This is a genomic window from Streptomyces sp. NPDC057253 (genome assembly GCF_042669125.1).
Lineage (GTDB): Bacteria > Actinomycetota > Actinomycetes > Streptomycetales > Streptomycetaceae > Streptomyces.
The window spans coordinates 81,793-132,457 of sequence record NZ_JBHUXV010000014.1; the positions used below are offsets into that span (position 1 = coordinate 81,793).

The 50,665-nt window shown below is 71.3% G+C and carries 39 protein-coding genes (1 of these 39 cut by a window edge); 16 read left to right on the forward strand and 23 right to left on the reverse strand.

Annotation, left to right across the window (positions count from 1 at the left end; all coding sequences use genetic code 11):
• Positions 1–1,005, forward strand: partial view of a carboxylesterase/lipase family protein gene (locus ACFULQ_RS10615; protein WP_383541027.1) — the 3' portion only. It extends 609 nt beyond the left edge of the window; only the last 1,005 of its 1,614 coding nucleotides appear in the window; its start codon lies beyond the left edge, outside the window; its stop codon occupies positions 1,003–1,005.
• A 147-nt stretch (positions 1,006–1,152) separates the two neighbouring features.
• On the opposite strand, the gene mmuM is transcribed toward ACFULQ_RS10615, so the two are convergent.
• Together mmuM and ACFULQ_RS10625 are read right to left on the reverse strand one after the other, a co-directional pair.
• Positions 1,153–2,094 carry a homocysteine S-methyltransferase gene (gene mmuM, locus ACFULQ_RS10620; RefSeq protein ID WP_383541029.1) on the reverse strand — a complete coding sequence of 314 codons (942 nt, stop codon included), beginning with the start codon at positions 2,092–2,094 and terminating at the stop codon, positions 1,153–1,155.
• A gap of 169 nt (positions 2,095–2,263) precedes the next feature.
• Positions 2,264–4,315 carry an autotransporter gene (locus ACFULQ_RS10625; RefSeq protein ID WP_383541032.1) on the reverse strand — a complete coding sequence of 684 codons (2,052 nt, stop codon included), beginning with the start codon at positions 4,313–4,315 and terminating at the stop codon, positions 2,264–2,266.
• A gap of 222 nt (positions 4,316–4,537) precedes the next feature.
• Here ACFULQ_RS10625 and ACFULQ_RS10630 point away from each other — a divergent pair, with 222 nt between their 5' ends.
• Positions 4,538–5,638, forward strand: a complete 1,101-nt coding sequence (locus ACFULQ_RS10630; protein WP_383541035.1) for a family 43 glycosylhydrolase — start codon at positions 4,538–4,540, stop codon at positions 5,636–5,638.
• Complete coding sequence (locus tag ACFULQ_RS10635; RefSeq protein ID WP_383541037.1) at positions 5,635–7,047, forward strand: RICIN domain-containing protein; 1,413 nt, start codon at positions 5,635–5,637, stop codon at positions 7,045–7,047. Before ACFULQ_RS10630 ends, ACFULQ_RS10635 begins: the two co-directional genes overlap by 4 nt.
• 2 nt (positions 7,048–7,049) lie before the next feature.
• Here the strand turns inward: ACFULQ_RS10635 and ACFULQ_RS10640 are convergent, their stop codons facing one another.
• Positions 7,050–8,732, reverse strand: a complete 1,683-nt coding sequence (locus ACFULQ_RS10640; protein ID WP_383541040.1) for a rhamnogalacturonan lyase B N-terminal domain-containing protein — start codon at positions 8,730–8,732, stop codon at positions 7,050–7,052.
• A gap of 196 nt (positions 8,733–8,928) precedes the next feature.
• On the opposite strand from ACFULQ_RS10640, the gene ACFULQ_RS10645 reads away from it, so the two are divergent.
• The 4 genes from ACFULQ_RS10645 to ACFULQ_RS10660 all read left to right on the forward strand — a co-directional run bounded on the left by ACFULQ_RS10645 (position 8,929) and on the right by ACFULQ_RS10660 (position 15,401).
• Entirely contained in the window at positions 8,929–9,969 is a 1,041-nt protein-coding gene (locus tag ACFULQ_RS10645; protein ID WP_383541042.1) for a rhamnogalacturonan acetylesterase, read from the forward strand.
• Between the two features lie 321 nt (positions 9,970–10,290).
• Positions 10,291–11,982, forward strand: a complete 1,692-nt coding sequence (locus ACFULQ_RS10650) for a DUF2264 domain-containing protein (RefSeq protein WP_383541045.1) — start codon at positions 10,291–10,293, stop codon at positions 11,980–11,982.
• A 23-nt stretch (positions 11,983–12,005) separates the two neighbouring features.
• The gene (locus tag ACFULQ_RS10655) at positions 12,006–13,988 is read left to right on the forward strand and encodes a PE-PGRS family protein (protein ID WP_383541047.1); all 1,983 of its coding nucleotides are present in this window, start codon (positions 12,006–12,008) and stop codon (positions 13,986–13,988) included.
• Positions 13,989–14,156: 168 nt separating this feature from the next.
• A complete protein-coding gene (locus tag ACFULQ_RS10660; protein ID WP_383541049.1) occupies positions 14,157–15,401 on the forward strand; it encodes an MFS transporter in 1,245 nt (414 codons plus the stop codon).
• Positions 15,402–15,466: 65 nt separating this feature from the next.
• Here the strand turns inward: ACFULQ_RS10660 and ACFULQ_RS10665 are convergent, their stop codons facing one another.
• From ACFULQ_RS10665 to ACFULQ_RS10710, 10 genes are all read right to left on the reverse strand, one after another.
• A complete protein-coding gene (locus ACFULQ_RS10665) occupies positions 15,467–16,267 on the reverse strand; it encodes an ABC transporter permease (RefSeq protein ID WP_383541052.1) in 801 nt (266 codons plus the stop codon).
• Between the two features lie 5 nt (positions 16,268–16,272).
• Positions 16,273–17,076 (reverse strand): ABC transporter permease, encoded by an 804-nt coding sequence (locus tag ACFULQ_RS10670; protein ID WP_383541054.1) that lies wholly within the window; start codon positions 17,074–17,076, stop codon positions 16,273–16,275.
• 1 nt (position 17,077) lies between these two features.
• Positions 17,078–18,085 carry an ATP-binding cassette domain-containing protein gene (locus tag ACFULQ_RS10675; RefSeq protein WP_383541057.1) on the reverse strand — a complete coding sequence of 336 codons (1,008 nt, stop codon included), beginning with the start codon at positions 18,083–18,085 and terminating at the stop codon, positions 17,078–17,080.
• Between the two features lie 161 nt (positions 18,086–18,246).
• On the reverse strand, positions 18,247–21,135 hold the full coding sequence (locus tag ACFULQ_RS10680) for a glycoside hydrolase family 2 TIM barrel-domain containing protein (protein ID WP_383541060.1): 2,889 nt from the start codon (positions 21,133–21,135) through the stop codon (positions 18,247–18,249).
• A 33-nt stretch (positions 21,136–21,168) separates the two neighbouring features.
• The gene (locus ACFULQ_RS10685; protein ID WP_383541061.1) at positions 21,169–22,035 is read right to left on the reverse strand and encodes a carbohydrate ABC transporter permease; all 867 of its coding nucleotides are present in this window, start codon (positions 22,033–22,035) and stop codon (positions 21,169–21,171) included.
• The gene (locus tag ACFULQ_RS10690; protein WP_383541063.1) at positions 22,032–23,000 is read right to left on the reverse strand and encodes a carbohydrate ABC transporter permease; all 969 of its coding nucleotides are present in this window, start codon (positions 22,998–23,000) and stop codon (positions 22,032–22,034) included. Before ACFULQ_RS10690 ends, ACFULQ_RS10685 begins: the two co-directional genes overlap by 4 nt.
• Before the next feature lie 20 nt (positions 23,001–23,020).
• Positions 23,021–24,286: an ABC transporter substrate-binding protein gene (locus tag ACFULQ_RS10695; protein ID WP_383541066.1), complete on the reverse strand. Its 1,266-nt coding sequence runs from the start codon at positions 24,284–24,286 to the stop codon at positions 23,021–23,023.
• 229 nt (positions 24,287–24,515) lie between these two features.
• Complete coding sequence (locus tag ACFULQ_RS10700) at positions 24,516–26,360, reverse strand: glycoside hydrolase (protein ID WP_383541069.1); 1,845 nt, start codon at positions 26,358–26,360, stop codon at positions 24,516–24,518.
• 35 nt (positions 26,361–26,395) lie between these two features.
• The gene (locus tag ACFULQ_RS10705; protein ID WP_383541072.1) at positions 26,396–27,646 is read right to left on the reverse strand and encodes an ROK family transcriptional regulator; all 1,251 of its coding nucleotides are present in this window, start codon (positions 27,644–27,646) and stop codon (positions 26,396–26,398) included.
• A 117-nt stretch (positions 27,647–27,763) separates the two neighbouring features.
• On the reverse strand, positions 27,764–29,017 hold the full coding sequence (locus tag ACFULQ_RS10710) for an FAD-binding protein (protein ID WP_383541075.1): 1,254 nt from the start codon (positions 29,015–29,017) through the stop codon (positions 27,764–27,766).
• 108 nt (positions 29,018–29,125) lie between these two features.
• On the opposite strand from ACFULQ_RS10710, the gene ACFULQ_RS10715 reads away from it, so the two are divergent.
• The 3 genes from ACFULQ_RS10715 to ACFULQ_RS10725 all read left to right on the forward strand — a co-directional run bounded on the left by ACFULQ_RS10715 (position 29,126) and on the right by ACFULQ_RS10725 (position 33,458).
• Complete coding sequence (locus tag ACFULQ_RS10715; RefSeq protein WP_383541078.1) at positions 29,126–30,133, forward strand: hydroxyacid dehydrogenase; 1,008 nt, start codon at positions 29,126–29,128, stop codon at positions 30,131–30,133.
• A 134-nt stretch (positions 30,134–30,267) separates the two neighbouring features.
• Positions 30,268–31,590 carry a radical SAM protein gene (locus tag ACFULQ_RS10720; RefSeq protein WP_383541080.1) on the forward strand — a complete coding sequence of 441 codons (1,323 nt, stop codon included), beginning with the start codon at positions 30,268–30,270 and terminating at the stop codon, positions 31,588–31,590.
• A 398-nt stretch (positions 31,591–31,988) separates the two neighbouring features.
• The gene (locus tag ACFULQ_RS10725) at positions 31,989–33,458 is read left to right on the forward strand and encodes a cellulose binding domain-containing protein (RefSeq protein WP_383541083.1); all 1,470 of its coding nucleotides are present in this window, start codon (positions 31,989–31,991) and stop codon (positions 33,456–33,458) included.
• A gap of 155 nt (positions 33,459–33,613) precedes the next feature.
• Here the strand turns inward: ACFULQ_RS10725 and ACFULQ_RS10730 are convergent, their stop codons facing one another.
• From ACFULQ_RS10730 to ACFULQ_RS10760, 7 genes are all read right to left on the reverse strand, one after another.
• Positions 33,614–34,291 carry a GntR family transcriptional regulator gene (locus tag ACFULQ_RS10730; protein WP_383541085.1) on the reverse strand — a complete coding sequence of 226 codons (678 nt, stop codon included), beginning with the start codon at positions 34,289–34,291 and terminating at the stop codon, positions 33,614–33,616.
• A gap of 56 nt (positions 34,292–34,347) precedes the next feature.
• Positions 34,348–35,349 carry a proline racemase family protein gene (locus ACFULQ_RS10735; protein WP_383541087.1) on the reverse strand — a complete coding sequence of 334 codons (1,002 nt, stop codon included), beginning with the start codon at positions 35,347–35,349 and terminating at the stop codon, positions 34,348–34,350.
• 12 nt (positions 35,350–35,361) lie between these two features.
• Positions 35,362–36,255, reverse strand: a complete 894-nt coding sequence (locus ACFULQ_RS10740; protein ID WP_383541090.1) for a dihydrodipicolinate synthase family protein — start codon at positions 36,253–36,255, stop codon at positions 35,362–35,364.
• Between the two features lie 28 nt (positions 36,256–36,283).
• Positions 36,284–37,681: an FAD-dependent oxidoreductase gene (locus ACFULQ_RS10745; RefSeq protein WP_383541092.1), complete on the reverse strand. Its 1,398-nt coding sequence runs from the start codon at positions 37,679–37,681 to the stop codon at positions 36,284–36,286.
• Positions 37,674–37,973 (reverse strand): (2Fe-2S)-binding protein, encoded by a 300-nt coding sequence (locus ACFULQ_RS10750; RefSeq protein ID WP_383541095.1) that lies wholly within the window; start codon positions 37,971–37,973, stop codon positions 37,674–37,676. Before ACFULQ_RS10750 ends, ACFULQ_RS10745 begins: the two co-directional genes overlap by 8 nt.
• Positions 37,970–39,151, reverse strand: a complete 1,182-nt coding sequence (locus tag ACFULQ_RS10755) for an NAD(P)/FAD-dependent oxidoreductase (protein ID WP_383541097.1) — start codon at positions 39,149–39,151, stop codon at positions 37,970–37,972. The genes ACFULQ_RS10750 and ACFULQ_RS10755 overlap by 4 nt, the downstream gene beginning before the upstream one ends.
• Positions 39,152–39,282: 131 nt before the next feature.
• A complete protein-coding gene (locus ACFULQ_RS10760; protein WP_383541099.1) occupies positions 39,283–40,095 on the reverse strand; it encodes a hypothetical protein in 813 nt (270 codons plus the stop codon).
• Between the two features lie 328 nt (positions 40,096–40,423).
• Between ACFULQ_RS10760 and rsgA the strand changes: the two genes are divergently transcribed.
• The 3 genes from rsgA (at position 40,424) to ACFULQ_RS10775 (ending at position 43,596) form a co-directional block, all read left to right on the forward strand.
• Positions 40,424–41,515, forward strand: coding sequence for a ribosome small subunit-dependent GTPase A (gene rsgA / locus ACFULQ_RS10765; protein WP_383541102.1), 1,092 nt, complete (start codon positions 40,424–40,426; stop codon positions 41,513–41,515).
• 216 nt (positions 41,516–41,731) lie between these two features.
• A complete protein-coding gene (locus ACFULQ_RS10770) occupies positions 41,732–43,117 on the forward strand; it encodes a bifunctional transcriptional activator/DNA repair enzyme AdaA (protein WP_383541120.1) in 1,386 nt (461 codons plus the stop codon).
• Complete coding sequence (locus ACFULQ_RS10775) at positions 43,114–43,596, forward strand: methylated-DNA--[protein]-cysteine S-methyltransferase (RefSeq protein ID WP_383541105.1); 483 nt, start codon at positions 43,114–43,116, stop codon at positions 43,594–43,596. The genes ACFULQ_RS10770 and ACFULQ_RS10775 overlap by 4 nt, the downstream gene beginning before the upstream one ends.
• Here the strand turns inward: ACFULQ_RS10775 and ACFULQ_RS10780 are convergent.
• Both ACFULQ_RS10780 and ACFULQ_RS10785 read right to left on the reverse strand, forming a co-directional pair.
• On the reverse strand, positions 43,593–43,964 hold the full coding sequence (locus ACFULQ_RS10780; RefSeq protein ID WP_383541107.1) for a PPOX class F420-dependent oxidoreductase: 372 nt from the start codon (positions 43,962–43,964) through the stop codon (positions 43,593–43,595). The genes ACFULQ_RS10775 and ACFULQ_RS10780 overlap by 4 nt on opposite strands.
• 68 nt (positions 43,965–44,032) lie before the next feature.
• Positions 44,033–44,515 carry a DUF456 domain-containing protein gene (locus ACFULQ_RS10785; protein ID WP_383541110.1) on the reverse strand — a complete coding sequence of 161 codons (483 nt, stop codon included), beginning with the start codon at positions 44,513–44,515 and terminating at the stop codon, positions 44,033–44,035.
• 190 nt (positions 44,516–44,705) lie between these two features.
• Here ACFULQ_RS10785 and ACFULQ_RS10790 point away from each other — a divergent pair, with 190 nt between their 5' ends.
• Both ACFULQ_RS10790 and ACFULQ_RS10795 read left to right on the forward strand, forming a co-directional pair.
• Entirely contained in the window at positions 44,706–46,616 is a 1,911-nt protein-coding gene (locus ACFULQ_RS10790) for a protein phosphatase 2C domain-containing protein (RefSeq protein ID WP_383541112.1), read from the forward strand.
• Between the two features lie 53 nt (positions 46,617–46,669).
• Positions 46,670–48,412, forward strand: a complete 1,743-nt coding sequence (locus ACFULQ_RS10795) for a pyruvate dehydrogenase (RefSeq protein ID WP_383541114.1) — start codon at positions 46,670–46,672, stop codon at positions 48,410–48,412.
• Here ACFULQ_RS10795 and ACFULQ_RS10800 read toward each other — a convergent pair.
• Positions 48,409–49,767: a helix-turn-helix domain-containing protein gene (locus ACFULQ_RS10800; RefSeq protein ID WP_383541116.1), complete on the reverse strand. Its 1,359-nt coding sequence runs from the start codon at positions 49,765–49,767 to the stop codon at positions 48,409–48,411. The genes ACFULQ_RS10795 and ACFULQ_RS10800 overlap by 4 nt on opposite strands.
• A gap of 232 nt (positions 49,768–49,999) precedes the next feature.
• Between ACFULQ_RS10800 and ACFULQ_RS10805 the strand changes: the two genes are divergently transcribed.
• Positions 50,000–50,617, forward strand: a complete 618-nt coding sequence (locus ACFULQ_RS10805) for a hypothetical protein (protein WP_383541118.1) — start codon at positions 50,000–50,002, stop codon at positions 50,615–50,617.
• Positions 50,618–50,665 lie beyond the last annotated feature (48 nt).

Consider the following 50,665-nt stretch of genomic DNA (forward strand, 5'->3'; position numbering starts at 1 on the left):
CCGCAGGCCCAGGGCCTGTTCCGGCGCGCGGTCCTGCAGAGCGGGCCGCCCGAGGCGAGCGACCGCGACAAGGTACGGCGGATGGTGCGCCGTATGGCCACCCGCCTGAAGATCCCCGCCACCGCCGCGGCCTTCGCCGAGGTCGACCGCGAGCTGCTGCTACGCACCCAGGCCGAGGTGGGCCGCCTCAGCAGCCCGGTCCTCGGCGGCCCGGCCTTCGGGATCGTGATCGACGGCGACCTCGTGCCGCGTGACCCCCTGGAGGCGCTGATCGAGGGCGAGGCGGCCCGGGACGTCGAGCTGATGTTGGGCTGGACCAGCGACGAGTACCGCCTCTGGCTGGTCCCCGGCGGCCTCCTGGAGCGCGTCGACCGGCTCGGACCGGTCGCCCTCGCCGGCGCGATGGCCCGCTGCCACTGCGGCTCCGAGGTGGTCCGCGGCTACCGCGCCCTGCACCCCGACGCCGGCACCGCGGACATCGTCGGCCAGATGGTCACCGACCACCTGCTGCGCATCCCCCTGCACCGCCTGGCCGAGGCCCGCCCGGGCTCGTCGTACGTCTACGAGTTCGCCTGGCCCTCCAACCTCCCCGACCTCGGCGCCTGCCACGCCCTCGAACTGGGTTTCGTCTTCGACACCGGCGCCGCCCCGGAGTCGGCCAAGCTCGCGGGCGAGGGCGCCCCGACCGAGCTGGCCGACGCCATGCACGGGGCGTGGGTGCGCTTCGCCGCCGACGGCGACCCCGGCTGGCGGCCCTGGGACGCCACGCACCCGGTCCAGATCTTCGGCAAGGGCGACCCCTATGTCGAGTCCGGCCCTCGGGACCGCGATTTCGCGGTGTGGACAGCGGACACGACCACGAAGGAGACCGCCCCCGTCACGGAACCGGCGGAGGGCTGGCCGGCCCGCACGGCGGAGCTGCGGTCGGTGGTACGACGGCTGCGGCGCACGGGACTGGCCCGGCGGCCGCACTGGGGGAGGACGGAGTCGCTGAAGGAGCCCTGAGCGCTCGTCTCAGCTGCCGGTGGTGGGCGCGGGTTGGGGGCGCGCAGCGCACCCCCAGGGGCGCGGGGAACTTCGCGAGCAACCACGTACTCGCCGCAGCCGCACGACAACAGAACCACTACGGCGAGAAGGCGCCCCCCGCCCCGCTCACCGCAGCACTTCCGAGATACCGGAGATCGCCGCCGGCCCCACCCGACAGCACCCCCCGATCAACCGCGCCCCGGCCGCCTGCCACCCGCGGACCTCCTCCGGCGCGAAGGACGAACCGCCCTCCCACGCGCGCGTGTCCGCGTTCCAGGCCTCCCCACTGTTGGGATAGACGACCACCGGCTTCCCGGTGACCGCCGCGGCGATCTGAACCGCCGGCGCCACGTCCTCCGGCACACAGCAGTTGACCCCGACCGCGACGACCTCGTCCACGTCGGCGGCGAGCGCGAACGCCTCCTCCAGCGGCTGCCCGGCCCGGGTGCGGTCGCCTGCGACGGAGTAGGAGAGCCAGGCCGGGACCCCGAGCCCACGCACCGCCCGCAGCAGCGCCTCCGCCTCGTCGGCGTCCGGGACCGTCTCCAGGGCCAGGACGTCGGGGCCGGCCCCCGCCAGCACCTCCAGGCGGGGCCGGTGGAAGGCCTCCAGCTCGGCCACGCTCAGGCCGTACCTGCCCCGGTACTCCGAGCCGTCCGCGAGCATCGCGCCGTAGGGACCGACCGAGGCCGCCACGTACAGCGGCCGCCGGACCCCCTTCGCCGCCGCCCGCCGGGTCGCCTCCCGGGCCAACCCGACGCTCAGGGCGAGCAGTTCGGCGGCCCGCTCCTGCCCGACCCCACGCTTGGCGAACCCCTCGAAGGTGGCCTGGTAGCTGGAGGTGATCGCCACGTCCGCGCCCGCCTCGTAGTACGCGAGATGCGCCTCGACGATCGCCTCGGGCCGCTCCGCGAGCAGTCGCGCCGACCACAGCTCGTCACCCAGGTCGTGCCCGGCGGACTCCAGCTGATTGGACATACCGCCGTCGAGCACGACCGGCCCGGCGGCGAGGGCCTCGACGAAGGGGCGGGCGAGGGCGTCGGGGACTTCCGGAGTATCGCTGGTCATCCCTCGACGCTAACCGAACCGACGGGAGTGGATCGCGGCGGTCCGTTGGGCGAACACTGGGTCCACCATGCGGAACCACGCTCTGCCCGGCAACCCGACGACCGGCTGCTTCCGGAACGCGCGCGGGTAGTGGTTCGAGGGGTGGGTGTCCGAGGACCCCGGCAGCGTCTCAGTGCGCCGCGTGCCGCCCGCCCCCGCCCCGACCTCGCCGTCCTCGCAGCCGCATCGTCGGAGGAACCACCAGGCCGCCCAGCAAGCCCAGTGCCAGGACGTACGGCCACCAGCCGAGGCCCTCGGTCTCCGCGCTCGTCGTGCGGGGTGCCGCGACCTGCGCCGACGGCGTGGTGTCGGAACGGACACTCGCCGAGGCGCTCGCCGTGACCGCCGTCAGTACGACGTCGTTGCCGTCGCCGCCCCGATAGCTGATCCGGTAGGTCGTGTCGGCGAGCTTCAGCCGCGTGCCCTCCCTGAGTCCCTTGAAGGCGCCCGCCGTTCTCGCACCGCCCCGGTGGTCCAGGACAGTGATGGTGCGCCCCGGAGACGTCCCGGCCACCGTCAGATCGAGGTCACCGGCCAGCCGCACCGCCCCCGACACCTTCAACGGGCTTTTCGACAGCACCAGTTCGCCCCCGGCACTCTGCGTGTAGCCGCCCGTGACGGTCAACCCACCCGTGATCACACCGTCGTTGGTCACCGAACCCTTCACCGTCCCCCTCCCGGACAGCGAGGACACCACCCGCAGCCCCGCCGTCCCCGCGTCCAGCCGCGCGGCCGTCGAGGTGAGCCGGATTCCCTTGCTGTGGAACAGAGTTGCTCCCCCACGCAGGGCCAGGGTGCCGTTCCTGACCGTCGTCGTCCCGGTGTACGTCACCGCCCCGCCGGTCAGTGTCGTCGTCGCCCTGCCCGCCTGCGTGAGGGAACCGCTGCCGCTGATCCGGGACAGGGTCAGGGGCCTGCTCGTGTTGTCGACGACGAGCGAGCCGTCGTTCACGACCCTGTAGAGGGCGCCCCCGGTGTACAGGCCCCCGTCGCCCCCGGGCCTGCCGCTGCCCAGGCGGAGCACGGCGTTCTTCTCGACGGTGGTGGAGCCGTCGTAGTACTGGACGGCGGCGAAGGTGACGTCGTTGCCCTTCGTCCCCTTGATGACGATGTCACCCGCGCCGGGCGCGGACAGCGTGTCGTGGAAGCGGCCGCCGCCGATGGGGGCGCCCAGCGTCACCGGGCCGTTGTAGTCGAAGGTCAGCAGCGAACGGGAGCGCGCCGCGAGGAGGTTGATGTAGACCGTCTTCGCCGTGCCCGGCATGAAGATCCGGCTCGTCGTCCCGTCGCCCCACTGGACGTTCGCGCCCTTGATGTTGGTGCCGCGCTTGTTGACGTTCTTGACGGCGGGCGTCCAGTTCAGGGCGGGGTCGCTGAGGGACGGGTTCGTGTCGCCGCCCTGGTTCGACCAGCTGTACTGGCCCGTGAGGATCACCTTGCCGCCGGGCCGGGACTGGACGTTGATGTCGCTGCCGTACTCGCGCTGGTAGAAGTCCATCCGCTGGGTGACGGTCTCGCCCAGCGGGGTGTCCACGGTCCAGGTGCCCTGGTTGAGCACCTTGCGGACGTTCGGCAGCGAGGTCGCGTACTCGGGCCGGCCCGCGTTGACCTGCGTACCGTTGTCGATCACCCCGGAGAACGGGCCGGAGGTCAGGTCCCAGGTTCCCCAGAGGAAGCGCGGCTGGGTGATCAGACCGGAGCCGCTGACCGTGCCCAGGTTGTAGGCGCTCGTGAGGGACACCCGCAGGGTGCCGTCGACCCGGATGTTGTCCTGGTTCAGCCGGAACGCCGGGGTGCCGTAGGGGAAGTGGCCGATCAGGCCGGTCGTGCCGCCGTTGCCGTACTGGAGCGTCGCCCCGCGCTCGACCGTGATCGCGGGCGGGTCCGCGGCGGTCGTGGTGACGTACGGGTGGTTGCCGCCCCGGATCAGCACCCGCTGCCGGGAGGAGGGCAGCGTGAAGTCGCTGTCCCGGGTGAGGACCAGGGTCCCGGTGCCGCGAACGGTGAGGGTGCCCCGGCCGCTGAACACCCCGTCGTACGTGGTCGTCCCGGGCGGGACGGTGACGACGGTGTCGCCGGTCAGTGTGACGTTCCGGTCCGCGAGCACATCGGCGGTGACGTCCCGGGGACCGGCGGCCAGGGCCGGGGGAGCCGAGGCCAGGAGGGCTACGAGGGCGCCCATGGCCGCTGCTGTCGTATGGGTTTGGCTGCGCACATGATCGGAGACGGGCGGAGGTCGGACCGATAACAGAAATCTGGCGCGCAGAAAGCGCCTTCTTTTGTCGCGTCCAACCCGTTGACCCCCACCTTCCCCAGCCGTACCTTTCGGCTGTTCGCAATAACAACAGATGTTCTCAATATCGAACATCGCTCTCAGGACACCCCCACCCGAGAGGCAGTGCGCATGAGCCGCACCCCCCAAGTCCCGGACCGACGACTGCTGCTGAAGGGCGCCCTGGCCGCGGGCACCCTGGCCGCGACCCCCACAGCCGCCCAGGCCGCGACCCCCACAGCCGCCCAGGCCGCCGCTCGCCCGAAGAAGGCCGCTCCCTTCGTGAACCCCCTCGTCCGCCACCGCGCGGACCCGTACATCCACCGCCACTCCGACGGCTTCTACTACTTCACGGCCACCGCCCCCGAGTACGACCGCATCATCCTGCGCCGCTCCCGCACCCTCAACGGCCTTGCGACCGCCGCCGAGTCCGTCATCTGGACCAAGCACCCCACCGGTGTCATGGGCGCCCACATCTGGGCACCGGAGATCCACCGCATCGGCGGCAAGTGGTACGTCTACTTCGCCTCCGCGCCCGCCGAGAGCGTCTGGGACATCCGCATCTGGGTCCTGGAGAACGCCAACCCCGATCCCTTCAAAGGGACTTGGGAGGAGAAGGGACAGGTCAGGACCGCCTGGGAGACCTTCTCCCTGGACGCCACCACCTTCACCCACCGCGGCACCCGCTACCTCGCCTGGGCCCAGCACGAGCCCGGCCAGGACAACAACACCGGCCTCTTCCTGTCGAGGATGGCGAACCCCTGGACCCTGACGGGCCCTCAAATCAGGCTCTCCACACCGGAGTACGACTGGGAGTGCGTCGGCTACAAGGTCAACGAAGGCCCCTCGGTCATCGCCCGCCACGGCCGCCTCTTCATGTCGTACTCCGCCAGTGCCACCGACTGGCACTACTGCATGGGCCTGCTCACGGCCGACGCGGACGCCGACCTCATGAACCCGGCCAGCTGGTCCAAGTCCCCCACCCCCGTGTTCACCAGCAACGACACCACCAAGCAGTACGGCCCCGGCCACAACTGCTTCACCGTCGCCGAGGACGGCCGCAGTGACGTCCTCGTCTACCACGCACGCCAGTACAAGGAGATCGTCGGCGACCCGCTGAACGACCCCAACCGCCACACCCGTGTCCAGAAACTCGGCTGGCACGCGGACGGCACCCCGGACTTCGGCATACCGGTGGCGGACACCGCCACGGACACGGAGGTCGCGTCATGAGACGTGCTCACGCGGTACTGCTCGCCCTCTGTCTGGCCCTGGCCGGCGCCCTGGTGACCGCCGGACCGGCCCAGGCCGCAGCGCTCACCATCCCCAACGGCGTGCAGTTCACGGACACTTCGGGAGCCGCCCTGCACGCGCACGGCGGTGGGGTCATCAAGGTCGGCTCCTACTACTACTGGTTCGGCGAGGACCGCAACGCCGACAACACCTTCCGGTACGTGGACGCCTACCGCTCCACCGACCTGAAGAACTGGGAGTTCAGGAACCACGTCCTGACCCAGTCCTCCGCCGCGGAGCTGGGCACCGCCTACATCGAGCGGCCCAAGGTGGTCTACAACGCGACCACCGGCAAGTTCGTGATGTGGATGCACAAGGAGAACGGCACCGACTACAGCGAGGCCCGCGCGGCCGTCGCCGTCTCCGACACCGTCGACGGAAACTACACCTACCAGGGCAGCTTCCGCCCGCTCGGCCAGTACATGTCCCGGGACATCACCACGTTCGTCGACACCGACGGCACCGGGTACATGGTCTCGGCCGCCAACGAGAACTACGACCTGCACATCTACAAGCTGACCGCCGACTACACCGGCATCGACAGCCTCGTCGCCAACCCCTGGGCGGGCGGCCACCGCGAGGCACCGGCGCTCTTCAAGCGGGGTGGCGTCTACTTCATGCTCACCTCGGGCGCGACCGGCTGGAGCGCCAACCAGCAGCAGTACGCCACCGCCACCTCCCTCGCCGGGCCCTGGACCTCGATGGCCAACGTCGGCGACTCGACGACGTACAACTCCCAGACCGCGTACGTCCTTCCGGTGCAGGGGACTTCGGGCACCTCGTACCTGTACATGGGAGACCGCTGGGGCAACTCCTTCGGCGGCACCGTCAACGACTCCCGTTACGTCTGGCTGCCGCTCACCTTCCCGACCTCCACCACGATGTCCATGTCCTGGTACCCCGAGGTCACGATCGACGCGGCCGCCGGCACGATCGGCGGCACGAGCGCCACGTACAACACGCTGATCGCCCGCAACAGCTCCAAGTGCGCCGACATCCCCAACCAGTCGCTCTGGCAGGGGATCGCGATCAGCCAGTACACCTGCAACGGCGGCGGCAACCAGAAGTGGTGGTTCAAGGACCTCGGCACCGGCTACTACCAACTGGTCGGCCGCGGCAGCTCGTTGTGCCTCCAGGAGAACGCCTCCACGGTGACCCAGGAGAACTGCTCGGCGAGCGCCACCACCCAGCAGTGGTCGGTGGTCACCTCGGGCTCGTACGTGAACATCAAGGCCCGTACCACCGGGGAGTGCCTCGACGTGAACGGCGCGTCCACCGCCAACTCCGCCGCGATCATCACGTACACGTGCAACGGAGCGACCAACCAGCAGTGGGCGCGCGGGACCTGACGTCAGATCAGCAGGTCGAGGGCGTCGATCGAGGTGCCCGCGCTGAGATAGGCCGTCGACCCCGAACCGCTCACCACGTTGATCTTCAGGACGTTGTACTGGCTGGTGTCCGTGCGCCAGGCACTGGCTGGAACGCTGTAGGTGAACGTGTGGTTGTTGCCCCGGTAGGACCCGTTGGTCAGGGACCGGGTGCTCGGCTGTGTGGGCGGGGAGGGGATCGCCGAGGTCCAGGTGTCGTTGACGACGACCTGCGGCCGCCCGTTGGCGTAGGCCGTCGTCACCCCGATCCGCAGGGTGTGGGAGGCGGCGGCCTGGGCCGCGGTCAGCTTGAAGTACACCAGCAGACCGCTGTTGACGTCCTTCCAGAGGTAGCAGGGGAAGGCGGAGGTCTCGGTGCCGCTGCCGATCACCACGTTGCCGGTCCACGCGGCGGCGCGGACGTCGGAGGGGTGGGCGTAGGTCATCAGGTCGGCGTTCTTGAAGCCGCTCGGCGTGCCCGTCCAGTCGTTGATCCGCCAGATCGCGCTCGCGTTGCCCGGGTCGTTCGAGGACGGGATCGCGATCGAGTTCAGGGTGGTCGTGCCACCTGCGGTCACCGTCACGGAGGTGGTGTGGACGGCGAGTTCGCTCTTGAAGACGGTCAGCGTGTACGTCCCCGGAAGGACTCCTGCGAGGGAGAAGTAACCGTCCGAGGAGCGGGCCGAACCCCAGTACTGGGCCGCCGAGTTGGCGAGCCCGACCGTGTACGGGTACGCGGAGTTCCGGCCCGTGATGCCCACGCCCGCGACCCGGCCCCGGCCGCCCGAGCCGACGTATCCGGAGATGCCGAGCGAGTCCGCCCAGGAGGTGGTGAGGGTGCCCGGGAAGAGGGACGAGGAGGGCGCGCCGCCGTCCGTGAGGGCGATGACGTACGGACCCTGGAGGCCGAACCGCTCGTCCTCGGTCTGGTTCTGGGCGTAGTGCAGGATCTCGTACAGGCCGCCGCCGTCCGCGCTCTGGTGGCGCAGCAGCGAGCGGTAGAACGGACCGCCGGAGGCCTTCTCGTGGTTGGAGCGCACGATCCACAGCCCGACGCCGTTCGCGCTCCAGCCGACGTAGTCGTAGTCGACGACCCGCAGCTTCGAGTAGTGCTTGGAGCGGGTCTGGCCGTCGGACTTGGCGAACACGTCCGAGGCCTCGATGGTGGTGGGCGCGTAAGTGTAGGAATCGGGCTCGTCGTTGAGGAACAGGCCCGCCTTGACGCGCAGGATGAAGCGGGTGGAGGCGACCGAGGTGTCGGCGCGGTTGGTCCACAGGTAGACGTTGTTCTCGCCGCTGCGGGCCGCGTAGTAGTGGCGCAGCGTGCCGTAGGCGACCGAGATCAGGATCGTGGACCCCGACTGCCTGATGGTGACGGTCGAGGTGCCGAGGCCGGACTCGATGTGCGAGTTCTTGCCGCCGTAGCCCTGGTACTCGGTGCCCTTGTAGACCAGCGAGGTCAGGTCGCCGTTGGTCTTGCTGACCTTGAAGACGAGGCTCGCGCCGGTGTCGACGACGTAGTTCGAGCCGTCGTCGGTGTAGCCGAAGCTCGCGGCGGACGCGGCCTGGGCGAGCGGCCCGGCGAGGGCGGCCGTCCCTGCGGCGGCCGCGGTGCCGAGGACGAAGGTACGGCGTCCGACCGGTCTGTTCGCGGTGGGCTCGGACATGTGGGGGTGCCTCCTCCGAGGGGGTGTGGGGGCGGTGCGGGTGCTTTGGAGGGTGACAGTTGAATCGATTTCGCGAAAGGGCTTTCGCTCGCTGGAGGTTGGCAATCTTGTGAAATCGACTCAGGGGCTGGAAAGCGCTTGCTCGTGGGGGTACGGTCCAGCCGCCAGGCCTTGTCGTCGATCTGGGGAGCCTCGAATGAGACGTTTCAACCTCGCCGTACTGGCAGCGGTCACGCTCGGCGCGGGCCTGACCGCGGTACCGGCGCAGGCTCAGCCGGGCCGCACCCTCGGCATCGACAACTGCGCGGGGAACGCCTGCCACTTCGACGTCCCGCCGGGCACGTACGACGTCAAGGTCCTCCTCGGCTCGGACGCGGAGTCCAGCACGGCGATCAGCGGGGAGACCCGGCGTGCCCTGCTGCCGGAGACCGCCGTCGCCGCCGGCGAGCGGACCGCCCGCAGTTTCACCGTCGACGTCCGTACGCCGGAGGGCGAACCGACGGGACCCGACGGCACCCCCGGCCTCGACCTGACACTCGGCGGCACCGCCCCCGCTCTCGCCGACATCCGCGTCACCCCCACCCGGCACGCCCACCAGATCTTCCTCGTCGGCGACTCCACGGTCTGCGACCAGCCCGGCGACCCGTACTCCGGCTGGGGCCAACAGCTGCCCCAGTACCTCCGCAAGGGCGTCTCCGTGGCCAACTACGCCGACTCCGGGGAGAGTACGGTGACATACCTCTCCGAACCGCGCCTGTGGGCCACGGTCCAGCCGCTGATCCGCCGCGGCGACCTCGTCCTGATCCAACTCGCCCACAACGACAAGACCACGGACGAGGCGACGTACCGGGCGAACCTGGAGACTCTGGTCACGGGTGTGAGGGAGAAAGGCGGGAACCCTGTCCTCGTGACGCCCATCGTGCGACGCTGGTTCAACTCGGACGGCACACTGAACAACGGGACGGCCCTGCTGGTCAACGGCCTCGGGGTGGACCATCCCGCGGTGATCCGCTCGGTGGCCGCGGCCGAGGACGTCCCGCTGATCGACCTGACGGCGAGGACGAAGGCGCTGGTGGAGTCCTTGGGCGTGGAGGGTTCCAAGGCGATCTACCTGTACAACGAGAAAAGGGACAACACCCACACCTCCGTGCACGGCGCCACGGTGTACGCGGGCCTGGTCCGCGACGAACTGCTCGCGCAGGGGCTGGTGCCGGAGGGTGCTGTGAGGGTGGGATAGACGCCTGGGGCGTCCCGACCGGAACCGGGGCGCCCCAGGTCTTTGCCTGGTGAGTGGGGGAGTCGGCCAGTGGTCGGGCGGGCCAGTGGCCGAACCACCAAGTGGCCGAGCCAATCGCCAGTGGCCGAGCCGCCAGTGGTCGCACCACCAAGTGGCCGAGCCACTGAGCCGTTCGACGACCATCCAGTGGCTGAACCACCGAGTGGTCGAACCGTCGACTGGCTGAGCCACTGAGCCGTTCAACGACGACCGACAGGCTCAGCCATTGAGCCGCTGAGCCACTGAGCCCTGAGCCACTGAGCCGCCCAGAAGGAAGAAGCGATGCACCTGCCTCCCGAGGACCGCACCCTCAGCCCGTACACCGGTTACACCCGCGCTCATTGGGAGGCCGCCGCCGACGCCCTGCTCGCGGCCGTGGAACCGTACGCCACCGAGGACCGCGCCCTCTACCACTTCCCCGGCGACCGCCAGAGCTGGACGGGCCGCCTCTCCGACGGCCTGGAGGGCTACGCCCGCACGCTCCTGCTGGCCGCTTTCCGCCCGGACGAGACCACGCTCCAGCGGTACGCCGACGGCCTCGCGGCTGGCGTGTCCGGCGTCTGGCCGCGCATCGAGGACCGTACCCAGCCGCTGGTCGAGGCGGCGTCGATCGCCTTCGCGCTGCGCCTGACCTGCGAGTCGCTCTGGGACCGCCTCGACGACGGCGTACGGCAACGGGCCGCGGCCTGGCTCGGGGACGCGCTGACCGCCGAGGCCTGGCCCTGCAACTGGGAGCTGTTCCCGGTCACCGTCGCCGGCTTCCTGGAGTCGGTCGGGTACGAGCCCGAGGCGTGCCGCAAGGCGATCGACCGGGGCCTGACGCGCATCGAGCAGTGGTACGTCGGCGACGGCTGGTACACCGACGGCGACGGCCGTAAGTTCGACTACTACAACGGCTGGGCCATGCACCTCTATCCGGTGCTGCACGCCTGGCTAGCCCGGGACGACCGGCTGCTGGACCTGTACGGCGGCCGCCTCTCCCGCCATCTCCAGGACTACGCCCGCCTGTTCGGCGCCGACGGGGCCCCGATGCACCAGGGCCGCTCCCTGACGTACCGCTTCGCGACCACGGCCCCCCTCTGGCTGGGCGCCCTGACCGGCCGCACCCCGTTGCCCCCGGGCGAGACGCGACGGCTGGCCTCCGGTGCGCTGAAGTACTTCCTGGACCGGGGCGCGGTGGACTCCAACGGCCTGCTCTCCCTCGGCTGGCACGGCCCCGACCCGGCCGTGCTGCAAGGCTATTCGGGCCCCGCGTCCCCGTACTGGGCGAGCAAGGGCTTCCTCGGCCTGCTCCTCCCGCCCGACCACGAGGTGTGGACAGCGGTGGAGGAACCGGGCCCGGCGGAGCGCTCCGACGCGCTCACCCCGATCGCCGCCCCCAACTGGCTGCTCCAGTCCACGAGTTCCGACGGCCTCGTCCGCCTCCACAACCACGGCAGCGAGGACGTCCGTTACGACCCGTACTACACCCGCCTCGCCTACTCCACGGTGACGGAGCCCTCGCCGTCGTACGACAACAGCCTGATCCTGGACGGCGATCCGAGCCGTACGGAGATCGAACCGCTGGGGGTCGGCGAGGGATGGGCGGCCTCGCGTCACACGGCGGCCGGAGGCGCGCGCGTCTCCAGCGCGGTGCTCGCGCGGGGAGCCGTGGAGGTACGCGTCTTCCTGGTGACCGGGGCCGAGCCCGGCACACCGGTACGGGTGACGGGCTGGGCCCCGCGGGAGGGCGTGCGCACCGAACTCCTCCCCGCCGTGGGGCTGGACACCGGACTGACCGGAGTGACCGGCCCCGGCGACACCCTGTTCGCCGCCCTGGCCCGCTTGACCGCGGACGCCGACGCCCCGCCTCTCGGAGAGACGGTGGCCGTACGGGACGTAGGAGCAGGGGAGTTGACGGTGACGTGGAGCGGGGGCCCCGGGACGCGGGTCCGGCTGGACGGCTCCGGGATCCACATCACCGACGGGGACTGAGCCGCTCGGGCAGGATGAGGATCATGGGTGGGCACGACGAACTGGACGAACTGCTGGGCCGGGCCGGGCTGGAGGTCGTGGGGGAGCGGCGGGTCGAGGAGGTGCTGCCCCCTCCCGTGGCGTGGCGCCAGATGATCGGGTGGCAGACCGAACCGACCGTCGCCGTGGCGGACGATCACCCGGACCTGGTCGCCGAGCTCAACGCCCAGTGGTACCGGCTTGCGTCCGAGACGGGGATCCTCGGCGGCGACGGGGTGTTCCTCATCGCCGTCTCCGGTGCCGGGAGCGGGAGTTGGACACGCGTCCGGCTCACCGACGGCTGGGATCTGGCCGGGGTGCTGGGCGTGCGGCCGGGGCAGCCGGAGTTCCTCACGCTGGCCCTGGACGGGGACGTCATGGTGGGTGCCACGACCGAGGAGTACGCGGTCTGGCTCGTCGCCCTCGACCGCCTCAGGGAGCGGCGGGAGGCGGCGGCTCGCGTAGCCGCCGAGGAGACGCCCGAGGATCGGACCGCCGCCTGGGAGCGGCTGTTCCAGGGGCCGAAGCCCACGGAGAAGGTGCTCGAGGCGTGGGCGGACGGGCTCTCGCTCAACCCCGCGACCCCCAAGGAGCTGTGGCCCCGGCTGGTGGATCGATCCTGGTACGCGATGTACCGCGCACTGCCGACGGACGTCGTGGACGAGATCCTGGCCCACCCTGACTGGAATCGTCGTGCCCGGGCGGCCGAGAACCAGCCGAACATCACGCCCGATCAGTGGGCCCGGACGATCCTCGCGGAAGAGGACGAGCGGCAGCGGTGGATCCTCACCATGCTGGCCGCGGACCGCTGGGCCGAACTCCCGGAGGACACCTGTCGCCGGCTCGCGGCCGATCCGTCCGCGCGCGTCCGCTCCGAGACCGCACGCCTCAAGGGCCTGCCGGCCTCCGTCGCGGTCGCGCTGGCAGCCGACCCCGACGGCGGTGTCCGAGCCGTGGCCTGCCGGGCGGCCTGGCCCCACCTCGACACCCCGGCACGCGAGGCGCTGCTGACCGATCCCCACGACACGGTGCGTGCACGGGTGTTGTTGCTGCACCACCAGGAACACCCCATGCCCCGAGCGGTGTTCGAGACCCTGGAGGCCAAACGGGAGGCGCTGGCGAGCTGCCTCCTGGAGCCCGGACTCGCCGCACACCTGGCCCGGCACGGGGACCCGGCGGAGCGCCGCTCCCTCGCCGGCAATCCTTGTCTGACCGCGGACCTGGTCGCCCTGCTCGGCGAGGACCCCGACGCCGACGTGCGCTTCGCCGTGTCGACACGGGCCGACCTCACCGAGGACCAACGCGCGTGCATTCTCTACGACTTCGACCCGGACGGCCGTTACTTCCCGCTGGACTGGGTCGTCGCACTCCACGACGATCCCGACGCCATGCGCCGCCTGGCCGCTTCCTCCCACCCCCTGGTCCGCAGAAGCGTCGCACGAGCCCGGCACCTCCCGCCGGAGGTCGTCGAGCGCCTCGCCCGGGACGAGGACCGAGTCGTGCAGCTTTTCCTCGCCGAGTCCTGCGACGACGCGCCCGCCGACCTGCTGATGCGGGTGTGGCAGTGGTGGGACGGCAGTCTCACGGTCCCCGACCGCCCCCGCGGCCACCCGAACTTCCCCCGCCAGGACCTCCTCCGCTACGCCGACGACCCCAGCCCGCGCATGCGCCGCCTGGCCCTCGACGACCCGCGATCCACCGCTGACCTGGTGGAACGGCTCAGCCGGGATCCGAGTGAGGAAGTGCGTCACCGGGCCGCCCTCGACCCGAGGCTGCCCGCGGTGGCAGCGGCACGACTCCTGGAGGATCCGCATCACCACATCCGCGACGCGGCCGCCCGCCACCCCCGCCTGCCGGCCGGTCTCCTGACCCAACTGCTGCGGAGCGGAGGAGTGGAGACGGCGGCACGGAACCCCGCGCTCCCCGCCGAGGTCATGCGCCGCATGGTCGACATGATCAGCCCCTCGGCACCGGCCCTCCGGGCTTGAGACGGGCGATCCGCAGGTCGCCGCCTGGCCGAGGTCGACGACGGGCCGGCGCCGGAACAGGCCGCCGGTACCGCCGACGGCCGGGCGGGTGTCGGCGTCCCCTGAATATCCGATGCGAGCGCGTCGCCCGCGATCGTAGGGTGATCGGCGGACGACCGGGGGAGGGGCGTGACGTACGAGGCGCGGCGCGACGAGGGTGCGGACAGCCGTACGTTGCCGAAGGCGCGGCCCCTGTGGCGGCAACGCGACTTCGCCGGCTTCTGGGCCGCCCAGACCCTCTCCGTCCTCGGTGACTCCTTCGCGCTGATCGCGCTGCCCCTGCTGGTGCTGGAGGCGACCGGGTCCGTGGCGCGCATGGGCCTGCTGACTGCGGTGGGCGGTGCGGCCTCGGTCGTCGCGGCCGTGTTCGCCGGGGTGGTCGTGGACCGGGTCGACCGGCGCCGGCTGCTCATCGGGTGCGACCTGGTGCGGATGGTGCTGTACGGGGTGATCCCGGTGGTGTGGGTCCTCGGGCCGAAGGTCTGGCTGCTGTACGCGGTGCTGCCGGTGTGCGAGGCCGTCGGGATGCTGTTCGCCGTCGGATACGTCACGGTCGTGCGGAGTCTCGTCGGCACCGGTCGACTCACCGAGGCCAACGGGCGGTTGAACGCCACCGCCGCCGCGGCCGGAGTGCTGGGACCGGTGTGCGCGGGAGTGGTCGCGGCCTGGACGGGGCCCGCCACCGCGGTCGGCGTGGACGCGGCCAGCTTCGGGGTGTCGGCGCTCTGCACGGCGTTCGTGCGGTTCCGGCCCCGCCCCGCCGAACCGTCCGCACGCACCGGGCTGTGGCGGGACCTGCGCACCGGAGCGGCCTTCCTGCGCGAACAGCCGGTGCTGCGCTCGCTCACCGTGCTGCTGTTCGGGTTCAGCTTCCTCACCCTCGGCCTCAACGACCTGGTGATCTACCACCTCAAGCACGACCTCGGCCACGACGACGGCACGGTCGGCACCGTCATGGCGGTGGGCGCGCTCGGCACCATCACGGGGGCGCTGCTGGTGGCCCGGGTCCGCCGCTGGTTCGGCTTCGGCGTGGTGTGGACCGGCTCCGTCGCGCTGTGCGGCCTCGCCTTCGCCGGCATCGCCTGGGCCGACGAAGTCCCCGTGGTCGCCCTCCTGTTCGCCCTCTTCCTCGCCGGCGGCGGCATGGCGGGCACCTGCTCCATGTCCCTGCGCCAGGAGATCACCCCCGAACCCCTCCTGGGCCGCGTCACCTCGGCCTTCTGGACCCTCCACTACGCCGCCGCCCCCCTCGGCGCCGCCACCCTCACCTGGGCAGCGGAACACCGGGGCACGACCCCGGTCGCCCTGACGGCGGGCGCCTGCTGCGTACTGACAGCAACAGCCGCCCTGCTGACCCCGATCCGCCGGGCCTGACAGTGGGCCCCGCGCATCCCCGCACCCGGCCCGCGGCCCGCGGCCCGCGGCGCGCGGCCCGCGAGTCAGCCGTTGATCCCCGCATAGTGCCGAAGGCTCCACCGCCACAGCACCCGTGAGCCCAGATACGCCGCCACGCCCACCAGGGGTGACAGGGCCGCCAGCCAGTACGGGGCGCCCGTGTCGTGGCCGTGGCCGGTCAGGACCGCTGCCGGGAAGTAGGCCACGAAGGCGAGGGGGAGGCCGTAGGTCAGCAGGCCGCCCACTGCCTTGGGGAGGACGTTCAGGGGGTAGCTGCCGAAGGTGCCGAGGAGTTCCTCCAGCCAGCGGCTCCAGTAGTCGGCCGCCGGGAAGCGCAGGCCCGCACAGGTGATCGCCGTGAAGAGGGCCGCCTCCAGGAACATGCCGCCGATGACCGCCGCGATCAGGTAGGAGATCCGGCCCGGCGTCCAGTCGAGCTGGCTGCGGCTCAGGGCGCCGATCATCAGGCCCACCGCCACCGTCAGGTCGCCGATCGCGTTCGTCGGGAAGAACTCCAGCTGGAGCTGGCGGTGCACCGGCATCGGGCGGGTCAGGTAGATGTCGATCCTGCCCTCCTGGATCTGCCGGCCGGAGCCGTGCACACGGCCCAGGAAGAGCACGAACAGCCCGTGCGCGAGCATTCGCGTCGCCGGGATCAGCAGCACCTCGGAGCTGTCCCAGCCGCCCATTCCGGTGAACCGGGTGAGCAGCACCGTGGCGAACACGATCACCGACACCTGCCAGATCGCCCCGATCGCGATCATCAGCAGGAACTCGGTCCGGTACTCCAGCTGCGCACGGAAGTTGAGCCGCGTGACGCGCCACGCGATCCGCATGCCGTTCACAGGCCTCAGCCTCCCTGGGAGATGACACGACGGGCGGCCCGCCGCCACAGAAAACGGGTGAACAGGGTGAGCACCACGACCCAGCCGGCCTGGATCGCCAGCTGCTCGCCGGCGTCCGACAGCGGGATGCGGCCTATGTAGATCGACAGCGGCACGCTCAACGTCGCCTGGAACGGCAGGAATCCGCTCAGCGTGATGAACCAGTCCGGGAAGAACCACAGCGGCGCGTACACCCCGGACAGCAGGTTCTGCGCGAAGATCAGGATGAGCATCGCCGCGTTGTTGCGGACCGTCCAGAAGCACAACTGGTCCAGGAGCAGCATGACGTTGTAGAGGACCACCTGGCCCAGGAGCAGACTGAGCGCGAACACCCCTGCCACGGCTGCCGACTTGGGCGGGTCCACCACCCCCGCCGCGAGACAGACCAGATAGCCCCCCACGGCCCAGGCGAACCCGTACACCTGCTCGCCCAGGGCCCGCAGGGCGTGATAGCGCTGCGGCGGCAGCGGGCGCAGGTACCAGTAGACGATCGTGCCGAAGTGCATGTGCTGGAGCACGGTGTCGCGGCCCGCGTACTGGTCCAACTCCCGCAGCCGGGAGGCGAGTACGGCGAGGACGGCGTACGTCACCGCCTGGCCCTCGGCGAGGCCCGCGGTGGTGCCGGCGTGCGCGTACAGGCCGTGCCACAGGGACGCCACGAGGATCACCTGGACGACCAGGCGGACCAGGACGGCGGTCATCCGTGGCGGTGCGTGCAGTTCTCCGAGCGGGGTGACGCGGGCGGCCCGCCAGGCGTGCAGGACGGCCATGTCAGACCCCCTCCGCGGCCGGCTCGGCGTGCACGTACGCGGCCCGCATCACGTCCTCCAGGTCGGCCTCGTCGATGGCGACGCCCGTCACCTCGTACCGCTCGATGACCGCCTTCAGCGCCTGGTGCACGGTGGGGGAGTCCGGTCCGTCGGGCCCGAAGACCACCTGCGGTCCGTCCTTCTTCAGTACGACGATCCCGTGCAGCGGCGAGACCTCCGCGTGCGCGTCCGCGAGCGTCGCCCTGACCTGCCAGGTCGAGCCGAACTTGCGGCGGATCTCGTCGAGGCTGCCGTCGAGGACGAGCCGGCCGTGGTTGATCAGGACGACCCGCTCGGCGAGCCGCTCCACCTCGGTCATGTCATGGGTGGTCAGCAGGACGGTACGGCCCCGCTCCTCCACCTGGTGGCGCAGGAACTCCCGCACCTGCTCCTTGACCACCACGTCCATGCCGATGGTCGGCTCGTCGAGGAAGACCACCGGCGGGTCGTGCAGCAGCGCGGCCGCCAGGTCGCAGCGCACCCGCTGGCCGAGCGAGAGATGGCGGACCCGGGTGTCCCAGAAGGTGGACAGCTCCAGGATGGCGTCGAACTCCGCGAGACGCGCGGCGTGTTCGGCCCTCGGCACCTCGTAGATGTCCCGGAGGATCGAGAAGGACTCCCGCACCGGCAGGTCCCACCACAGCTGGGTGCGCTGGCCGAAGACCGCGCCGATGTTACGGGCGTTGCGTTCGCGTTCCTGGTACGGCACCACGCCCGCCACCCGGGCCTCGCCGGAGGTGGGCGTGAGGATGCCGGTGAGCATCTTGATGGTGGTGGACTTGCCCGCGCCGTTCGGGCCGAGCAGGGCGAGGAGTTCGCCGGGCGCCACGTCGAAGGTGATGTCCGAGACCGCGTGCTTGGCGACCCGCTCGGGGTTGACCAGGGAGCGCAGGGTGCCGGCGAGGCCGGGGCGGCGGACGGTGGTGTGGAAGGTGCGGGACAGGCCGCGGACCTCGATGCTTCCGGTCACGCTGTGGACTCCCTTGCTGGGAACAAGAGCTGCGGCCGGCCGGCTTGGAGGGCCGACCGGCCGCGGGAACACCATGACCGTCCCAGAATGTCGATCAATCGGGCAATGGATTAATCGGTTGATGAGTTGGACTAATCGATCACCCACAGGTCGGCCGGAGGTCAGCCGGAGACCTCCGAGAAGACGAACGAGAACTCCGCCGGCTCGGCGAGCAGCTGGTACCGCGGCAGCACACCCGGACCGCACGACGCCGTACCGATGCCGTGGTGGCGGTGGTCCAGGCTGACCCACACCGTGTCCCCGGCGACGAGGTCGGTCAGGTGCGTCGCCGCGTCCAGCTGTTCGGTCGTCCAGCGCCGGGCCGCGAAGGAGAACTCCGGGTCGCCCTCGATCCTGAGGCCGCCGAGCTCAACCCAGCGCACGTCGGCGCGGGCGCCGTTCTCCTGCGGGCGCAGATACGGCGTCTGGAGCCCGTCCACGGTCGCGCTCCAGCGGCCGACCAGGGAGGCCGCCCGGGTGTCCGGGTACGCCTCGCCGGGACCACCGCCGAACCACGTGACCTCGTCGACCGCGGAGTCGGCGGCGGAGTCCGCCGCGGACAGCCCGAGCCGGACGCCGAGCCGCGGCAGCGGCACCGTCCACTGACCCTCGGGCGTCACGGACACGGTCAGCTTCAGCCGCGAGCCGTCCGAGGTCCAGCGGTACTCGGCGGCCAGGCCCACTTCACGGGCCGCGGGCGCCACCCGGGTACGGACCACCAGGGCCCGGGACTCCAGCTCCACCCCGACCAGGCGGTGCCGCATCCGGTGCAGGCCCAGGGTCCGCCACAGCGTGCTGTAGCGCAGCCCGGACTTCCACTCGGTGCCGTCGTCGTTGTCCGTCGTCGCCCGCCACACGTCCAGACGCGGGTTCTCGACGGCGACCCCGCCGATCGTCCTCAGCGCACCGGTCCGCGCGTCGAAGGCGGCCGGGCCGAGGGTGATCAGCCGCTCGCCGCGCTCCGGCCGGGCGGAGGGCGCGACGGAGGGCCGTACGCGCGAAGAGGCCGGGAACTGTCCCCACGCGATCACGTGGTCCTTCGGCGCCCAGTCGGTGTCGGCCGCCAGGAGCGCCCGTACGGTCCACTGCGCCTCCGCGGAGGCGTGCGCGGGCGGCTCCGGAAGCTTCAGCTCCGCGGACTCACCGGGTTGCAGCGACGGCACCGCCAGCGTGCCCGCCTCGACCGTCTCGCCCTCCACCTGGTACGACCACTCGAACGCGAGGGCGGACAGGTCGGCGAAGTCGTACTTGTTGGTGACGCGTACGGTGCCGTCGGCGCCCTCGATGCGGACGGGCTCGATGACCTTCTTGTACTCGACGAGCCCGGGGGACGGCGTGCGGTCCGGGAAGACCAGGCCGTCGCAGACGAAGTTGCCGTCGTGCAGCTCCTCGCCGAAGTCGCCGCCGTAGGCGTAGCCCAGCTCCGGGTGGGTGATGCCGTGGTCGATCCACTCCCAGATGAAGCCGCCCTGGAGACGGTCGTACCTCTCGAAGAGCTCCTGGTAGTCGGCGATGCCGCCGGGGCCGTTGCCCATGGCGTGGCCGTACTCGCACTGGATGAACGGCAGTTCGCGGCGCCCGAGGGTGCCGCCGTCCAGCTTTCTGCCGATCTGCTCGACCTCGGCGTGGTCGGCGTACATGCGGGAGTAGACGTCGGTGTCCCGGCAGTTCCAGTCGCCCTCGTAGTGCACCAGGCGCGAGGCGTCGCGTCCGTGGATCCACTCGGCCATCGCGGTCAGGCCGCGGCCGGTGCCGGCCTCGTTGCCCAGCGACCAGAAGACGATCGAGGGGTGGTTCTTGTCCCGCTCGACCATGCGGGCGGCGCGGTCCAGGAGGGCCGGGGTCCAGCGGTCGTCGTCGACGGGGTTGTCCCGCCACTCCTGCTCGGTGAATCCGTGGGTCTCCAGGTCGCACTCGTCGACGACCCACAGGCCGTACTCGTCGCACAGGTCCAGGAAGGCGGGGTGCGGCGGGTAGTGCGAGGTGCGCACGGCGTTGATGTTGTGCCGCTTCATCAGCAGCACGTCCTCGCGCATGGTCGCGAGGTCGAGGGTGCGGCCCTTCTCCGGGTGCCACTCGTGCCGGTTGACGCCCTTGAACAGGATCGCCCTGCCGTTGACCTTGATCAGGCCGTCCTCGAGCGCGACCGTGCGGAAGCCGATCCTGAGCGGGATCCGCTCGCCCTCGGTGACCAGTTCGCCGTCGTAGAGCCGGGGGCTCTCGGCGCTCCACGGCGCCACCAGGGCGGTGACGGACTCACCGGTCGCGACATCGATGTCGAGGGAGGGCACGAGCACCCGGCCGTCGACGTCGGAGTCGACGCGCAGGGTGCCCTCGCCCGTGAGGTGGTCGTAGGAGGCGTGCACGAAGAAGTCGAGGGCGCTGCCCGCCGGGCGGTGCAGCAGGGTCACCTCACGGAAGATGCCGGGCAGCCACCACTGGTCCTGGTCCTCCAGGTAGGAGCCGGCCGACCACTGGTGCACGCGGACCGCGAGGACGTTGCCCTTCGGCTTCAGCAGCTGGCCCACGGCGAACTCGTGCGCGAGGCGCGAGCCCTTGAACTCGCCGATGTCCGTGCCGTTGAGCCACACCCGGGCGCAGGACTCCACGCCGTCGAACCGGATGACGGCGCCGCCGTCGGAGGGCCAGTCCTCCGGCAGGTCGAAGACCCGCAGGTGGTCACCGGTCGGGTTCTCGGTGGGGACGTGCGGCGGGTCGACCGGGAAGGGGTAGAGGTGGTTGGTGTAGATCGGCAGCCCGAAGGCGCCGTCGCCCTGGAGGACCCAGTGCCCGGGGACCGTGACCTCGGCCCAGCCGGCGGCGTCGTATCCCTCCTCGGCGAAGGAGTCGTCCTCGGCGTCGGCGGTCGCCGACAGGCGCAGGCGCCAAGTGCCGTCGAGGGACAGGGTCTTCGCGTCGGAGGCGGCGTACCAGGCGCGCGGCGGGAGGGCCCCGCTGCCGGGGGAGACGTCCTCGACGTAGTCGACGGCCGGGGTCGTGCGGAAAGACATCGGTCTCCAGGTCTTGAGAGAGAGGGGGCGGCCTCAGCCCTTGATGCCGGTCTGCGCGATCCCCTGGACCAGCCAGCGCTGGAGGAAGAGGAACACGAACACCAGGGGCAGGATGGAAATGGCCGTGGCCATGAAGATCAGGTGGAAGTTGACGGTCTGGTTGGTCATGAAGGAGGAGAGCGCGATCTGGACCGTCCACGAGCTGGGGTCCTGGCCGATGACCAGGGGCCACAGGAAGGAGTTCCAGGCGCTGATGAACGTGATCGTGGCGATGGCCGCGAAGAAGTTCAGCGAGTTGGGTACGACGATCCGCCAGTACGCGCCCCAGTAGCCGAGCCCGTCCACCCGTGCCGCCTCCTCCAGTTCCTTGGGGAAGCCGAGGAAGTACTGCCGGAACAGGAAGCAGGTGAAACCGCTGAACAGACCCGGGATGATCAGGCCGCGATAGGTGTCCACCCAGCCCAGGGAGGAGACCAGGACGAAGCTCGGGACGAAGGTCACGGCCGTCGGGACCATCAGGGTCGCGAGGACGGCGTAGAAGACCTTGTTGGCGTGCCGGTAGGGGATGCGGGCGAGGCCGTAGCCGGCCAGCGAGCAGACCAGGAGGGTGCCCAGGGTGGTCAGGACGGCGACGACCAGCGAGTTCACCATCGAGCGGCCGAAGTCGACCGTGGGGTCGTCGAACAGCTCGGAGATGTTGCCCCACTGGAAGGAGGGCAGCAGCTTCCAGTTCTCGCCGGTGATCTCCGGGTCCGTGGACAGGGAGTTGCGGAAGATCAGGTAGAAGGGGATCAGGAACAGCAGGGCGGCGACGCCTACGGCGATGTAGAGCCCCGTGTTGCCGAAGACGCCCCGGCCCTTCTCGCGCCGCTTGCCGGCCGGAGGAGTGGTGGTGGTCACTTGGAGTCCTCCCCCCTTCCGAAGCCCATGAACTTGCCCTGGATCAGGGTGACGAGGCAGATGAGCAGCGACAGGATGACCGCGCCGGCGCTGCCCGCGCCGTAGTCCTGGCTGGTGCCGAGGGCGGTCTTGTAGAGCTCCATGAGCGGGGTCTGGGCCCAGGTCGCCTTCTGCCCGATGATGTTGAAGAACTCGTCGAACGCCTGGTAGGCCGCGATGAGCAGCAGCAGGATCACGGCGGTCGAGGTGGCCCGCAGCTGCGGCAGCGTGATGTACCGGAAGGTCTGCCAGCCCGGCTTGGCGCCGTCGATGGCGGCGGCCTCGTACAGCTCGCCCGGGATGTTCTGGAGCGCGGCCAGGAACAGGATCATGTAGAACCCGGACTGGATCCACAGCCGCAGGGTCACGATGACCAGCCAGTACCAGGGCGGGCTGGGGTTGGCCAGGTAGGCGATGTTGTCGACGCCGAACCAGCCGAGGACGGTGTTCATGAGGCCGAAGCGGACACCGCTGAAGATGGACATCTTCCAGATCAGCGCGGCGGCCACGTAGGAGACGGCGGTCGGCAGGAAGAACACCGAGCGGAAGAACGCGCGCATGAACCGCAGCCGGTTGACCAGCAGCGCGAGCCCCAGCGACAGCGCCCACGTGGTCGGCACGATGAACGCGGCGAACACCGTGAAGGTCAGCAGGGAGTCGGGGAACTCGCTGTTGGTCAGGATCTGCGTGTAGTTCTCGAAGCCGACGAACTTGCTCGGTGTGACGGTGTACCTGGCGTCGAAGAAGCTGAGCCAGACGCTCCAGAAGATCGGAACGAAGACGAAGATCACCAGGCCGATGAGGAACGGCCCGGTGAAGAGCCAGAAGTTGACGGTCGCGTTGCCCCGCAGGCCCCGCCGCGGCCGGGCCGGGGAGGCCTTGGCCGGGGCGGGCTGGGCGACCCCGCGCGTGGTGGTGGTCGACATGACGTGGTCTTCCCGGCGGCCTAACCGAACAGCTTCTTGAGCTCGACGTTGACCTTCTTGTCGCAGGTGTCGAGCGCCGCCTCCGGGTCGCCGCTCTTGCGGACGGAGGACGAGATGACCTCGGCGAACGCGGTCTGCATCGTCTGGTCGTAGGCGATGTTGTCGAAGTGGCCGTAGTCGGTGAAGAGCTTCACGCCCTCGGCGGGCAGGCCGGTCTTGAGCTTGGTCGCCTTCTCGGCGATCGAGGTGCGCGGCGGGATGTGGAAGCCGTACGAGGTGGCCCAGTCCTCCTGGTACTGCGTCTGGTCGATCCACAGCCACTTGACGTATTCCTTGGCCGCCTCGACGTTCTTGCCCTTGGCGTTGACGAAGATCGACCAACCGCCGTTGTAGACGGACTGCTTGCCCGCGGAGCCGATCTTCGGGAAGGGGAAGATGCCGAGGTCGTCGCCGAGCGCCTGCTGCATGGCCGGCATGGACCACATGCCGCCCCACTGGATGGCGCACAGGCCCTGGTTGAGCGAGGAGGGGTCCCAGAAGTCGGTGGGGGCGTCGAGGAGGACGTTGCCGCTGGTGAACAGCTTGCGGAGCTGCTTGAGGCCCTCGACGACGCCGTCCGTGTGGTAGGCGATCTCGTTCTTCTCGTTGATGGTGTCGGCGCCGGCGGACCAGATGATGGGGTTCTGGACCGCGGTGAAGTCGTTGCCGAGGAAGACGCCCTTGACCTTGTTGGTGGTGAGCTTCGCGGCCGCCTCGAGCAGCTCGTCGAGCGTGGTCGGGACCTCGACCTTGGCCTTCTCGAACATCGACTTGCGGTAGTAGAAGAACTGCGGGTCGTCGATCATCCGTATTCCGTAGATCTTCCCGTCGACCGTGTGGGACTTGATGTCGTTCGGGTTGAAGTCGGCCTTGACCGGGTCGATCAGGTCCGTCAGGTCCGCCACCTGGCCGCTCTTGACGAGCTGGAGCTGCGGGTGGAACTCGAAGACGTCGGGCGCCTTCTTGGTGAGCAGGGCGGCGAACAGCGCGGACTCGAAGTTGTTGCCCGTGATCCAGTTGGTGCTCACGTCGGCCTTCTTGTACGCGGCCGCGTACTTCTTGATGGCCTGCTCGGTGCCCGCCTCGCCGTAGGCGTGGAAGTACTGGGTGAGCGCGGTGCCCGAACCGGAGCCGCCCCCACGGCCGTTGTTCCCGCCGCACGCGGCCAGTCCGCCGGCGGCGGCCAGACCCATCGCGGCCTTCATCACGTTACGACGGTTCCAGTTGGTGCTGCTCATTGCCGACATGCTGACGTCCTTGTCTCGAATACGGCTTGCGGCTCTGCGCCTTGGCTCTGCGGCTCAGTGCCAGGTGGCTCAAATGGACCTGCGGTGCGGGACGTTAACCTTCGGCTAAGGCTTCGGCAAGGGGTTGGACGAAGTCTGTTCGAAGCGTTGTGGAACGTTCGGGATACCGGACGAACGGGGGAGCGGGCCGCCGCACCAGCGGCCCGCAACCCTTTGCGGACGGGATGAGTTACTGCTGGGACCAGGCCTGGTTGGCTCCGCCGTTGCAGGTCCACAGGCCGACCTTGCTGCCGTCGGCGGTGGCCTGTCCGCCGACGTCCAGGCACTGGCCGGACGCCTCGCTGACGACCTGGCCGTTGGAGTTCAGCAGCCATCGCAGGCTGCCGTCACGGGTGGGCTCCGGGCTCGTCACGAGCCCCGAACTCCCCGCCGTCAGATAGCCGTTCACGCCCTTCAGACGGCCCTTCGCGTCGTACGACCACATCTGCTCGGGCCCGCCCGTGCAGCTGCTGATCGCCGCCCCGGAGGAGTCGGCGGTCAGGCACTTGCCGGACTGCCTGCCCTGGAGCGCGCCGGTGACCGCCGAAGTGCCGTGGCCCTTCTGGTCGAGGACGTACGTCGTGATGGACCGGGGCGGCAGGGTCGCCGACGCCGTGCCGTCCTGGACCGCGGGCCTGGTGACGTTCGCCCAGCTCTCGGTCGCCGAGGTCCGCACGGCCTTGCTCGCGCGCACCGGCGCCTTGCTGTGGAAACGCAGGCTCAGGTCGGTGGCGGTGGTGTTGTGGTTGTTGACCACCACGACCCACCTGCCGTGGTCGTCGTAGCTCGACACCTCGACGCCGGCCGGCACCCCGGTCACGTTGTGGGCGACCGCGCCCGGCCGGACGAACTTGCTGTACTGGCCCAGCGCGTAGTAGCGCTTGGTGAAGTACAGGGTCTGGTTGCCGTTGGTGGCGTAGTCCGGGTCGTAGTAGATCAGGCCGTCGTTCCAGCCCTCGCTGTTGCGGACGAGCGGATCGCTGCCGATCATCTCCGAGAGGGCGACCCACCACTGGAACGCCGAGTCGTGCGCGGTCGCGAAGTCCTTGTGGATGATCCGGGACAGGTTCAGACCACCGTCGATCGTGGGGTCGTACTCCTGCGCCCAGCCCGTGCCGCCGTTGCCGAAGCAGCAGATCTCCGTGGACCAGGACCGCTTGCCGACCGACCTCGACGTCTCGTAGACCTTCGCGCGCTGGTCGTCGCCCGGGTTGTTGTACGTGTGGTGGGCGAGCCTGTCGACGTACTGGGCGGTGTCCGGCTGTGAGATCCACTGCGGCACTTCGGTGTTGAAGTTCACCGTGGAGCTGGACTCGTCCGCGATGATGCCGGTCCGCTGCTGCCGGGCCCGCTGCTCTGCGCCCAACGCCCGCACGATGTCGTCGCGTTGGTCGACCGGGACCAGCATGCCCTCCTGACCGCAGTCGCCGAAGCTGTTGGTCGGCTCGTTGAAGGGGCTGACGTAGTCGAACTTCACGCCCTGTTCGGCGAAGTGGTCGGTGACGTCGGCGACGTAGTCGGCGTAGTCCTCGGTGTTCTCCGCCTTCAGATAGCCGCCGCAGCTCAGGCCGTTGGTCTTCCACCGCGCCGGCGCGCTGTTGACGAAGGCGATCAGGTCCTTGACCCCGTACCGGGCGGCCGCGTACAGGAACGTCCGGCCCGCCTTGTCCCTGCTCCAGTCGTACGACCCGTCGTCGTTCAGGAAGTCCTCGGGGGCGCGCGGCGCGTAGGTCACTCCGGTGCCGCCACCGCCGATGTTGTAGCGGTAACTGCTCAGCGCCAGGCCGTCCTTGGAGAACAGCAGCTTCGCCACCCGGGCCTGGACCGCGGGGTCGAAGTTCTTCAGGTCGTTGACCCACCAGGCGCCCGACGCACCGATGTTGTCGATGGTCTGGGCCGCGTGGGGGGACACCTCGGCCACCGTGGGGGTGGCGGCCGAGGCGGGCGGGGCGGATATCAGGGGACCGGTGACAGCGAGCGCGGCTGCGGCTGTCAGCAGGGCCGATCTCCTGCGGTGGGGGTGAGTCACGTGCATCCCTTCCGTCGTCGTGAAGGCGGTGCTGTGTACTGCTACTGGCGAGCGTGGTGCGCCTTGCTCTTCACCGGGGTGGTGCGCTTGCCGGCGGACCTCTGCCCGACCGACTGGAGCGCCCCTTCGAGCGCGAACGTCGCCGCGCCCAGGCACACCGGGTCCGTGGGGATCGGGGAGAGGACGATCTCGGTGGCGGCCATCGGCCGGGGCAGCGCGTGCCGGGCGACGGCCTCGCGCACCTCCTCGACCAGGGGCTCGCCGAGCGCGGCCGCGACCCAGCTGGCGAGCACGACCACCTCGGGGTTGAACAGGTTGACCAGGTGCGCGATGGAGGCGCCGAGGTAGCGCGCGGTGTGCCGGACCACCTCGACCGCCACCGGGTCCCGGGTGAGCATCCCCCGGGCGAGCGCGGCGACGGTCGCCGTCTGGTCGCCCGGGTGCAGCAGTTCGCTGTCGGGGCTCAGCTCCCGCAGGTTCAGCATGATCCCGGGCGCGCCGACGTACGACTCCACACAGCCGTGGTTGCCGCACCGGCACAGGCGTCCGTCCAGGACGATCGTGTTGTGGCCCCACTCGCCCGCGCTGTTGGAGACACCGCGGTGCAGCCCGCCGCCCAGGATCAGTCCGGCGCCCACGCCGGTCCCGAGGTTGACCACCACGGCGTTCACCCGGCCGCGCGCGGCCCCGAACCACAGCTCGGCCACCGCGGAGGCGCGCAGCGGGTTGTCCAGGTACAGCGGGTAGGCGATGTACTCGGAGAGCAGGTCGAGCAGCGGCACGTCGTGCCAGTCCCAGTTGGGCGCGTACTCGGAGATGCCGGTCGCGCGGTCCACCTGCCCCGGCACGCTGACGCCGACGCCGAGCACCCGGGCGCCCTCGACCCCGGCCTGCGCGACCACCGAGCCGACGGCGGCGGCGACATGCGCGACCACCTGCTCGGGGAGGCTCTCGCCGGGGCGGACGTCCTCCTCGGCGCGGGCCAGGACGTTCAGCGCGAGGTCGAACAGCTCGACATGGACGTAGGTCTCCGCGATGTCCACGCCGATCAACGCGCCCCCCGACGCGTTGACGGCCACGAGTCCCCGGGGGCGCCCGCCCGCCGACTCCTCGAACCCGACCTCCGTGATCATGCGCAGGTCGAGCAGCTCCCCCACGAGCGTGGCGACGGTGGCCAGGCTCAGCCCGGTGGCCGCCGCCAGCTCCTGCCGGGAGGTGGGCGACTCGGCGATGATCTGGCGCAGCACCTCGTAGCGGTTCGCCGTGCGGATGTCACGTGATGTGCGCTTCACCTGGACCCGACCCCCATCCCCTCAGCTCAGCCCGGGACGACAGCGGCACCGGCGCGGCGCAAGGCTATGGGCTGCGGGGGACTTTGTACAAGGGGTTAGGAAAGGGGTTTGACAAAGTCAGTCGGCGAGTACGGCCCGGACGAAGGCGTTGGCGAATTTTGCCCCGGGATCCAGCTCGCGCGCCAGCTTCCGGAAATCGCCGAGCCGCGGGTAGCGCTCGCGCAGCACCTCCGCCGGCGTGGTGAAGACCTTCCCCCAGTGCGGGCGGGCGTCGAACGGGTCCAGCGCCTCCTCCAGGCGGCGCACCACCGGCAGCACGGCCGCGGTGTCCTCGATCCACGTGAAGTGCAGCGCCACGGTGTCCCGCCCGTAGGAGGGGCTCAGCCACTGCTCGTCGGCGGCCACGGTCCGCACCTCGCAGATCTGGAGCACCCCGGCGACGGTCTCCCGAATGCCGTCGACCGCGTGCAGCGCGTCCAGGGCGTGCCCGCGCGGCAGCAGGTACTCCGACTGGAGCTCCGCCCCGCTGCTCGGCGTGAACTCGGCCCGGAAGTGCGGCAGTCGGTCGTGCCAGGGCCCCGGCACCCCCGACTGCTCGGTGCAGTTGACCGCGGGCATCCCCGGCACCGGGTGCATCTTCTCGGTGGCGGGCACGGCCCACGGGAAGTCCGCGAGCGGCTGGTCGGTCCGCCGCTTGACCCACACCTGCCGGAAGCCGGGCTCCCGCCAGTCGGTGAACAGGCTGACGCTGTACGCCGCCGACATGACCGCTCCGAAGGCCGCCGAGTCCAGTTGGGCGAGGGGGAGTTCGGTGAACACGTACTGCTCGACGTCGAAGGACGGCACCAGGTCCAGGGTGAGCGCGGTGACGACACCGAGGGCGCCGAGGGAGGTGACGGCACCGCCGAACCGCTCGTCCTCCCGGCCGACGGTCAGCGTGGAGCCGTCCGCCGTGACCAGCTCCACCTCACGCACGGCCGAGGCCAGCGGGCCGTTGCCGACGCCCGAGCCATGGGTGCCGGTCGCCACCGAGCCGGCCACCGAGATGTGCGGCAGCGAGGCCATGTTGGGCAGCGCGAGGCCGTGGGCGTGCACCGCGCGGGCGAGCTCGGCGTAGCGGACGCCGCCCGAGACCCGTACGGTACGGGCCGCGGTGTCCACGTCGATCACCGGCGGCAGGTCGGCGATCGAGAGCAGCACACCGTCGGCGCCCGGATCGGCGATCTCGTTGAAGGAGTGCCCGCTGCCCAGCACCCGCACCCGGGTGCTCGCCGTGACGAGGGCGCGGGTCGCGTCCAGTGAGACCGGCCGGTGCAGCTCCTTGGCGGAGTAGGTGATGTTCCCCGCCCAGTTGGTGATCGTCTCCGACATGTCCGTCGTTCCTCCCGAGAGTGTGTATGCGTTGACCCTCTCATTTGCCGAGACCTACCGTGGAGAGCGTTTTCTACAACCTTTCGGCAGGTCTGGAGGCCCACCACCTTGTCCGAGCGACCCCGCGCGCTGTTCGCCATGACCGCCGAGAACGTGCCCCTCGTCTTCCCGCCCGAGGTGCTGGCGCGGCTGCGGGAGACCCTGGACATCGATCCGGGGCTGGTGGCCGAGGACCTCACCGACCCGGCGCTCGCCGACGCGCTGGCCCGCACCGAGATCCTCGTGACCGGCTGGGGCTGTCCCCGTCTGGACGCGGCCGCCCTCGACGCGGCCCCGAAACTGCGGGCCGTCCTGCACGCGGCCGGCTCGGTCAAGGGCTTCGCCACGCCCGAGGTCTGGCGGCGCGGCATCGCCGTCTCCTCGGCCGCCGAGGCCAACGCCCTGCCCGTCGCCGAGTACACGCTCGCGATGATCCTGCTCGCCGGGAAGGACGTCTTCCTGCGCCGGGAGCAGCTGCGGGCCGGGCGGCCGGCTGCGGGCTGGGGGGTCGTGCCGGGCATCGGCAACCACGGGCGGCGGGTCGGGGTGATCGGGGCGTCCCGGATCGGGCGCCGGGTGATCGAGCTGCTGCGCCCCTTCGACCTGCGGCCGGTCCTCAGCGACCCCTACGTCGACGAGGCGGGCGCCGCGGCCCTGGGCGTGCCGCTGCTGCCGCTGGACGAGCTGCTGCGGACCTCCGAGATCGTCAGCGTGCACGCCCCCGAGACCCCGGAGACCCGCCATCTGCTGGGCCGCCGCGAGCTGGCCCTGATGCCCGACGGGGCCGTCCTGCTCAACACCGCGCGCGGATCGCTGGTGGACCACGACGCCCTCCTCGCGGAACTGCGCACCGGCCGCCTCTCCGCGATCCTCGACGTCACCGACCCGGAGCCGCTGCCCGCGGACTCCCCACTGCTGGGCCTCCCCAATGTCTTCGTCACCCCCCACCTCGCGGGCTCCCAGGGCAACGAGCTGGCCAGGCTGGGCGAGGCCGTCGTAGCGGAGGCGCGGCGGGTGGCGGCGGGGGAGCCGGTGGCGCATCCGGTGAGGGAGACCGAGCTGGGGCGGACGGCCTGACAGAACGCGTTCAGGCGCTCTAATCCACCCATACACCCACATATCGCTCGCCATGGAGGCCCCCCGTTCCGTGGCTCCCGCACCGAAGGCATAACGTGAGGAGTCAGACGTCCGATCCGGGAGGAGAACACGGGATGGGCAGCCGTACCGCGCTGGTCGAGGATCTGATGGAGCGGTTCCCGCAGGTTCCGCGGGAAGCCGTCTTCAAGGAGGACCTGTTGCGGGGTGGCGTGGCCTTCGACCCGTCCGCCCTCAGCGACAACGAGTCCGGTGAGGTGAAGCCGAAGTCGTACTTCATCTTCTCCTTCGACCACGGCACCCTGCCGGAACTGGGCGAGGCCGCGCTGCGCCGGCCCCCGGAGGAGATCATCCTCACCGGCGGGCCCTACGACCTGCGCAGGACCGTCGTCTCGGTGCGGGTGAACCCGGCCTCGCCGTACCGCGTGGCCGCCGACGACTCCGGCATGCTCGGGCTCTACCTCGACGGCAGGCGGATCGCCGACGTGGGTGTGCCGCCGATGCCGGAGTACTACCGGCACAAGCTCTCCAGCGGGAAGTCCGTCATGGAGGTCGCCCCGACGATCCAGTGGGGCTACCTGATCTACCTGACCGTCTTCCGGGTCTGCCAGTACTTCGGCGCCAAGGAGGAGTGCCAGTACTGCGACATCAACCACAACTGGCGCCAGCACAAGGCGGCCGGGCGGCCGTACACCGGGGTCAAGGACGTCGACGAGGTCCTGGAAGCCCTGGAGATCATCGACCGCTACGACACGGCCAAGGCGTCGACCGCCTACACCCTCACCGGCGGCGCCATCACCTCCAAGCTCCAGGGCCGGGACGAGGCCGACTTCTACGGCATGTACGCCAAGGCCATCGAGGAGCACTTCCCGAACCGCTGGATCGGCAAGGTGGTGGCCCAGGCGCTGCCGAAGGACGACGTGCAGCGGTTCAAGGACTACGGCGTGCAGATCTACCACCCCAACTACGAGGTGTGGGACGAGTACCTCTTCAAGATGTACTGCCCGGGCAAGGAGCGGTACGTCGGCCGGGACGAGTGGCACAAGCGGATCCTGGACTCGGCGGACGTCTTCGGGGCGCGCAATGTGATCCCCAACTTCGTGGCGGGCGTGGAGATGGCCGAGCCGTTCGGCTTCAAGACGGTCGACGAGGCGATCGCCTCCACGACCGAGGGCCTGCGCTTCTTCATGTCGAACGGCATCACGCCCCGCTTCACCACGTGGTGCCCGGAGCCCACGACCCCCCTCGGCAAGGCCAACCCGCAGGGCGCGCCGCTGGAGTACCACATCCGGCTCCTCCAGGCCTACCGCCAGACGATGGACGACTTCGGGCTGTCCTCCCCGCCCGGCTACGGCCCTCCCGGCCCCGGCCGCGCGGTGTTCTCCGTGAGCTCCTTCATGGACAGTCTGCCGGAGGCCCCGGAGACGGCCGGGGTGTGAAGGGACGGCCGAGGTGTGAGGCCTCGGCGCAAGTGCGCGCAGGAGCGGGGGCGTTCGTGGCGGTCGGCGGCCACGGACGCCCCCGCTTCTGACGTCAGGAGTGTCGTGAGCCGACGGTTCCGCCGGGGCGGCTGAGTCCTGAGGGGCCACTGAATTGCCTGGGGTGGCTGCAATTCCCGGAGCGGGTTGATACGTTTCGGCCCCGCGCCCGTATTCCTGGCCGGAACCCTTCGTCGAGGTGTGTCCTGGGTGAGGGGTCCTGGCTCTCGGTCACCAGATTTGAATAGCCTGCTTGTCAGTTGTGTGGGAGACGTGAAAGGCTCCTGTCCTGCCGCGAGGTTCCCCCCAACTCCTTTGCCAGTCTGGCGAGTTGACCTCGCTTTCGATGCAGGAGACCCATGCCCGACCTGCCGACCCCCCAGGACGCCGCCGAGGCCGCGCTGTTCTCCGAGTGCTGGGATGCCGTGCTGTCGTACGCCGATCTGTGCACGGCCGGCTCCACCGCCGCCACCGATCTGGCCACGGAGGCATTCTCCCTCGGGATGCGCGAGGCCCGTGAGGCGGAGGCCGCCGTCCGCGGCGTGGGCCGCCGCCTGGTCCGACTGCCCCGAATACCCCTGCTGCTCACCGCCGTTCGCACCACCGCGGCGGACTGGGAGACCCAGGGCCTCGGCCACCGCCTCGACCCCGACCTGCGGCTGTGGCTCCACTCCGACAAGGCCGCCCGCTACACCGGCCCGCCGCTCCAGCGCCCGATCGCCCTGCGCGGACTGCGCGACCTCCAGGCGGCGGACGCCGAACTGCTGTGGCTGGCCGAGGTGGAGGCGCTCCCGCTGCCCGTCGTGGCCCGGCGACTCGGCCTCGACCCCGCCACCGTCGGCGACGAACTCGCCCAGGTGCGCGGTCTGTTCCGCGACCGCAGCAACCGCAACCACCTCGACTCGCCGATGGACGCGCCGTGCCGCAGCTACGCCCGGCTGCTGGACGCGGTCACCCGGTCCACCTCCGGCGAGACCCCGGAGGACCTCTCCCGCCATCTCGCGCGCTGCCAGCAGTGCGCGGAGGCCGCCGCCTGTCTGCGGCTGCACGGCGGCGGACTGCCCGCGGCGCTGGCCGGCGGGGTCATCGGCTGGGGCGGCCTCGCCTATCTGGAACGCCGTCGCCGCGCCGCCGAGGTGCGGCTGGGCGCCCGGCGCCCGGAGCTGGAGAGCGGGCCCCCGGCCTCCGGCACGAACAAGGCGAAGGTCGTCCGCAACGGCCTGCTCGTCGCGGCCGTCCTGGTCTCCCTGCTCGCCCTCGCCGTCTCGATGATGCCGGGCGGCGACATGAAGAACGACACCGCCAGGCCCGGCACCGGCACCCCCGCCGACGGCCAGCCGGTGGCCAACCCGACCGTCTCGATCCCCGCCGCCACCTCTCGGGCGCCCGGTTCGGCGGAGCCCTCGCCGAGCTCGACGCCCACCCCCTCCTCGACCACGAAGAAGTCCGACCCGGAGCCCCAGGGCACCACGTCCGGCGGCGCGGCGGAACCGGAGCCCAGCGAGAGCGCGGCGCCGTCCTGCGAGGTGGACTACTCCCTTGTGAACCAGTGGCCCGACGGCTTCCAGGCCACCGTGACCGTCACCACCACCGAGGCGCTCAGCGACTGGCGGGTCACGTGGTCCTTCAAGGACGGGCAGGAGGTGACGCAGATGTGGGACGCGCACCACAGCCAGAGCGGTTCCAAGGTCACGGCTACGGCAACCGACTACAACAGGTCCGTCCCCGCGGGCGGTTCGCTCTCCCTCGGCTTCAACGCGTCCTGGCAGGGCAAGAACGCCCCGGCGTACGACTTCTCGCTCAACGGACACGCTTGCGTCAAGGGGTAGTTCGGCGGCTGCGGGCCGGTGGGGGCTGGTCGCGCAGTTCCCCGCGCCCCCAGACAAGGTGGGTACAGCTAGGCATGCCTCGTCTGCACCCACTCAGGGGCGCGCGACCAGCCACAACGCACCCGCACCCGCCGCACAACCGCACCCGGCACCCCCTACCGCGCCGCCCACAACCCCCGCACATGCCCGATATGCCGCGTCATCACAGCCCGCACCGCCCCCTCGTCGCGGGCGACCAACGCGTCGAGCAGCTCCAGGTGTTCCTCGGCCGACGCCAGCAGCCGCCCCGACTTGACCAGCGGAGTGAGTCCGTACAGGCGGGACCGCTTGCGGAGGTCCCGGACCACCTCGACCAGGTGCGCGTTGCCCGCGAGGGCGAGCAGGCCGAGGTGGAAGCGGGTGTCGGCCTCGACGTAGGCGATGAGGTCACCCGCCACCGCCGCCTGCACGATCTCGCGCGCGGCCGGCCGCAGCGCTTCCAGCGAGACGGGGTCGGCGGTCGTGGCCAGCTCCACCACCGTGGGGATCTCGATGAGTGAGCGGATGTGGGTGTACTCGTCGAGCTGCTGCTCGGAGACCGCCGTGACCCGGAAACCCTTGTTGGGGACCGTGTCGACCAGCCCCTCCTTAGCGAGGTCCAGCATGGCCTCGCGGACCGGCGTCGCCGAGACACCGAAGCGGGTGGCGAGCGCGGGCGCCGAGTACACCTGGCCCGGCAGCAGCTCGCCCGCGATCAGGGCGGCCCGCAGGGCGTCCGCGACCCGCTCCCGGTAACTGCTCTTCTTGCCGCCCAGGACGGGCAGGTCGGGAGCGCCGGTGGGCTGGGCTGCCATGAGCTCGTCTCCTAGGGCTGGTGCCATGTCACGTGACACGGCTCATTATCGCGGGCTCAGAGCACGAACCCGGCCGGGAACGGATCCGTCGGGTCGAGCAGGTACTGGGCCGTGCCGGTGATCCAGGCCCGGCCGGTGAAGCTGGGCAGGACCGCCGGGCGCCCCGCGACCTCGGTCGTACCGAGCAGCCGGCCGGTGAACCGCGTCCCGATGAAGGACTCGTTCACGAACTCGGTGTGCAGGGGGAGTTCACCGCGGGCGTGCAGCTGGGCCATGCGCGCACTGGTGCCGGTGCCGCAGGGGGAGCGGTCGAACCAGCCGGGGTGGATGGCCATGGCGTGCCGTGAGTGCCGGGCGGTGGCGCCGGGGGCGATGAGGTGGACGTGGTGGCAGCCGCGGATGGACGGATCCTCCGGGTGCACCGGCTCCTCCTCGGCGTTGATCGCCTCCATGAGGGACAGTCCCGCCTTCAGGATGTCGTCCTTGCGGGCGCGGTCGAAGGGCAGCCCGAACTGCTCCAGCGGCAGGATGGCGTAGAAGTTGCCGCCGTACGCCAGGTCGTACGTCACCGTCCGCCCGTCGGCCAGGGCGGCCTTGCGGTCCAGACCGACCGAGAAGGACGGGACGTTCTGCAGAGTGACCGCCTTCGCTCTGCCGTCCTCCACCGCGACCTCGGCGACGACCAGGCCGGCCGGGGTGTCGAGACGGATCGTGGTGACCGGCTCCACCACCTCCACCATGCCCGTCTCCACCAGCACGGTCGCCACCCCGATCGTGCCGTGGCCGCACATCGGCAGATATCCGGAGACCTCGATGTAGACCACGCCCCAGTCGCAGTCCGGGCGGGTCGGCGGCTGGAGGATCGCACCGCTCATCGCGGAGTGTCCGCGCGGCTCGTTCATCAGCAGCTGCTTGATGTCGTCGCGGTGCTCACGGAAGTACAGCCGCCGCTCGTTCATGGTCGCGCCGGGGATGGTCCCGATCCCGCCGGTGATCACGCGGGTGGGCATGCCCTCGGTGTGCGAGTCGACGGCGTGCAGGACGAGTCTGCTGCGCATGGTCCGCCTTCCTCATGCCAGTCCGGCCGCGAGGGCCTTCTCGGTGGCCGCCCGGACCGCGGCCTCCTGGTCGGGAAGCAGCGGCACCCGCGGCGGGCGGCAGACACCGCCGGGCCGGCCCGCGATGTCCATGGACAGCTTGATCGCCTGCACGAACTCGACCCGGGAGTCCCAGCGCAGCAGCGGATGCAGCCGGCGGTAGAGCGGCAGGGCGGTGTCGAGATCGCCGCCGGTCGCGGCACGGTACAGCTCGACCGAGGACTTCGGCAGGGCGTTCGGGTAGCCGGCCACCCAGCCCTTGGCACCCGCGATGGCGAGCTCCAGCAGGACGTCGTCCGCGCCGATCAACAGGTCGAGGTCCGGGGCGAGTTCGGCGAGCCGGTAGGCCCGGCGGACGTCTCCCGAGAACTCCTTCACACCCTGGATGAACCCCTCGCCGTGGAGCGTGGCGAGCAGCTCCGGCACGAGGTCGACCTTGGTGTCGATGGGGTTGTTGTACGCGACGATCGGCAGCCCGGCCTTCGCGACCTCGGCGTAGTGGGCGAGCACGGCCCGCTCGTCGGCGCGGTAGGCGTTGGGCGGCAGCAGCATCACCGACGCGCAGCCCGCGTCGCGCGCCTGCTCGGCCCAGCGACGGGACTCCGCCGAGCCGTACGCGGCCACCCCCGGCATGACCCGCTCACCGCCGATGGCGGCCACGGCCGTCTCGACGACCCTGGCGCGCTCCTCGGGGGTGAGCACCTGGTACTCGCCGAGGGAGCCGTTCGGCACGACACCGTCGCAGCCGTTCTCGACCAGCCAGGCGCAGTGCTCGGCGTACTTCTCGTAGTTCACGGACAGGTCGTCGTTCAGCGGGAGCGCGGTGGCGACGAGGACTCCGCGCCAGGGGCGACGGTCGGTGGTCATACGGTTTCCCTCCATGGGGTGTGACATGTCATCGGCTGTCGTTCTCCCCGGCCCGCGCCAGCACCCCCAGCGGCACCGGCCGCGCGAACGGTCTGCGTCCGGCCGTCTCCGGGCACCCGGCGACTCCGGCGACCCCGGGTCCGCACATCCGGCCCTGGCACCAGCCCATCCCGGCCCGCGTCAGCAGCTTCACGGTCCGCAGATCACCGGCCCCCAGCTCGCGGACCGCCTCCCGCACCGCTCCGGCCGGCACCTCCTCGCACCGGCACACCACCGTCTCGTCGGTGACCTGCTCGGCCCAGTGCGCGGGTGGCGCGTACACGGAGTCGACGGCGGCGAAGAACGCGCGCAGCCTCTCCCGGGCCCGCGCGGCGGCCGCCCACCCCCGCGGATCCGGCTCCCGGCCGGCGAGCCGCGCGGCGATCGAGCGTCCGGCGATGTGCCCCTCGGCGAGCGCGAGGGCGGAGCCGCCGATCCCCGTGGTCTCGCCCGCCGCCCACACGCCCGGCACATCGGTGCGCTGCTCGTCGTCCACGTGGACGGCCATCCCGTCGACCCGGCAGCCGAGCGCGTCGGCGAGGTCGGTGTGCGGCAGCATGCCGTGGCCCACGGCGAGGGTGTCGCAGACGAGGCGCCGCCGGGTGTCCGGGCGCACCCGCCCGTCCCGGTCGAGCGCCGCGACCGTGACCGCCTCCAGCCGCTCGGTGCCGTGCGCCTCCACGACGGTGTGGTGGAGCAGGGTGCGGACCCGGTGCCGGGCCAACTGCCCCGCGTACCGGGCCCCTTCGGCGACCTTGCCAGGGTGGGCCGCCAGCGCCCGGGACCGTCGTACGAACGCACCGGGAGCGGCCGAGTCCACCAGCGCGGCGACCGTCGCGCCCGCCGTGGCGAGCCCGGCGGCCACGGGCAGCAGCAGGGGTCCGGTCCCCGCGACGACCACGGTACGGCCGGGCAGCACGAGCCCGCCCTTGAGCATGGCCTGCGCCCCGCCCGCCGTGACGACACCGGGCAGGGTCCAGCCGGGGAAGGGCAGCACCTTCTCGTAGCCGCCGGTGGCGAGGAGGACGGCATCGGCGCGCACCTCGGCCGGCTCCTCCTGCTCGGGACCGAGCAGGGCGTGCACGGTGAGGCCGGCGGAGCCCTGGCGTTCGACGAACCAGACGTGATGGTCCGTCAAGTGGAGTACCCGGCCCGCCTGTTCGTGGCTGTGCAGCCCGTCCCGCAGGCGCTCCCAGGTGCGCCACTGGTGGTGCAGCGCCTGCGGGCGACGGGCGCCCAGGCCGGCCGCGGGCTGCCGGTAGAACTGCCCGCCCGCCTCCGTGGCCGAGTCGATCAGGGTGACGTGGATGCCGCGCGCGGCCGCCGCGAGAGCGGCCGCGAGTCCCGCCGGGCCCGCGCCGATCACCGCCAGGGTCGCCTCACTCATCGTGGCCCGTCCCTTCCTGGGTGCGGATCGTGTCGCCCGGACGCAGGGGCAGCAGACAAGCCCGTTGGTTCGGGCGGTCGTTGACGGTCACCAGGCAGTCGAAGCAGACGCCGATGCCGCAGAAGAGCCCGCGCGGGCTGCCCTCGCCCCGGGTGCTGCGCCAGGAGGTGACGCCTGCCGTCCACAGCGCGGCGGCGACCGTCTGGCCGGGCAGGGCCTCGATCTCCCGCCCGTCGAGCGTGACGGTGAAGGCGGGGCCGGGCTCGGCGCGCACCAGCTCCAGGGGGTTCACGAGGCCTCCTCCACGGCAGAGTCGTCCGAGTCGTCCGAGTCGGAGAACCGGTCGGGACGGAAGGGCGCGAGATCGAGTTCGGGAGTCCGACCGGTCAGCACCTGGGTGATCAACTGCCCGGTCCCCGTGGACAGTCCGATGCCGGCGCCCTCGTGCCCGCACGCGTGGAACAGCCCCGGCACCCGGGGGTCGGGCCCGATCGCCGGCAGATGGTCCGGCATGTACGGCCGGAAACCCAGGTAGGTCCGCATCGCGTGCACCCGCTCAAGGAACGGGAACAGCCGGGTCGCACCGGCCGCCAGCGCCCGCAGTGCGGGCAGCGACAACGACCGGTCGAAGCCGACGCGTTCACGGGTCGCGCCGATGAGGACCGGTCCGGCCGCGGTCCCCTCCACCACCGGCGAGGTCTGAAGAGCCGCCGAGTCGCTGGCCACGTCGGCCACGTAGTCGGCGGCGTACACCTTGTGGCGGACCAGGCGGGGGAGCGGCTCGGTGACGAGGACGAAGCCGCGGCGGGGGAGCACCGGGAGGCTCGTTCCCGCCAGGGCGGCCAGCTCCGCTCCCCAGGTCCCGGCGGCGTTGACGACGTACGGGGCGTGGATCTCCCCCCGGTCGGTCCGCACCCCGCGCACGGTGCCGCCCGCGTCGCGCGGCACCCCGGTCACGGTCGCACCGGTGAACAGACGGGCACCCGACGCCCGTAGGAGATGAGCCGCGGCCAGCGTCGGCATGACCTGGGCGTCCTGGGGATACAGCACACCGCCCGCGAGGCCGGGCGCCAAGTGGGGCTCCAGGTCGTGGAGTCGGTCGGCGGCCACCCGCACCGCCTCCACTCCGGCGGACCGCTGCCCGGTCGCGAGCTTCTCCAGGGCTCCGAGACCGTCGGGGGTGGCGGCGACGACCACACCGCCCTTGCGCTCGTACTCGACGGCCCCGCCGACCTCCACCGCCAGCTCCGTCCACAACCGGGCCGACAGCAGGGCGAGTTCGAGCTCGGGGCCCGGTTCCTTGTCGGAGACCAGGAGATTGCCCTCACCGGCACCGGTCGTGCCGCCAGCCACCGGGCCACGGTCGACGACGATCACGTCGAGACCCGCACGGGCGGCGTACAGAGCACAGGCCGCGCCCACCATCCCGGCTCCGACGACCACGACATCGCAGGTCAGTCGCTTGCTCACGCCAGTACTATGTCACATACCGCCGGCTTGGGGAACACCCGCGAATGCCGCAGGTGGCGGTGTGGCGCGGCGGCGGCGGGAGCAGGGGTCACCACGGACGACCGGCGGGTCCCCCCCCGCCCCCGCCCCGATCACTCGATCTCGGCCGGATCCGCGGACGGTGTCCCGCCCGCCTGGACCACCTTCAGACGTGCCGTGCCCAGCTCGACGGCGGTCTTGGTGCTGTCGCTGTCGGCGCCGTCGAGGCCGCCGTTGGTGATGGTGATCGCGTCCGTGCCGACCCGCACGGCCGCCACATCGAGGGTGAGGGTGGTGGGCGCGCCGCCCGAGGTGCCCTGCACGGTGACGCGCAGCCCCTGCCGGGCGTCGCCCTCCTTGGGCAGCGAGCTCTCGGTCACCTGGACCGTGCGCTTGCCGCCCGAGCTGTCCGTGGCCGTGAACTGGTCGCACTCGACCGGCAGGTTCTCCAGCCAGTTCAGCGAGTCGTCCAGCGCCGCCCTGTCGTAGGCGGCGACCTGGTACAGCAGCCGGGAGTCGCCCTCCTCGAAGCCGGTCAGCGCGGACGCGCCGGACGGCTTGCCCAGAAGGTCGTCGCTGTAGAGCGCGTCGAGGAGTTTCTGGCAGTCGGCCGCGTCCGCCTTCGCGGTGAGGAAGTCGGCCACGTCGACCTTGCCGACCAGCAGGCTGTCGTGCCAGGTGGACGCGTCCTTCACCTGGTCCCAGTCGCCCTCCAGGTCCGCCTCCGTCACCAGCGCGGCCCGCGCCCCGGCCGCCGTGAGCGCGGCCGGGGACTCCTGGGCGAGCGGCGAGGAGGAGATCCGCGTGGTGTCCGCGCTGCCCGACCCGCCGTCGTCACCGTCCGAACAGGCGGCTGTCGTCAACAGGGCACCGGCCGCCAGGGCCGAGGCGAGCACACGGACGGGGCGGGGCGGACGCTGGGTCATCACGAGGTCTCCTGGACGTGGGCGATGCCTTCCGGTGCCTTCCATGCCACAGCGACCGCTCCCGTACGACCAGCGCACAGGGCTGTTCGAGTGAGTACGCGGTGACGAGAAAACCCGTGGCGCACACGGAACCGCCCCCTTAAAGTGAGGACCGCTTCGCACGTCGGCTCACGGCCGCCGTGCCCGACGAGCTGGGAATGGGAGGAGGTGTCGACCGATGGCTGTCCTTGCGATGAGCGCTGCCCGCATCCAGATCATCACGTCCACCTCCGTGGCTCTCGGCTGACATCGAAATTCCTGTGCCGGGCCACCCTGTGAAGGGTCTCCCTTGACTTCCACCTCAGTTTTTTCCGCTCTCGCTCCCTACGGCTGGGACGAGGCATGGGCGGACGAGTTCGCCCCCTACGAGCCCGAGGGGCTCATCCCCGGCCGCGTGGTCCGGGTCGACCGCGGGCAGTGCGACATCGTCACCGCCGACGGGATGCTGCGGGCCGACACGGCCTTCGTCACCCCGCACGACCCGCTGCGGGTCCTGTGCACCGGCGACTGGGCCGTCGTCGAACCCGGGGGCAACCCACGCTACGTACGGACGTATCTGCCACGCCGTACCGCCTTCGTACGCTCCACCTCCTCCAAGCGGTCCGAGGGGCAGATCCTCGCCGCCAACGTCGACCACGCCCTCGTCGCCGTGTCGCTCGCCGTCGAACTCGACCTCGGCCGCATCGAACGCTTCCTGGCCCTGGCCTGGGAGTCCGGCGCCCAGCCCGTCGTCGTGCTGACCAAGGCCGACCTGGTGCCGGACGCGGTCACGCTCTCGCATCTCGTCGAGGACGTGGAGACGACGGCTCCCGGCGTGCCGGTGCTGACCGTCAGCGCGCTGGACGGAGAAGGGCTCGACGTCCTCGTCGCGACCGTCTCCGGCGGTACGACCGTGCTGCTCGGGCAGTCCGGCGCGGGGAAGTCCACGCTGGCCAACGTGCTGGTGGGCGAGGACGTGATGCAGGTGCACGCCACGCGGGACGTCGACGGGAAGGGCCGTCACACGACCACCACCCGCAATCTGCTCGCCCTGCCCGGCGGGGGTGTGCTGATCGACACGCCCGGTCTGCGGGGCGTGGGGCTGTGGGACGCCGAGGTCGGCGTCGGACAGGTGTTCTCGGAGATCGAGGAGCTCGCCGAGCGGTGCCGGTTCCACGACTGCGCGCACGAGAGCGAGCCGGGGTGCGCGGTGCTCGCCGCGATTGCCTCCGGCGAGCTGGCGGAACGGCGGTTGGAGAGCTATCGGAAGCTGATCCGGGAGAACCAGCGGATCGTTGCGAAGACGGATGCGAGGCTCCGTTCGGAGATTCGGAAGGAGTGGAAGAAGCGGGGGGCGCAGGGGAAGGCGGCGATGGAGGCGAAGCGGAGCGGTTGGAGGTAGCGGGTCGTCGTTCGGCTGCTGCTGAGTGGGGGCTGGTCGCGCAGTTCCCCGCGCCCCCAAGAAAGTGGGTACAGCTGAGGCAGGCCTGGCCTGTACCCACCCAGGGGCGCGGGGAACTGCGCGACCAGCCACGACGGACCCGCAGTCGCCCACGCACCGCCATGTCCGATTTCCGCCAGCGGCATCCCCCGTGCACGGCGGAGACTGGATGGCGTGATGGACGAAGACACCAGGTACGAAGCCGTCCGCAGCAGGGACGCCCGGTTCGACGGGGAGTTCTTCTTCGCTGTCGAGACCACCGGGATCTACTGCCGGCCCAGCTGCCCCGCGGTGACCCCGAAGCGTCACAACGTCCGCTTCTACCCGACGGCCGCCGCCGCGCAGGGCTCCGGTTTCCGGGCCTGCCGGCGGTGCCGCCCGGACGCGGTGCCCGGTTCCGCGGACTGGAACGTACGGGCTGACGTCGTGGGCCGGGCGATGCGCCTGATCGGCGACGGGGTCGTCGACCGGGAGGGCGTCGCCGGGCTCGCCGGCCGCCTCGGCTACAGCGCACGGCAGGTCCAGCGCCAGCTCACCACGGAGCTCGGCGCGGGACCCGTCGCCCTCGCCCGCGCCCAGCGGGCCCACACCGCCCGCGTCCTGCTCCAGACCACCGGCCTGCCGGTCACGGAGATCGCCTTCGCGGCGGGCTTCGCCAGCGTGCGGCAGTTCAACGACACGGTCCGCGAGATCTACGCCGCCACCCCCACCGACCTCAGGGCCGCCGCCCGGACCGCTCGCCGCGCGGCCACCCCCACCGCGGGCATTCCGCTACGGCTCGCCCACCGCGGCCCCTACCGGTCCGGCGCCGTCTTCGACCTGCTGGCGAGCGAGGCCGCCCCCGGCGTCGAGGAGGTGACCGGCGCACCGGGCAGGCGCACCTACCGCCGTACCCTGCGCCTCCCGCACGGCACCGGGATCGTCGCCGTCCTCGAACGCCCCGGCACGCTCAGGACCACCTCCGGCGCCCACCCCGGCGGCTGGCTCGACGCCCAGCTGCACCTGACCGACCCCCGCGACCTGACCACCGCCGTCGGGCGGCTGCGGCGCCTGTTCGACCTCGACGCCGATCCCTACGCCGTCGACGAACGCCTCGCCGAGGACCCCCGGCTCGCCCCGCTGGTCGACGCCCGCCCCGGACTCCGCTCGCCCGGCGCCGCCGACCCCGAGGAGTTCGCCGTACGGGCCCTGGTGGGCCGTGCCGAAGCCGAACGGCTCGTCCAGCGCTTCGGCAAGACACTGGACGCCCCCTGCGGGGGCCTCACCCATCTCTTTCCCGAGCCCGCCGCCCTCACGGAGACGGCCGGTCCCCTGAGGGCGCTCGCGACCGCCCTCGCCGACGGCGCCGTACGGCTGGACCCGGGCGCCGACCGCGACGAGGCGCAGCACGCGCTGCTCGCGCTGCCCGGCCTGGACGCCCGTACGGTCGCCGTCGTCCGTGCCCGCGCGCTCGGCGACCCCGACGTCCCCCCACCCGGCCTCGACACCCCCGACACCTGGCGCCCCTGGCGCTCCTACGCCTGGCAACACCTGCGCGCAGCAGGAGAGTTGGAGTCATCATGACCACCCGCTGGACCCGCCTCGACAGCCCCGTCGGCGAGCTGCTCCTCACCGCCGACGAGACCGGCGCACTGATCTCGCTCTCCGTGCCGGGACAGAAGAACGGCCGTACCGTCCAGGAGGGTTGGCGGCACGACCCCGGCCCCTTCCGGGCGGCCCAGGAGCAGCTCGCCGCCTACTTCGCCGGTGAACTCAAGGAGTTCCGGCTGGAGTTGCGCCCCGAGGGCACCGAGTTCCGCACCCGGGTCTGGGACGCCCTCGACGACGTGCCGTACGGCGCGACCACGACGTACGGCGAGATCGCCGCCCGCGTCGGCGCCTCCCGGGTCGCCGTCCGGGCCGTCGGCGGTGCGATCGGCGCCAACCCGCTGCTGATCCTCCGCCCGTGCCACCGCGTGATCGGCGCGAACGGCGCCCTGACCGGATACGCGGGCGGCCTGGAGCGCAAGACGGCCCTGCTCACCCTGGAGGGCTCGCTCTAGGACTCCTCCAGTCCCCAACTGTGGATCCGACGCGGATGGACGCGGATCAGCTCCTCGCTGAAGTGCGGGCCCAACCCGTGCGGGCCGGTGAGGAGTTCCGCCTCCCCGCGGATGTCGATGCCGCGGACCCGCCACGGCTTCAGGCTCACGATGTCGTCGACCACCAGCGCGACCTTCGGGTTCTTCTGGAGGTTGCGCCACTTCTTGGTACGGCCCAGTGCGTAGCCGCCGATCAGGATGGTGCCGTCGTCCTGCGGGAAGAAGCCGACCGGGTTCGCCTGCGGCTGCCCGTGCTGATCGACGGTGGCCAGCCGTCCCAGCCGCTGTGACTTCAGGTATGCGCGCTCGGCCTCGCTGAATGCGGTCATGGCAGACACCCAAACACGCGCCGCGGGAACCGCACATCGGAATCCGGACCTAGGACCGCGGTCGTACGTCAGCCCCACAGCACCGTCCCCAGCCACGCGCCCATGATGAGCAGACAGGTGAACAGCTCCGCCAGCACGCTGGAGCCGCCCGAGCGCATCGCCTGCCGCAGGGCGGCCCTCGCCTCGCCGTGCCGGCCCAGGCGGAGGCGTTCGGCGAGGTAGATGCCGGCCATGAACCCGGGGATCGCGCCGATCACGGGGATCAGGAAGAACCCGAGGAACGCGCCCAGCCCGGCGTACGCCGCCAGCCGCGCGGTGGCCCCGCTCGCCCGCAGTCTGCGGGGCGGCAGCGCCCAGCGGACCACCTGGGACAGGAACAGGGCGGCGGTGGCCGACACGAGCACGAACCAGGCGACCGGCTGGGGATCCTTCAGCGCCCACCACAGGACCGCGGCCCACACCAGCCACGATCCCGGCACTCCGGGCACCAGGACGCCGACCAGGCCGAACAGCATGACCGAGCCGACCAGGAGGAGGTCCCACACTCCCATTCGTCCAGGGTGCCGGAGGGGGTGGGGATGCGCAGGTCAGCGATCTTCGCGGGACCGGGGTGGTGAGGACGGATTCCTTCGGCACGTGTGTTCGAGGGCTCACTCGACACGCCGTTCGACGCACTCGGTCGTGTCCCCTTTTTGTGGATGCCCCGTTTTCATACGGCTCCCGCGGTGGACAATTGGGGGCATGAGCCAGCAGGGGGGTAGGCCCACGGGTCACGAGGACGACTGGTGGGGGCAGCTGTACGACTCCACGGACGACACGGGCCCCGCACCGGCCCCGGACACCCTGGACGACCGCTTCGCCTCGGCGGCGGGGGCGGTGGACGACGGGGGCGATGGCGACGCCGTGGCGGGCCGTGGAGCCGCCCCCGGCGTCCCCGCGCCGCGCATCCCCGACCCGACGGACGCGCCGCCGCGCGCCAGCGCGGACGTGCCGCCGCGCACCAGCGGGGACGTACCGCCCCGCACCAGCGCGGACGCGCCGCCCCGCACCAGCGCCGACCGGGACCGCGGCCTCTCGGAGCCGCCGCCCGGTACCGTGCAGGGCCCGGTGGCCTTCCCGCCCGGCCCCACACCCCCCGGCTTCGACGAGCGCGCCCCCTCGGACCTCCCACCGTCGCCCTTCGGCGGCCGTACGTCCACGGAGACACCCCCCGTCACGAACGTCCCCGCGTCCCGCCGTCCCCCCGACACCCCAAGGCCGCCCACCGCACCACCCCCACCCCCGACCGCCCCACCACGCCCGGCGACACCGCCGGCGCCATCGCGGGACGGCGATGTCGAAGCCGGCGCCGGTGCGGACCCGCGCAAGGGCGACGCCGGTGAGGGGTCGGTTTCCGCGGGCGGGGTCGGGGACGTGTCCGCGCAGGCCGGCACCCACCATGCCGTAGGAGACTGGTGGGCCGCCCCGGCCGCCGAGGCCGCCCAGGAGCCCGCTCAGGAACCCGCGCCGGCCACCGCCCTCACCGGCCCCGGCTCCACCCAGCCCAACCCCACGCCCGAGCCCCCCGACGACGACCGCACTCCCGAGGGTGCCCCTCCGGCATCCGCCCCCACCCCCGCGGCCGACCCCGATCTCACCCCCCACCCCCTCCGCACAGCCACCCGAGTGGACATCCCCACCCTGCCTCCCGCCCCCGTCGGCTTCGTCGGGTCCGGGCCTCCCACCTACGACGCCGAGCCCACCGCGCTCCCGCCCGCGGACCCCGACGAGCTCGACGACCTCGTGGCGGACACCGTGCTGGACGGGGCCAGGTACGGGGCCTGCACGCTGCGGGCCGTGTCCGTGCGCGGGGACTCCGCGAGGTTCCGGGGGGAGCCGCGGCGGGACTCCCTGCTCACCGCCCGGTTCGGCACCGGCGACCAGGCGCTGGTCCTCGTCGCCATGGCCACCGGCGCCCGCGCCACCCCCGGTGCCCACCGGGCCGCCGCCGAGGCCTGTCAGTGGATCGCACGGGCCGTGGGGCGCAGTCACGCCCGGCTCGCCCAGGACATCGGCGCAGCCCGCCGCGGTGATCTCAAGTCCGGCCTGCACCGCCTCACCGACCGTAGCCTCGGCAAACTCCGGGCCAGCGCCGCGGAACAGGGCATCGACCCCGAGGAGTACGCGGCCAGCCTGCGGTGTCTGCTGCTGCCCGCCGACCCCGACTGCCGGGTCCGGGTGTTCTTCGGCGTCGGCGACGGCGGCCTCTTCCGGCTGCGTGACGGCGAGTGGCACGACATCGAACCCCTGGTCACCGACGTCACCGGCGAACCGGTCCTCGGCTTCGGCTCCCTGCCCGCCGAGACCCCCGACGGCGACCGCCTCACCATGGACCTCGGCATCCCCACACCCCCGAGCCCCTACGAACCCGCCCCGGAACCGCCCCGCGAACCCTTCCGCTTCCGTGCCTCCGTCGCCCGCCCGGGTGACACCCTCCTGATGTGCACCGGCGGCCTCGCCGAGCCCCTGCGCGGCGAGCCCGAACTGTGCGAATACCTCACGGGACGGTGGTCAGGACCCCCGCCCGGCCTCGCCGGGTTCCTCGCCGACAGCCAGGTCCGGGTCAAGGGATACGCCGACGACCGTACGGCCGCCGCGGTTTGGGAGGCGTGATCGGGGCCACTGTGGATTGATGGACCCAAAAGACCGAAGGGGTGCATGGATCCATGGCCAAACAGAACGTCGCCGAGCAGTTCGTGGACATCCTCGTCAAGGCCGGAGTCAAGCGTCTCTACGGCGTCGTCGGCGACAGCCTCAACCCGGTCGTGGACGCCGTACGGCGCAACGCCGCCATCGACTGGGTCCATGTACGGCACGAGGAGACCGCCGCCTTCGCCGCGGGCGCGGAAGCCCAGATCACCGGCAAGCTCACCGCCTGCGCGGGTTCCTGCGGCCCCGGCAACCTCCACCTCATCAACGGGCTCTACGACGCCCACCGCTCCATGGCCCCGGTCCTCGCCCTCGCCTCGCACATCCCCTCCAGCGAGATCGGCCTTGGCTACTTCCAGGAGACCCACCCCGACCAGCTGTTCCGCGAGTGCAGCCACTACAGCGAGCTGATCTCCAGTCCCAAGCAGATGCCGAGGCTGCTCCAGACCGCCATCCAGAACGCTGTCGGCCGCTCCGGCGTCAGCGTCGTCTCCCTCCCCGGCGACATCGCCGACCAGCCCGCCCCGGAGAAGGCCGCCGAGACCGCCCTCGTCACCTCACGGCCCTCCGTCCGCCCCGGCGACACCGAGATCGACAAGCTCGTCGAGATGATCGACAAGGCCCAGAGGATCACCCTCTTCTGCGGCAGCGGCACCGCGGGCGCGCACGCCGAGGTCATGGAGTTCGCGGAGAAGGTCAAGTCGCCCGTGGGGCACGCCCTCCGCGGCAAGGAGTGGATCCAGTACGACAACCCCTTCGACGTCGGCATGAGCGGCCTGCTCGGCTACGGCGCCGCCTACGAGGCGACCCACGAGTGCGATCTGCTGATCCTGCTCGGCACCGACTTCCCGTACAACGCCTTCCTCCCCGACGACGTCCAGATCGCCCAGGTCGACGTACGGCCCGAACACCTCGGCCGCCGCTCCAAGCTGGACCTCGCCGTCTGGGGCGACGTGAAGGAGACCCTGCGCTGTCTCACCCCCCGGGTGAAGGAGAAGACCAACCGGCGCTTCCTCGACAAGATGCTCAAGAAGCACGCCGACGCGCTCGAAGGGGTCGTGAAGGCGTACACCCGCAAGGTCGACAAGCACGTCCCGATCCATCCCGAGTACGTGGCCTCCGTACTGGACGAACTCGCCTCCGACGACGCCGTGTTCACCGTGGACACCGGGATGTGCAATGTGTGGGCCGCGCGGTACATCACGCCCAACGGCCGCCGCCGCGTGATCGGTTCGTTCTCCCACGGGTCGATGGCGAACGCGCTGCCGATGGCGATCGGGGCGCAGTTCACCGACCGCGGGCGCCAGGTCGTGTCGATGTCCGGCGACGGCGGATTCTCCATGCTGATGGGCGACTTCCTGACCCTCGTGCAGTACGACCTCCCCGTGAAGGTCGTCCTCTTCAACAACTCCTCCCTCGGCATGGTCGAGTTGGAGATGCTGGTCGCCGGTCTGCCCTCCTACGGCACCACCAACAAGAACCCCGACTTCGCCGCCGTGGCCCGCGCCTGCGGTGCCTACGGCGAGCGGGTCGAGAGGCCCAAGGATCTCGCCGGGGCGCTGAAGGCGGCGTTCAAGCACAAGGGCCCGGCGCTCGTGGACATCGTCACCGACCCCAACGCCCTGTCCATCCCGCCGAAGATCAGCGCCGAGATGGTCACCGGCTTCGCCCTGTCCGCCTCGAAGATCGTCCTGGACGGCGGAGTCGGCCGGATGCTCCAGATGGCCCGCTCCAACCTCCGCAACGTGCCCCGGCCCTAACCGTCGTACTCCACCCAGGCCCGCTGACCGGCCGCGTCCGTGCCGTACCGGTAGCGGGGCAGGCCCTTGATGCCTGTCGTGCGGAACGGCTTGCCGTGGTCGTCGACCCGGACCGTGCCGGTGCGGCCCTGGGAGGACCAGTCCAGTTCGAGGTACCAGCCGCAGTCGCAGGTGACGGTCTCCGCGGTCACCAGCAGGATCTCCGGGTCCGTCGAGGAGACCCGGTAGGGCATCCTGACGGCCGGGATGACGTTCCCGCTGTCGTTGCCGGGCCTCGACTGCGCTATCGGGCGGTCCTTGTCGAGGTCGACGGAGAAGTAGCGCGGGGTGAGCGCGCCTCCGCAGCCCTGGTCCATGGCGTACGCGGTGCCCTGGACCGGAGCCCCGCGGGAGACGACCCGGACGCGGAGGTCCTCCAGGACGACCGCGGTGGAGCTGCGGCCCTGCACCGAGATCTGCACCATGGTCTGCCGGCCGTGGATCGCGCCCTGGGTCGCCGACCACAGCGCCGCGTCCTGCGCGACCGGAGGCGGCGGGACCTGGGCGGGCGGCCTGTCGATGACGTAGTCGTGGCCGCAGCCCGCGAACCAGACGTGGGAGTTGGCGGTCCAGGTGAGCGGGGTGCCGGTGGCGCTGCCCTGCTTCCCGGCCCTGCCGGTGCCCTTGGAGCCCGCGCCCCCGCCCGGCGCCGACGCGGAGGGGCTCCCGCCGGTGCCCTGGGGCGTCGGGGATCCTGAACTGGCGGCGGGACTGGGCGACTTGGACGGAGAGTGGTCGGGAGTGCCCGACGCCGACGTCCGGGCCGACGGGTCCGGCGCCTCGGCGACCGTGTCCGACCCGGAACGCCCCGAGGGCAACGCCGACAGACTGCCCAGTGTGGCGAGCAGCGCCACGGCCCCGGCCGCGACGACGGCGACGCGCCGCCGGCGGAACCAGGGACGGGGCGAGGAAACACCGGGGCCCGAGACCACACCGCCGGCCGTGTCATCGACCGAGACGTCATCGACCGACGCGTGATCGGCGGGCTCTGTCGCCGTACCGCCGACCGGCGCCGCTTCGGTGGTCTCGGTCGCGGCCTCACCCGCCCGTGGCCGCTGCCTCGCCGCCACCGCCGACAGCCACAGCCGGTGCAGGTCCATCCGCTCCTCGGCCGAGGCCCCGCACAGGGCGGCGAAGCGTTCCAGCGGTGCGAAGTCGACGGGCACCGCGTCGCCTGCGCAGTAGCGGTGCAGGGTCGAGGTGTTCATGTTCAGGCGTCGGGCCAGCGAACCGTAACTGCGGTCCGTCCGCTCCTTCAGGCGCCGCAGCAGGGCCGCGAACTCCTGGACCTCGCCCTGTGGTTCCGGTGCGGACAACGATTCCCCCCTGATCCGGTATCCCAGGCTCTCCATATACCTGCACGTCAGAGGGGCTGGGATGGTTCCACCATGCCGAAAGGGCCGCCAGTCGTTGCGCGGACCTCCTGTGACAGCCGATGCTCTTGGTGTCGCACCGACCAGGGCCGGACCGACCACCGGCGGCGGGCGTCATCGCATCAGTCATGCACTCATGCACCTATCACTCATGCACTCATCACGGGGGACACCCATGTTCATGCGCACCCGAGTCGGCGCACTCGCCGCTCTCGCCGTCACCGGTCTCGCCCTCGGCGCGACGCTCGCCACCCCGGCGGAGGCCGCGCCCAAGGCGCCCGGCTTCCTCGCGGCCGCCGACCTCCCGCCGCACCCGAGTTCGGCATGGACGGCCGGCAAGGTCACCCGTGGGGCGGGCGAGTCGGGGCTCGGCGTCTGTGCGAAGACGGCCGTGCCGGCCCGCTCCTCCGCCTGGAACCGCGACTTCCGCACGGAGTTGGAGACCGGAGCCCACCAGGTCACCGTCGTCCTGCCCGACACCGCGTCGGCCAAGAGCCTCGTCTCCCAGCTGAACCGGGACTTCAGGACCTGCGCGACCCGGATCGAGCAGGCCGACCCCGGGACCGAGGCGAGCGGCAAGGACTTCGGGAAGCTGTCCGTCGAGGAGGGCGCCCATGTGTACGGCGTGCAGAGCGAGACCTCCTTCGGCGCTCTCGACGTCAACCTCATGTCGGTCGGACGGGACGGCCGGACCGTGACCGTCGTCAACTGGGGCCAGATGGGCCGCCTCACCGACGCCCCGGTGAAGGCCTTCAAGAAGACGACCGTCACCGCGGTCAAGAAGCTCCACTGACCAGCGGGGCCGCCCTCCCGCACGGGGGTCGGGCGGGCGGCCCCGCAC

Excerpts from the sequence above, each read along its gene's own strand:
- mmuM (WP_383541029.1), bottom strand. The coding sequence starts at position 2,094 with ATGACCAGCGATACTCCGGAAGTCCCCGACGCCCTCGCCCGCCCCTTC.
- ACFULQ_RS10625 (WP_383541032.1), bottom strand. The coding sequence starts at position 4,315 with ATGGGCGCCCTCGTAGCCCTCCTGGCCTCGGCTCCCCCGGCCCTGGCC.
- ACFULQ_RS10630 (WP_383541035.1), top strand. The coding sequence starts at position 4,538 with ATGAGCCGCACCCCCCAAGTCCCGGACCGACGACTGCTGCTGAAGGGC.
- ACFULQ_RS10635 (WP_383541037.1), top strand. The coding sequence starts at position 5,635 with ATGAGACGTGCTCACGCGGTACTGCTCGCCCTCTGTCTGGCCCTGGCC.
- ACFULQ_RS10640 (WP_383541040.1), bottom strand. The coding sequence starts at position 8,732 with ATGTCCGAGCCCACCGCGAACAGACCGGTCGGACGCCGTACCTTCGTC.
- ACFULQ_RS10645 (WP_383541042.1), top strand. The coding sequence starts at position 8,929 with ATGAGACGTTTCAACCTCGCCGTACTGGCAGCGGTCACGCTCGGCGCG.
- ACFULQ_RS10650 (WP_383541045.1), top strand. The coding sequence starts at position 10,291 with ATGCACCTGCCTCCCGAGGACCGCACCCTCAGCCCGTACACCGGTTAC.
- ACFULQ_RS10655 (WP_383541047.1), top strand. The coding sequence starts at position 12,006 with ATGGGTGGGCACGACGAACTGGACGAACTGCTGGGCCGGGCCGGGCTG.
- ACFULQ_RS10670 (WP_383541054.1), bottom strand. The coding sequence starts at position 17,076 with ATGGCCGTCCTGCACGCCTGGCGGGCCGCCCGCGTCACCCCGCTCGGA.
- ACFULQ_RS10680 (WP_383541060.1), bottom strand. The coding sequence starts at position 21,135 with ATGTCTTTCCGCACGACCCCGGCCGTCGACTACGTCGAGGACGTCTCC.
- ACFULQ_RS10690 (WP_383541063.1), bottom strand. The coding sequence starts at position 23,000 with ATGTCGACCACCACCACGCGCGGGGTCGCCCAGCCCGCCCCGGCCAAG.
- ACFULQ_RS10695 (WP_383541066.1), bottom strand. The coding sequence starts at position 24,286 with ATGTCGGCAATGAGCAGCACCAACTGGAACCGTCGTAACGTGATGAAG.
- ACFULQ_RS10700 (WP_383541069.1), bottom strand. The coding sequence starts at position 26,360 with ATGCACGTGACTCACCCCCACCGCAGGAGATCGGCCCTGCTGACAGCC.
- ACFULQ_RS10710 (WP_383541075.1), bottom strand. The coding sequence starts at position 29,017 with ATGTCGGAGACGATCACCAACTGGGCGGGGAACATCACCTACTCCGCC.
- ACFULQ_RS10720 (WP_383541080.1), top strand. The coding sequence starts at position 30,268 with ATGGGCAGCCGTACCGCGCTGGTCGAGGATCTGATGGAGCGGTTCCCG.
- ACFULQ_RS10725 (WP_383541083.1), top strand. The coding sequence starts at position 31,989 with ATGCCCGACCTGCCGACCCCCCAGGACGCCGCCGAGGCCGCGCTGTTC.
- ACFULQ_RS10730 (WP_383541085.1), bottom strand. The coding sequence starts at position 34,291 with ATGGCAGCCCAGCCCACCGGCGCTCCCGACCTGCCCGTCCTGGGCGGC.
- ACFULQ_RS10735 (WP_383541087.1), bottom strand. The coding sequence starts at position 35,349 with ATGCGCAGCAGACTCGTCCTGCACGCCGTCGACTCGCACACCGAGGGC.
- ACFULQ_RS10740 (WP_383541090.1), bottom strand. The coding sequence starts at position 36,255 with ATGACCACCGACCGTCGCCCCTGGCGCGGAGTCCTCGTCGCCACCGCG.
- ACFULQ_RS10745 (WP_383541092.1), bottom strand. The coding sequence starts at position 37,681 with ATGAGTGAGGCGACCCTGGCGGTGATCGGCGCGGGCCCGGCGGGACTC.
- ACFULQ_RS10760 (WP_383541099.1), bottom strand. The coding sequence starts at position 40,095 with ATGACCCAGCGTCCGCCCCGCCCCGTCCGTGTGCTCGCCTCGGCCCTG.
- ACFULQ_RS10770 (WP_383541120.1), top strand. The coding sequence starts at position 41,732 with ATGGACGAAGACACCAGGTACGAAGCCGTCCGCAGCAGGGACGCCCGG.
- ACFULQ_RS10775 (WP_383541105.1), top strand. The coding sequence starts at position 43,114 with ATGACCACCCGCTGGACCCGCCTCGACAGCCCCGTCGGCGAGCTGCTC.
- ACFULQ_RS10780 (WP_383541107.1), bottom strand. The coding sequence starts at position 43,964 with ATGACCGCATTCAGCGAGGCCGAGCGCGCATACCTGAAGTCACAGCGG.
- ACFULQ_RS10785 (WP_383541110.1), bottom strand. The coding sequence starts at position 44,515 with ATGGGAGTGTGGGACCTCCTCCTGGTCGGCTCGGTCATGCTGTTCGGC.
- ACFULQ_RS10790 (WP_383541112.1), top strand. The coding sequence starts at position 44,706 with ATGAGCCAGCAGGGGGGTAGGCCCACGGGTCACGAGGACGACTGGTGG.
- ACFULQ_RS10795 (WP_383541114.1), top strand. The coding sequence starts at position 46,670 with ATGGCCAAACAGAACGTCGCCGAGCAGTTCGTGGACATCCTCGTCAAG.
- ACFULQ_RS10805 (WP_383541118.1), top strand. The coding sequence starts at position 50,000 with ATGTTCATGCGCACCCGAGTCGGCGCACTCGCCGCTCTCGCCGTCACC.